Here is a 45021-nt window from a genome sequence, read left to right on the forward strand (position 1 = left end):
TTCTTTCAGAAACATCGCAGGGTCAAGTGCGACAATGACATTAAATTATAAAACTCGAATTTCTAAAACAAAGCGACAACTGGGAGCACCACTTTTGCCGCTATAAAAAATAATGATTGTTTTCAAACCATGGAGGTAAAAATGAAAATTGCATTAACAATCGCTGGATCTGATTCTAGCGGAGGCGCCGGAATTCAAGCAGACATCAAGACAATGACAGCGAACGGAGTTTACGCAATGAGCGCTGTTACTGCATTGACTGCCCAAAATACAACTGGCGTAAAATCAATTTTGGAGTCCACGCCCGAATTTCTAAAAGACCAGCTGGACTGCGTGTTCACGGACATTTTTCCGGACGCTGTAAAAACCGGAATGGTCTCTTCTGTGCCGCTTATCAAAGTAATTGCAGACCGCCTGAAATTCTACAACGCAAAAAACATTGTCATTGACCCTGTCATGGTTTCAACAAGCGGATTCAAGCTGATTTCCGATGACGCTGTAAAAACATTATGCGACGAGCTTTTTCCGCTGGCAACTGTAATCACTCCGAATATTCCGGAAGCTGAAATTCTTTGCGGTAAAAAAATTTCTTCAGAAGAGCAAATGGAAGAAGCCGCAAAATCAATAAGCGAAAAATTCAATATCGCAGTTCTACTAAAAGGCGGACACAACTTGAACGACGCAAACGATTTGCTATTTCAAGACGGAACAGAAAAATGGTTCAAGGGCAAAAAAATAAACAACACCAACACGCACGGAACAGGCTGCACACTTTCAAGCGCAATAGCTTCAAATCTTGCAAAAGGAAAAAGCCTTGAAGTTTCAGTTCAAAAAGCAAAGGACTATATTTCAGGCTGCCTTGGAGCAATGCTAGACCTTGGAAAAGGAAGCGGTCCGATGAACCACGCATTCAGAATAAACGGAGAATACTAAAATGAACATAAAATCAAAAGAATTAAACATGGCATTAATTTGGTTTGGAGCCGGAGTTTCAATCGCTGAAATTATAACAGGAACATATTTTGCGCCGCTGGGATTTTCAAAGGGAATACTCGCAATTCTTTTAGGACACATCATCGGATGCGCGCTTTTGTTTCTTGCCGGAAGCATAGGCTCATTTTCAAAAAGAAGTTCAATGGAAACAACCAAGGGAAGCTTTGGAATTCTTGGAAGCAAATTTTTTGCGCTCCTGAATATTCTTCAACTTACAGGCTGGACTGGAATTATGATTTACGACGGCGCGCTTTCAATAAACGGAATTTTTAAAAACGGAAAATGGCTCTGGGCAATCGTAATCGGACTTTTAATAGCCGCCTGGATTTTTATTGGCATAAAAAATGTAAGCAAGCTAAACATCGCATCATTGTCCGCCCTTTTTATTCTTACAGTTGTTCTGTGCAAAATAATTTTTTTCAGCGGAAACAATTCAGTTGTAAATTCCACTCAGGAAGAAGCAATGAGTTTTGGAGCGGCAATAGAACTTGCGGCCGCAATGCCATTGTCTTGGCTTCCTTTAATCAGCGACTACACAAAAGAAAGCAACAAGCCTGTAGTGTCTTCACTTTTGAGCAGCCTTGTCTACGGAGCAACTAGCTGCTGGATGTACCTGATTGGAATGGGAGCTGCAATCTTCACTTCGGAAACAGACATTTCACTCATTCTCTTAAAGTCAGGACTTGGCTGGGCAGCGCTTGTAATCGTAATTCTTTCAACTGTAACAACAACATTTCTTGACGCATTTTCAGCAGGAATTTCATTTGAGACAATTTCTTCAAAGCCAAACGGAAAAACTGTCGCGCTGATTGTAACTACGCTCGGCACAATAGGAGCGGTTTTCCTTCCGATGGACAACATCACGAATTTTTTGTATTTAATCGGATCGGTCTTTGCCCCGATGATTTCAATTCAGATTGCAGATTTCTTTGTCCTGAAAAATGACAGTTCAGCAAAAAAAATCGACCTGCAAAAAGCCGTAATCTGGGTTTTGGGATTCGCGCTTTACAGAATTTCATTGAGCTGGAATTTTATCCTCGGAAACACGCTGCCTGTAATGCTCATAATTTTTGCCGTAACAGTCGCCGCCGGAAAAATCTTGAGCAAGAAAAAATAACGCAAACTGAAAGTATGTAATTTCTACAAACGTTATAATAACGCAAGCAAAACAATGCACAAAATGCAACACAAACTTTCTTACATTGCACTTTACGCATTTTATTTTCAGTGTTAAAATCAAATCATTATCTTAATTCTGACTTTTTACAGGAGATTTTTATGGGAAACAATTATTTTAATTCAATTCCGTGGCGCGAGGCTCGCCTGCAGCTCGGACACTGCCGCTCAATGGCAAAAGAGGAATTCGCTGACGGAGTGAACGCTCTCAAAGGCAAGAAAATCGTAATCGTAGGATGCGGAGCTCAGGGCTTGAACCAGGGACTTTGCTTGCGCGACTCTGGACTTGATGTTTCTTACGCTTTGCGCGAATCTGCAATCGCTGAAAAACGCCAGTCTTGGAAAAACGCGACAGAAAACGGATTCAAGGTCGGAACTTACGACGAATTGATTCCAACTGCTGACCTTGTTGGAAACCTTACTCCGGACAAGCAGCACACAGCAGTTATCACAGAAGTTATGAAGAGAATGAAGAAAGGCTCGGCTTTGTGGTACTCTCACGGATTCAACATGATTGAAGAGGGAATGCAGATTCGCCCGGACATCACAGTTGTAATGTGCGCGCCTAAAGGACCGGGAACGGAAGTCTGGCACGAGTTCCAGAGAGGATTCGGAGTTCCAGACCTTATAGCGGTTCACCCTGTAAACGACCCAGAAGGAAAAGGCTGGGCTTATGCAAAGGCTTTGGCAGTCGGAATGGGCGGAAGCAAGGCAGGTGTTCTTGAGTCTTCATTCGTTGCGGAAGTAAAATCAGACCTTATGGGCGAGCAGACAATTCTCTGCGGAATGTTGCAGGCCGGAACAATCGTCTGCTTTGACAAAATGGTAAGCGAGGGAATCGCTCCTGAATACGCGACAAAACTTTTGATGCACGGCTGGAATGTAATTTCAGAGGCTTTGAAATGGGGCGGAATCACAAACATGATGGACCGTCTTTCTAACCCTGCAAAAATCCGCGCGAACGAGCTTTCAAAGGAAATCAAGAAACTTTTGACACCGCTTTATCAGAAGCACATGGACGACATCATTTCTGGAAAATTCTCTTCAACAATGATGCAGGACTGGGCAAACAAAGACCACGACTTGCTCACTTGGCGCGAAGAGACAGGAAAACTTCCGTTTGAGTCAACTCCAGAGTCAAAAGAAGAAATCACAGAGCAGGAATATTTCGACAAGGGAATTCTGCTTGTAGCAATGGTAAAAGCAGGATGTGAGCTTGCATTCGAGACAATGGTTGACGCAGGAATCAAACCTGAATCAGCTTACTACGAATCATTGCACGAAGTTCCGCTCATCGCAAACCTGATTGACCGCAAACGCCTCTACGAGATGAACCGCGTAATTTCAGACACAGCGGAATACGGATGCTACCTGTTCAGCCGCGTTGCAGCCCCGATGATGGCGAAAGACCTTATGCCGAAACTCCACACAGACGTTATCGGAAAAGGACTCGACCTCAAGGACACAAGCGTGAACAACACCCAGCTCGTTGAAGTAAACGCAGAAATCCGCAACCACCCGATTGAAGTTGTCGGACGCAAACTTAGAAGCTACATGACAAGTATGAAACCAGTTTTGTAATTTAATTGTAAAACTAATTCACACTTGAACTTTTGCAAAATCTTTTGCTAGACTAAGACCGTCATTTTTGTGGCGGTCTTTTTTTGTTGATGCCGTTTTAAAAATTGACTGGAGAATTTTTATGCCGATTATTACAAAGCCAAATTCTTTTGAAGCAGATTATTTTTTTGTTTGCAGAGGAAATGAAATTCTAGTAAAAGACAATTCTTTTATTTCAAAAAAGGAGTTTGAATTCTTTGCAAATGAAACTTTTTCAGACGACTGGTATATAGAAAAAAATCTTTCATGCGCCGCAGCTTTGGCTAAAGAAAATCCTTTAGTTCCTGAAAACTGCAAATTTATTTCCGTCCGGCAATTTTGTTTTGAGCATAAAGAAATCGCATTTCTCGCTTCAAGAGCCTCAAGCATTTTAAAGCAAAGGAGCAAATTCAAATTCTGCCCTTCATGCAAAGAAAAATTAATTGATGACGAAATTGAATCAGCAAAAAAATGCCCGGAATGCAAAACAAAATTTTTTCCGCGGATAGAGCCAGCAACAATAACGCTCGTTTCCAAAGGAGAAGAAATTCTTCTTGTAAAAAATAAAAATTCCGCATACAAAAATTACGCCTGCGTTTCAGGCTTTGTTGAACAAGGAGAAACTCTTGAGCAATGTGTCGCACGTGAAATAAAAGAAGAAACAAACATTGAAGTTCAAAACATAAAATACTGCGGAAGCCAAGCCTGGCCATTTCCAGATCAGCTCATGCTAGCGTTCACTGCAGAATACAAAAGCGGCGAAATAAAAATTCAAGAGTCTGAAATCCTTGAAGCCCGCTGGTTTAAAAGAACTGAACTTCCGCCAGAATCACAGCTGCCGTGTCCAGGTTCTGTAGCATGGAATTTGATAAATGGAATTTTTAAAAGCTAAAAAGAACAGAGTTTGACCACCGCAAAAAAAATATATAGAATAAAAAAAATTTTGAAATTTCTAAAGAGGAAAAATATGTCCGAACTTAATTTGATGAAACTGCAAAACGGAAGCGATGTGCGTGGAATTGCAATAGAAGGCGTTGAAGATGAACATGTAAATCTTACAGATGAAGCAGCAAACTTAATAGGCCAGGCATTCGCTTTGTGGCTTGAAAAAAAATGCGGAAAAAATGCAGCCGAACTTAAAATTGGAATTGGACGAGACGCACGCATCACGGGAGAAAAACTTGCGCTTGCCGCTGCGGAAGGAATTTCTTCAACTAGCGCAAAAGTTGTAAACTGCGGACTTGCAACAACGCCGGCAATGTTCATGTCGATTGTTTTTGACAAGACAAAGTTTGACGGCTCACTTATGATTACTGCAAGCCACTTGCCATTCAACAGAAACGGAATTAAATTTTTTAATGCAGACGGCGGACTTGAGCATGAAGACATCGAGGAAATTTTAAAAACCGCACAAAATCTAACTCTGCAAAAAAACTCATCTCCGTTCACGGAAACTTTCGACTTGCTTTCACTTTATGCGGAACATTTAAAGCAGACAATTTGCAAAGAACTAAATTCAACTGAATCAGAAAAACCGCTTTCAGGATTAAAAATTGTTGTCGATGCAGGAAACGGAGACGCAGGATTTTTTGTAGACAAAATTTTAATTCCGCTAGGGGCAAACACAGAAGGAAGCGAATTTCTTGAGCCAAACGGAATGTTTCCAAATCACATTCCAAATCCAGAAAACAAGCAGGCAATGCAGGCAATTCAAAAAGCCACAGTTCAAAACAAAGCAGATCTTGGTTTGATTTTTGACACAGACGTTGACAGAATGAGCGCGGTTTTTCACACAGGAGAAGAAGTCAACCGTGATTCTATAATCGCACTTTTTTCAGCCATACTTGCGCCAGATTTTCCAGGCAGCACAATTGTAACCGATTCTGTAACAAGTGATCGCCTGACTTTCTTCCTTGAAAAAAAACTTGGACTAAAACATCTTCGCTATATGCGCGGATATAAAAATGTAATTGACAAATGTCGCGAGCTTAACGAAAAGGGAATTGTTTCTCCGCTTGCAATGGAAACTTCCGGACATGGAGCTTTAAAAGACAACTACTATCTTGACGACGGAGCTTTCCTTGCCGTAAAACTTATTTCATCACTTGCAAAAGCTTCCAAGGAAAACAAAAAAATCGAAAGCTTTATTTCAGAACTTCCGCCGGCTGGAATTGAAGCGGAATACAGATTTAAAATCAAATCAGAAGATTTTAAGCAATACGGAAAAAAAGTCCTTGAAGAATTCAAATCGCGCGCAATAAAAAGCCACTTTGACCTTCCTGAAAATTTTGAAGGCGTGAGAATTTCATTCCATGACAAAAATGCAGAAGGCTGGCTTTTGTTACGTCTTTCACTTCACGATCCTGTAATGCCGCTCAATATTGAAGGAAAAACGCAAAAAGACAAAGACGAAATTGTAAAAATAGCAAAGGAGCTTGTTTCAGGCTTTGAATTGCTAGACACAAGCGTTTTAGACAGCTAAAAAAAAATGCGGAATTTGCGCAAAAAGCATTTACCACATTGACATTATTCGTTTTTTTATTCATAATTTAGTTCCCTGCGATATTTCGTTGGTGAGGATGGTGAACAAAGACATGGCAACAATCAATGTTGATGAGAATGAAAACCTCGAAAAGGCAATCAAACGCTTCAAGAGAATGGTTGAAAAAGAAGGCATTATCCGTGAATACAAAAAGCGCGAATATTACGAAAAACCTTCTACAATCCTCAATCGCAAAAACAAATCATTGGCTCGTAAGCTTTTGAAAAAAAACCACAAGCCGCATGATTCTAAATCAGCTTACTAATTGTGATTGAAGCCCTGGAATTTTCCGGGGTTTTTACATTTTAAAACAAGCAAATAAAATTAAAATTTCATTAAAAAAAAAGAGGAGCTTATGAAAATTCAGGATGACAATGAAAATTACAGGCAGCTTTGCTTTAAATGTATGCGACCTGTTTCTTCATGCTACTGCAAATACACAGCTCCTATAAACTGCGGAATTAAATTTGTATTTCTAATGCATCCAAAAGAGGCAAAAAAGCAACGCACAGGAACAGGACGCTTAGCATCTCTTTGTCTTCCCGAAAGTGAGATTCTTATGGGAATCGACTTTACAAAAAACAAACGCCTAGAACAACTTTTAAATGACCCGCAGTATTATCCTGTTTTGCTCTACCCTTCACCAGATGCCTGGACTTGCAGCAAAGAAGGATTTAAAGAAACAATACAAGGAAAAAAACTGCTTGCAATAATCGTGGATTCAACTTGGTTCTGTTCAAAAAAAATATTGCGTTTCAGCACAAATATAAATTCTCTGCCTAAATTTTCATTCACTGGAAACTACAAAAGCATTTTCACTTTTAAGCACGAGCCGCAGGAATATTGCGTTTCTACAATTGAAACTTGCTACTATCTGATTAAAGAGTTGCAATCAACTGAAATCGTGAATAAAGAAATTTCGCCAGAGCCTCTTATGACAGTTTTTAAGCAGATGATAAAATTTCAGCTTCAAAAAGAAAACGACCGCATAGAAGGCAAAATTCCAAATAGCCATGCAAAAGACTGGAAATACACACGCAAAAAAGAAATTCCAAACTTCTAGCAGCCGACTCTTTTTATTTTTTTATATACGGAATATCTGAGTTCTTATAGCCCGGAGTTGCAGTTTTTGCAACAATCCAACAGTCTTTTCCGTTTACTATAGGCTGACCGTTTTTATATGATGCAATGGCTTCCTTTAGATTTTGGCGTGAAAGACTTTTTGTTGGTGAAATGTTATCGCAGCAAACTGCATTTTCAAGATAAGCACCGCCTTGCCATATTTCGCTTTCTGAAACAACAGAGGCAAAATCAGAAATTCCTTTTTTCCATTCGGTGCAATCTGATTTTGCAAAAACAACAGCATCAAGAATTTCAGAAGTATTGGAATTTCTTAAAACAACTATATCACTAGCAGCAAACGGTTTTTTTGTACATCCGCTCCACAAGTCCCTAGAAGTATCGCAAGAATCCTCATGCGTAGAAAGCCTTAAGTTATCCTCAAGTTCATTGTGCATTCCCTCGCCATCAAGACCTTCAGCAATAATCATTCTCATGTGCATGGTAACATAATCGCCTTCTTTTACTTCAACTGCAGGAAGAACAAATTTTGTTTTGTCGCCATTTGCCGCACTCACAATTTCAAGTCCAGAAAGATTTCCGTCTTTTAAAACATAAAGCTCCACGAACTCGCTGCGATGAACTTTTTCCCCATTTGAAGTTTTAGTTCCATAAGCATTTCTAAGTTCCGTAATTATAACTTTTGCAGGATTGCTGTTGAAGCCCTTAAATGGAACACTGAAAGTTAAAGAATTTCCTGATGAATCAAAAGCCATGCCTTCAACTTTGTAATCAATTCCAATTACAGTTTCGTTTTGAAACTCAAGCAAAACTGAATTTTCTTCATATTTACATTCTGCATTTCCCAAGCTTGAAATTTCATTTGTCAAAAAAAGCTCTGTGTTTTTCAACTCAACTTCTCTTGAAAAATCTATGCGCGCAGAATTAGAAGAAGTGGCGCAAAACTTTGTTATCTTGGGAACAGAAAAATCCCCAGACAAAAGTTCAAGACTTTCAACAGAAGAACGGCACGACATAGGACAAACAGAAAAAGTAACAGCAAACAAAAGTCCCGTAGAAACAAAAAACACCTGAGTTAATTGTTTTACAAACCGATTCAATTTCATAAATCCCCCTATATATTTTTTTTTAATGCGTTAAGCACTCTTAATATTTTTATTACTTAAAAATAAAAAAAAATGCATTGTGATTCCATTTTTACAAAAAATTCATTAAACTTTTTTTATGGAATATAAATCGTTTTTTGAAGAAAATAAAAGCATTTTTCATGTTCAGTCAAATATTTATTTCAGCCAATGCAACGCAAACAAAGACTTGAGCCTGCACGAGCTTTTAAAAATAACTTCTGATATTGCAGTTGAAGATTACAGGCAACGCGGAATGTCGCGTGAAATTTTAAAAGATAGAGGATTTGGAATTCTTGTTTCACGGTGCTCATATAGAATTCATCAATGGCCAAAAGAAAATCAATTTATAGAAGTTGAAACTTGGGAAGAAAAACCGCAGGCTCTTCAACTTATGCGCGGCTATAAAATTCTTGATGAAAATAAAAATGTTTTAGTTTCTGGAAAATCATCGTGGCTTTTAGTCGATATAAATGAACGCAGAATTCTTCCAACAAAAAAATTTGCGCTAAGAACTCCTCCTGAGTTTTGCATTGAACTTGACTGCGACAAGCCGGACAAAATTCTTCAGCCTGAAAAAAGAGAGCTTTGGGACACACGAACAATAAAGTTTTCAGACTTGGATGCAAATGGGCACACAAACAATTCAAGATACGCAGCATTTGTTGAAGATGCAATTCCAGAAGAATTCCGCGCAAGAAAACCAAAAGATTTCAAAATAAATTTTGCAAAGGAAGCAATGCTCAATGATAAAGTTGAAATTTTCGGCTTTAAAGAAGAAAATAAAATAACGTTCCTTGGGAAAACGCCAGAGTCAGTTTCTTTTGAAGCAATCATTTCATATTAAAAAATCATATAGTATAAGCTGAAATATCAATTTCCTTGTCGTAGCGAAGATAATAAAGAAAAGTTTTTATGTCTTTTGCATCGACATGGAATATTTCAGAAGCGGCTTTACGATAACAAGAAAGCTGTTCAATATAAAGTTCTGGCTTTGCAATGCGGTCAGTTTTATAGTCAACTATAAAGAGTTTTTGATCTAAGTCCTGAAAAATCAAATCCATTGAGCCCGTAAAAATCGTGTCATCCATAAGAAGCTTGAATTTATTTTCAGCTTTGCATAGACGATTTGAATTTTTTGCATCTGCAACTTTTTTTCCAAGCTCACTTTTTTCAAAAGCCTCACACATAGAAACCACAGTCTTTAAAAGAATTTCTTTGGCCTTTTGATTTTCAGAAAGTTTCTTTGCAACAATTCTGTCAACAAAGTTTTCAGCATTCAAAATATTTCCTGTAGAAACAAAAGATTCAAGATAAGAATGCGCAAGTTTTCCAAAGTCAGCATAGTTAAATTCACTAGAAGCAGAATCCTCTTCATTGTCTTCTGAATCACCAACATCTGGCTTTAAAATCAAATCAACAGAAGAATATTCTTCATTTATTTTAAATGCGTTGTCTATTTTTACAGTTGTTTTTGGAAGCAGTTTTTCAAGACCGCTTGGCGTTTGGGTTTTATCAAAAAATTCCAGAGGAAAATTAATGTCTTTTTCAAAAGGAATTTTGTCATAGAAAGCAGAAAACAGTTTTATTTTTTCTTGTCTAAGTTCATCTAAATTTATTTTGTCATCTGCACGGACTTTTGTAGAAACAGGATTTATCTTTATAAAATCAAAAGGAGCGCCATTTTTATTAAACACAGGTTCATTGCAATAAGACTCAAAAGAAAAATCATTATCGGCATAAAGTTCTTTCTGATAATAGAAGCGGCAAAGTTTATGCATCAAGGAAAGAGGACCATCATATTTTTTTTCAGCGTTGTCAGAGTCGTCAAACTTTTTTAACTCCTTGCTTCTTGAAAGACTTCCAACCAAATGCACGTCTTCTTCTGCACGTGTAATGGCAACATAAATTTTTCTCTTTTGCTCAGCAAGTTCTCTTAAAGCTGAATCTTCTTTTTGCCGCACCGAAAAATAATTTCCGCCTTCGCCCAAAGCGCATAAAGAAACTCCAGTCGCATTTTTCCCATCAAATCCGTCTTCATCAAAGAAAAAAGTTCCTATTGTCTGCGCCTTAGGATTTCCCCAGATTCCAATAACAAAGACATGCCTAAACTGCAAACCTTTACTCTGATGAATTGTCATAATTTTTACAGCATCTGGTTTTTCAATCGGATAAGAAATTTCTTTGAGTTCAAGCTCAACACTCTCATCATTCATATAAGACGAAATTTCTTTTTTCTTTGCAATTCCGAGCTGATCAACAAACCAAGAAATACTTTTTCCTTCGTTTTCAGCCTGACGCGCAGTTTCATAAAGCAAATCAAACTGCTCTGAATAAAGAGAGAGATTTCTGTTTAGAATTGTTTCAAAATAATATCCAGTTTTATACCACAAAAGTTCAAGTGATTTTGTAAGGCTTTGAGAAAGAATGTCATCTCGCAGTTCTTCATAAAAATTTTTCGCAGCTAAATATTTTTTCATATCAGAATCAGAAAGAAAGAGCGAATCATTTTCTTCAAATGCAGAAAAAAGAATTTCAGAATTTCTTGTTTTTTTAACTGATGATGACAAAATATTTTGAACACCTTGCATGCTTATTCCGGCAAATGGTGAAGAAAGAAAAGCCGCAAATGCATTTGAATCTGAAGGATAGACGCAAAATCTTAAAAAACAGTAAAAATCATTTACAATTCCTTCCGAAAAAACATTTGTCTGCCGATCAACTGTGTAAGGAATATTGAAAATAGAAAGATACCTTTGCAAATAAAATCTTCCTGAGCGAGAATTATCCAAAATTGCATAATTGTTAAAGTTGGAATCATTTTTTGAAAGCTCATAAATTTTTCTAGCAATAAAATACGCTTCTGTTTCCTCTTTACTAAGGCACTTTCCGTAGTTTACAAAATCAGAAAAACTGCTTCCATCTTCATTTTCACCTGTATTTAAAAGACATAAATGAACAGGAACATTGTTTGCACTAACGGAAGCAGGAAGTTCATTTTTTTTCAAAGCATTGTGCTTGTATTCAGCTTCATAACTTTTTACATTTGCAATTCCATTTTCTTCTGAATAAAACAAAGATGGAATTTCTGTTTCATTCAAAGGCTGATTGTTATTACAGTTTCCAAACATCAGATTAAACGAGTAAAGCAAAGGAACAGAAGAGCGGTAATTGTTCGTCATGTTCAAGTTGACATTTTCTTCACAACCAGAATTGTCCTTTAAAGATTTTTTCAACTCATTAAATACGCTTACATCTGCTCCTCGGAACTTATAAATTGACTGTTTTTCATCTCCAACAAAGAAGAGTTTTTCTGTGGAAATATTTTTTTCAAGCTCAATAAAAAATTCAGTTTCAGTTTTATTTTCGACTAAAAGCTCTTTGCCATCATTTTCAGAAATAAGAAACAAAAGCTCCTTGTTTTTTTTGTTGTTATCCTGAAACTCATCTATCATTATTTTTTTTATAAGATTTTTCTGCTGCTTTCTGATGTCCGGCTGCTCAATAAGAATCCTTAAAGCCAAATCACCAACATCTTTAAAAGAAAGATTTCCAGAAATGCGCTTGGTATTATTTACTTCTTCAAGAAATTCATCGAGGAGCTCAAACATTCTTTTTTGCGCAGAAAAGTTTTTTATAAAATTTACAACAGAAACAACAATAGGAATTGTTTCTCTTATTTTTTTTATAATTTCCTTTATTTCTTTTACGGATCCTTTGCTTCCGCCTTTGTTCATGTTTATTGAGCAAATAGAATTTATACTTGAACAAAAATCTTGTGCAATTGCAGAAAAAGAATTTGCATTTTTTTCATCTAAAGAATCAAGCAAAAAATTATTTTTGACTTCTTTAAAATCATTTTTATCAACTAATTCTTTTAACTCACTTACAAAAGTATTTTTTTCATCAGATTCATTTAAAAGCAATTTTAAATCTTCAAACTGAGATTTTATAGAATTTTCATTTTCGTCAAAAAAAGAATTCCATTCTTCAATTATTTGCGCCTTTTGTATTTGAAAATTATCCGAGAAAAAATTTTTACGAGTGGCAACAGAAGTACATTTTAGCACTGGAGCAGAAAAATAATTTGCCGCAAAATCTTCAATTTTTCCAGGCATAGAATAAACGTTAAAGCATTCTTCTGTTCTATGCTTTAAAACAAACGGAAGAGCAGCATCTTCAACTGCACGATCACAAGATGAAGAACCAGTTGTAAAGTCAGGACGAATTCCATAGCGGCTAGCAGCAATTCTTACAAGAGAACCACTGTAAGCATCAAGTGTTTGAATCTTAGCATCTGCAAATTCATCCAATGCTCTTTTTGCAAGTTTTACCTGTTTTGGATATTTATCATTATCAAGAAACTTTACAAATGCATTAAGTTTTTTATATATTCGGTCATAAATTTCAGAAGCCGCTTCTTTTGTAAAAGTAAGAGCTAGAATATTTTTTATACGTATATTTTCATCAGTCATAAGTAAAAAAGCATAACGCAAAGCAAGAACATCGGTTTTTCCAGAACCAGCGCCTGCAGAAACAACTGCGTTATCTTTTTTTGTTATTGCCTTAATCTGAAAAACATCAGGCGACTTGGAGCTAGCTGGATTTTCAGTTAAAGGTTCATTTAAAAAATTATAATCAATTCTCATAAAATTTCCTTTCTTGCAATATTAAATGATGTTCTGCAAATTGAATTCAATCCGCACTTCATGCAGTCTTTGTAAACATTTACACCGTGCTCTTTATCCATTTGAAAATTCTTAGGCTCAAAGTCAAATTCAGAAGATTTCTCATAAAAGTATTCTGCAAAAATTTCAAACTCTGACAAAGTTTTTTCAAACCCTTCTCTATCTGTGTTATGGCTTCTTGCACTCGGCAGTTTTGAAATAATTTGCACAACATCAAAGTTATCCGCAGAATCTTTTTTTATTTTGTAAAACATGGCAGAACAAACTTTCATTTGGTTGTTTTCCAAAAGTTTTACGTACGAAGCCATTTGAAAATCTCCTAAGACTGGAATTGAATCCGCATTAAAAATGCAATCTTTTATAGAGGGCGCAGAACCAGTTTTGTAATCAATGATAAAAAGCTCGTCAGGTTCATCAGGATTCAATAGCGCACAGTCAATTTTTCCAAAGAAATCAAACCGATCTGAATTACAAGGAACCTCTTTCTCAAACTCAACTCCTTCAATAAAATAGCCTCCAAAACTTTTGTTTCCTTTTTTGCTAGAATAATCCGGCAACGCGCAAAACTGCCTGAAAAACAAAAATACATTTTTACAGATAAGTTTCTTTTGGCTTTCAATAATCTTAAGAGCAAGCATACTTCTTGAAAATCCTGCATGAAGTTTAGCTTCTTCAAAAGCAGAACAAATCAACTGTTCAATTTGCACAGAAATCTCATCATTGAATACAGGAATCTTTCCCTGATAAATTCCGTTCTTATCCTGAAATTTTTTACATACAAGTTCAATCATTTTATGAACAAGTACACCAGCTTCATAATTTTTTATAAGGTCTACATCTAAAGAATCCTCTTTTAAACTCAAAACTTTTGTAAAAATGAATTTTCTTGGACAAGGAAAAAAACTTTTCAATTCAGTTTGAGAAATTTTTACTCTTTCAAGATTTGAATTCTTTCCTTTATCTTTTAGCTCTGCATTGATTTTATTTTTTAGTGAATCAGACATAAAAGAAGAATCACCTGATACAAAAATAGTTTTCCAGTTATAAAAAGATTTCTGCTGCATTTCTGAAAAAACACGATCCGAAACAATGCCGTCTTTAAAATCATTTTTTTCATTATTAATAAAATCAAATTGCTCAAGATTTTTTTCATCTGATTGCTCACAGGAGTCAAGCGCAGTGTGCATAATCGCAGAAGCAGAAAATGTTTTTTTTGACGCAGAAAAAAACACCTGCTTGTTTTTTAAACTTCTTTGCTGGGTACAATAGAGTTTTATAAAATCAACAGAAGCATCTTTTTCATTTAATTCAAGCAACGCACGTTTTTCAACATCATTTATAAATCCAAGTTTTCTAAAAGGAACAGAAATATCTTTTTGGGTTGCATTTATTACAAACTGATATTCAAAATCCGCGCAAACAGAAAGTCTATAAGGAAAAATATTAACTCCATATTTTTTTTCATTAGGTGTATAAGTTTTTTGATTGATTTCATTTATAAAAAAATCAAATACAGAATTTAATTTGTAATTTATTTTTGAAAGATAATCATGTTCAATAGACACAAGGTTGTTTAAGTCAGTAATTATCCGTCCTAGAATTTTATCTGTTGTCTTGTAACGTTCTTCATTAAACTTTTTTTCATCAACAAATTTATTTTTAAAATTGTCCCATGCAAATTTCAGTTTTTGAAAACTAGATGCATTTTCAAATTGCAAAACAGTATCTTTGATTTTTAGATAAAATTCTTTTTCTGCACTTCCATCATCAAGTGAAGAAAGCCATATATCATTTATAGATTTTCCTTCTTCATAGCTGCATACACATCTTTTTTCATTTCCAACTCTTACAAGACGCTCATTTAAATCAAAATTTTTCCATGGAATATATCCATCAAGCAAAAATGAACGCACACTGTCATAAGAAAAGTTAGAAGAAGCGCAGTCTTTTATTTTCTGAAAAATATCTCCTCCGCAATTTTTTGTATATGGAACTCCGGCACGCACAGTGAACGGAACAGAATAAATTGAAAGTTCTCTTTCCAAATAAGGTCTAATGTTTTCTAAGTCTGGAACATTGACAGCCACTGTACGCAAATCAATTTTTTCAAGATGAAGCTGTCTAAGCCTAAGAGCGAGCATTCTAATTTCTTTTCGAGCATCATTATAAAAAACACATTTTCCAGTCTGCTCATTTTTGGAAATACAAACCAATGTTACATTTTCTTCTGCACAAAGAATATTTTGGAATTCTGCAAAGTCTTCAAGAATCTCTGGATAAAAAATAAAAATATGCTTTTTATTCTTCTTGAAATTTGAATCCAGATAAGAAGGCTCGTAAAAATTGTTCTGTGCCAAAAATTCTTTGTAAAGCTCAAAAAGCTTTTTGTAGTCATTATCCTCATCATCAGGAATTTTTCCTAAAGCGCAATATTTTTCAAACTGCACATTCCAAAGTTTTAATGACGGAAGAATCTTTGAAATCCAGTCTGTAAAGCTAAAAACATTGTCTTTGAACTCTGGCGCAGAAGAAACAATTCTTTTAAAGAAATGCTGCTCATTGTTTTCTAAAAGAATTTTTTGAACAAAAACTTTTCGTACAACAGGAGGAATGCAAATAAGATTTTCATCGGCAGCCTTTAAATAATCTGACTTAAATTTATCCCATGCTGTAAACTGATCAAGGTTAAAAGCTTTTACTCTAGATTCATTCGTATTTTTTATAGCCCAGTTTATCCAGCTTGTTTGAACAACATCAGTGGGAAAGACAAAAAGCGAATTAATATTCTCTATATTTGCCGCAATAACTTCTGAAATCTTATCTTCACTAAAATTCATAGACTAATAATATAGCACATAATTTCTTATTTTTAGACAAAAAGTAGATTTTCACAGAATTTTTTTTCAGTAAAGTGTTTTTTTTCTAAGAAAATAAATACATTATAAAATAAAGCAGGCTGTCTAAAGGCTTGTTCCTATTAAACAGTCTGCTGCTTAGTTTTAAATAACCGCTATTTCTTGCCAGCTATTCCAAATTCCTGCCATCCCGTCTGTGGAATAGTCAGTTTTACACGCTTTCTTGCATCCCTGATATGCAAATCTAGTCTTCTAGTTTCTTCAGCAATGTCCAAAGTACAAGTTTTTAGATCAGACTTAAGCTTCTCCTGCTTGCTGTCAAGATTCTGAAGATTTGCAACAATGCTATCAAGTTCCAAAGCCTTCTCTTCTCCTAAGCTTACACTTGCAAGCTCCTCTTTGTGAGCCTTAATGCCAGCTGACATCAGCCGTGCGTCGCTCATTTTCTGTGCAAACGTATTGCCCATTGTTCTTCTCCTTTAAAAAATTAAGACAAAGACCTCTCTTTAGAATTAATTTTTTAAGCCGCTTCGAAAAATGTTTTACGAAGCATAAGTTGATAAATAGTTTGCAACGCAAACTTTAAAGGATTAAAATCAACAGAAGTTCTGTCAATTTCCATTTACTCTCCTTTTTTAGATTTCAACCTAGAAACCGATAATAAAAAGGTAAAAAAACTTTTAGGAATTTTCAAGGAAAAATCAAAATTTATTAAAAAAAACATTTAAAAATTACAAAATAAAAAAATCAACAATAAAAGAGGCTATTGCAGGCAAATCTAAAGAAGAATTAACTATTATTAAAGCCAAAACACTTTGACTTTTACTAAAAACACTTGTTTCCAGCTCAAATTCATCTGTTTTTTAAAGAAAAATACTTGTTTTTAGTGTAAAACTAGATATCTTTTCTCTAAAACCATCTGTTTTTAGAGAAAAAACACATATATTTAGTCATAAACTAGATGGTTTTATATAGATACAAGTATTTTTTCTAACAAATTACAAAAGCCAGAAAACAAACAATGTCATTTTCCGGCTTTTGCAACTTATTCAACAATAAATTTTTTTGTATTCTTTTATACTTTGAACAAATCTACTTCGTTTCCAAGTTTCTTTATAGACTGAGCCATAAGACTAGAGATTCCAGACAAGGCATTTCCTGTTTCATTTATTTTTCTTGCGCCAGCGGACATTTCGCTCATTCCTTGTTTCATGCTCAAAGTTGAATCTTGCAAAGTTTTTATCTCATTTAGAATAGCCTTGCCGCCTTCTGACATTTGCTTAGAAGATTCCCTTACTTGCACAGTGCTGTCATTCATTTGTGTAAGCGCAAGAGAAATTTGCCGAGAGCCTTCGCCTTGCTCCTGCATAGCATTTTTTATTTGTGATACAAGATTGTTTGTCTCTACCATTTCATTTGAAACAGCAGAAAAAGTTTCGGATGCAATCTTTGAGGCAGAAACAATCTCTTCAATTCCATCGGTTATTTTTTGCAGCTGCTCTCCAATTGTCTTTGACTGTTCAGATGAAGTTTCAGAAAGCTTGCGGATTTCATCTGCAACAACACTAAAGCCTTTTCCAGCTTCACCAGCGTGGGCAGCTTCGATAGCCGCATTCATGGCAAGAAGATTTGTCTGTTCTGCAATGCTTGAAATAACAGCATTTGCTTCCTGCAAAGACTGAGATTCGCTTGCAATTACAAGAATTCTTGAATTAACATCATCCTGCTTTTGCACACCCTCAGAAGATTTTTTTTCAAGACTTTCAAATGAATCAGCCATCTTTCCAACAGAAGAATTTACAGAATTTATATTGCCTATCATCTGCTCAACTGCCGCAGAAGCTTCTGTAACACAAGCAGACTGACTTTCAATCATATTATTCAGGTTGTCGATTCCTATGGAGATTTTATCAAGAACATTTGTAGTTTGATCTACGCTCTCGGAGTTGCTGTTTATGCCAGTTTCGACATTCTTGATATTGGAAATTATCTGGCTTATAGAAGTTGCTGTATCTTGAGTTCCGGCATCCAAATCCGAGTCCACTTTTAGAAGTTCATCTTTCAAATGTTTTATAGCAATAATTATATTTTGCAGTTTTTCCATAAAAGTATTAAAGCTGATTATAATTCCGCCTATTTCATCATTGCTCGTTTTCTTAAGCTCAATTCGCTTGGTCAAATCCGCATTTCCAGAAGCAATTTTATTTATAGACTGTTCAAGAACAATAAGAGGCTGCGTCTTGCGGATTAAATTAACAATAACGCCAGAAATTACAGCAATTCCGATGATAAAGTTTGAAATAACTATAATAGAAATAATTTTTCTAAAGATGCTAAGAACTTCTGCCTCGGAAATAACTATGCAGTTGCGCCAATCACTTCCTTCAACTATGGAATAGAAAAGGTAATATTTTCCGTTGGCAGTATTTATAATGCCGTTTCCATTTACACTTGAATTAGAAAGAATTTTCTTTGCATCTTCTGTCGCAAAAAGCTTATCAACCTCATTAGAATTTCCAGAAGAAGCTATCATAAGTCCAGTTCCAGAAATAAGAGCAGAAACTCCCGTATTTCCAAGTTCCGTATTTTCTACAAAACGGCTCAAACGCTCCGAAGTTGTTACTCCAGAGAAAAATCCGATTGTTTTTCCATTAACTTTAAGCGCGCGGTTTATATGAATAACTAATCTTCCAGAAACTTTAGATGGACTAGGATTGTCTACAAATGAATCAGCCCCATTTTGCATTATGGCTTTAAAATAATCACGGTCTGTTACAACTGTGTGAGTTCCCATGTCAGATTTAAAGTTTCCATCTTGATCAACAAAAGCTACATAATCAAACCATGACCTTCTTAAATATGAATGGCTTTGCAGCCAAGAAACTATTTCAGTCGGATCTTCAGTTTTGCAAATATCAGCATTTACATACACGTCCATTCCGATTTTAGACTTTTCAAGAACTGAAGCTATTTCAGAAGAATAAGACCTTGCAAGCTCTGAATACTTAGAATAAGCGTCTTCCAGCAAGTCTTTCCTTATTAAATTTACAATAACAACAAGCTGAATGACAACTAAAAACATTATAATAAGAGATGTCTGTATTCCAATTGAGACTGAAAGTTTTCCTTTTTTCATATTTTCACCTCTAAAATATTCTAAATGTTATATTATTATAAATCTATATCAGTAAAAAATCAAAAAATTCAATAGCTTAGAAAAAGTATTGTTTCTGTTTAAATTTGTCTTTTTGTCTAAAATTTAGTATTATCTTTTACAAAACATATTTATAGAGGCATTTATGAAGAAATTAACACCTATAACACTCCTATGCGGTTATCTTGGAGCAGGAAAAACAACTCTTCTAAACAAAGTTCTTTCAAATCAGGAAGGATATAAAGTCGCAGTTATTGTAAATGACATTGGCGAAGTAAATTTTGACGAGAAACTTATTGCCGACGGGGCAAAAATTACAGACACATCAAGCATTGTTCCTTTAACAAACGGCTGCATCTGCTGCACACTCAAAACTCAGCTTGCCCAGAATATCGAAAACCTTATAAAAAGCGGAAAATTCGACTATATCATGATTGAAGCAAGCGGTGTATGCGAGCCAATGCCTATAGTCCAGGAGCTTGAAACAATAAAGAACGGAAAAGTTGACAATGTTGTAGGCGTTGTTGACGCGGCACGCCTTGTAGACGAATTTGCAGGCGGAGATAAACTCTTAAAAAAGGATTCCATTGAAGAAGAAGACGTGGAAAGCCTTCTTGTTCAGCAGATTGAATTCTGTTCTACACTTGTAATCAACAAAAAAGACTTGGTTTCTGATGAAGAATTTAAGAAAGTACGCAAAGTTATTGAAGTTCTTCACCCAGGTGTAAAAATAATTGAAACAAGCCACGGAAACGTAGATGTAAAGGAAATCATGGGAACAAATTCCTTTGAATTTGACAGTGTTTACGCAAGCGCAGGCTGGTGCAAGCATCTTGAAGAAGACGAAGTTGAAGATGAGCATCACGAAGAACACCATCACCATGAGGAAGAGCATGATGAACATGAAGAACATCATCACCACGAACACGAGGAGCACGAGCATGAAGGACACGAGCATCACCATCATCACGAGCACCGCCATGAAGGAGAAAGCGAAGACGAGTACGGAATAGGAACTTTCATTTATTATAGAAGAAAACCATTTGACCGCCAGCTTTTGGACGAATATGCAAACACATGGCCTCGCAATATAATCCGTTGCAAAGGTCTTATGTGGTTTGCAGACGAACCAGAGATGGCTTGGGTGTTTGAAACATCCGGCAGACAAATTCAAGCTGGCTATTCTGGACAGTGGGTTGCGGCTTGCTCTCCTGCCGAACAGAAAAAAATCCTTGAAGAAAATCCAAAAATAAAGGATGAATGGGACAAAGATGTAGGCGACAGGATGATTAAACTTTGCATAATTGGCCAGAATTTGGACAAGGAAAAGATTTCCGCAGAACTTGACAAATGCCTTGCAAAATAAAAACACATTCAGCAGTTTATTGCATTTAGGCTGCTGAAACTACATGGAATATATTTATGAAAGAAGATTTTGCAGATAAATATCACAGAATTCTATGCAAAAAAACGCCGGATTTTCTAAGTAAATATATTTCATTGCCTATTTTAAAACGTCTTGAAGGCGTTGGACTTTTATGCGGAACCGACTGGACGCCTCTTTTTCATAACAAGTTCTTTTATTCACGGCTTGATCATTCAATAGGAACTGCTCTGATTGTTTGGAACTTTACAAAAGATAAAAAGCAAACTATATCTGCCCTTCTTCATGATGTTTCAACACCTGCATTCAGCCACGTTTCTGATTTTAAGAACGGAGATGCTCTTACACAAAGCAGCACAGAAAATTTAAATGCGCAATTAATAGAAAATGATTCAAAGCTTCTTGAATTTTTAAAGCAAGACGGAATAAATGTTTCAGAAGTAAGCGACTATCATATATATCCTATCGCAGACAATGAAATTCCCGGATTAAGCGCAGACCGTTTGGAATACATGTACCCGAGCGGAGCGGCATTGGATTCGGTTTGGACTTTAACAGAAATAGAAAACAGCTACAATCACATAAATGTCTTGAAAAATGAAAAGGAAATTCCAGAGCTAGGCTTTTTAGAAGAAGGCGAATGCTTGATTTATACAAAAAAATTCATTCAAACAAGCATGATTCTTCAGCGAAACGAAGACAAAATCGCAATGCAGCTTATGGCTGACATACTGAAACTTGCAGAGGAAAGCAAAATCATAAAACCAAATGAACTTTTTACACTTTCCGAAAAAGAAATTATAGAATTATTTATAAAATCAGCAGAAGAAAATCCTTCTTGGAAATTTTCAAAATACTTTAGGACATTTAGAGGGATGAAAAAGATTTTCCGTTCTGAAACTAAAATGAAATGCTTTTACTGTGTCAATTTACAAGTAAAAAGACGCTATATAAATCCGCTCGTCAAGACAAAAAACAGCATAAAAAGAATTTCAGAAGTAAACAAAGAAGCAAAAGAAATTATAGAACAGTTTTTACACTTCAATGACACAAAATTCGGTTGTCTGGAGTTTCTATGATTCAATGGAAGCCACGGAAAATAATCTTTATAGGCAACCAGACACCTCTTTTAAAGATTCTTGCAAAAGAAAATGAAACAGAAGTAATTTCATCTGTTAGCTTTCTTTCTACTGTAGCCACAAGGTTTACTCCAGATTTGATTGTTTTTGACAGCATACAAGATGCGGACATTCTTGAAGTGCGGAAAAATGAAAAACTAATCTTTGTTCCAGTTCTAATTACAGCAGAAAACTTTAAAGAGCTTAACAATCTAAATTCAATCTCTGATTTTTCAAATGTAATTATATGCAACCAGTCTGTTTCACAATGCAGCGAATTCGTTGAACGATTAAAAAATCTTATGTCAAAAAAGCAGCCTGTTCTTCCTTCCAGAACAGGTTCTATTGTAAAATATGCGATTCTTTATATGAACAAAAATCTTTCTAAAAAAATCAGCAGAAGTACACTTGCAGACCAAGTTGGAGTTGATCCAGACTATCTTACACGTATTTTTCATAAGGAAATGGGTATTGGAATTTCTGCATATCTTAGTCTTTTCAGATTAGAAGAAGGTCATAAACTTCTTTCACTTACAGGAATGAAAATTCAAGATATTGCAAAGGAATGTGGATTTTCAAACCCGGCATATTTTATAAATTCTTATCGTGCAAGATTTGGAATTTCGCCTGGCACAGTAAGAAAAGAAGGGCTTTCATCTTTAAATGCTTTTTAGCAATCTCGTTTTTCTTTCAATTTTTTTCAGATTATTGAATTCAAAAGTTTTATAGCCTATAATGCATGCATGATTCAGCTAATTGCATTTTTAGGAAACTACGGAAAAGAATATTCAGGCACAAGGCATAATGTTCCCTGGATTTTTGAAGAACAACTTCCGTTTGCGTCAAAAATTTCTTGGCAGACAAAGCATAAGTCAGAATTTTCTTGTGTTGACTATTCAGATTGTTTAAACTGGCTAAAGGACTTTTCACTTATAAAGCCAAGACAAGACGGAACTTTGCCATTAGCTTCAAATGCTCCGGATAAAATTTACTTTATGAAGCCTTTAACTTATATGAATTTAAGCGGAGAGGCAGTTGGAGAAGCAGCCCGTTTCTTTAAAATAAAACCGGAAAACATTCTTATTCTGCATGATGAGATTGAACTTCCGCTTGGAACACTTAGCTTAAAGTGGTCAGGGGGTCTTGGAGGACACAATGGACTTCGCTCAATAAAAGAGCATCTTGGAACTGCGGATTTTTGGAGGCTAAGATTTGGAGTTGGAAAACCAGTCCACGGAAGTGTTGCTGATTTTGTCCTAGGCTCATTTTCAGAAGATGAAAAAATAGCACTTTCACAAGTTTTTTCACAGGCAAATGTTCTTTTTTCAAAAATTTTAACTTCAGCCCAGCCAGAAAAGCTCATTCCTGAATGGGGAAAGAAAAAAGTTATTCCAGAAACAAATTAAAAGAAAAGTTATTTTATGGAAAAATCAGAACTTACAAAAAAAATAGAAAATCTTTCATTGCAGGCGGCTTCATTCAACAGGCTTTTTGAACTTGCAAATATTCTGCGCAAAGAATGTCCTTGGGATAAAATTCAGACACCGCAGACATTAAGAAGCACTTTAATAGAAGAAACATTTGAAACTGTTGACGCAATAACAGAAAAAAGCCCAAGCCACGTGCGTGAAGAGCTCGGCGATGTGTTTTTCAATCTTATTTTCATAGCAAAATGCTTTGAGGAAGAAAATGAATTTACAATTGACCAAGTTTTAAATGAAGTCTGCGAAAAACTTATCCGCAGGCATCCGCATATCTTTGAAAATACAAACGAAATCAAATCTTCAACAAAAATCCAAAGCGCATCAGATGTAAAAGCGCAGTGGGATAAAATAAAAGACAATGTGGAAGGCAGAAAACAGGAAAGCGCAATTGATTCTGTGCCTAAAGGATTTCCTCCGCTTTTAAAAGCATTTAAAATTCTAAAAAAAGCATCTAAAGCAGGCTTTGACTGGCGTGCAACAGAACAAGCCTATGATAAAGTGGGAGAAGAACTGACCGAAGTAAAGGAATCTTCAATAGAAAACACAGAAGAGGAAGTTGGAGATTTGCTTTTGTCATGTGTAAATTTAAGCCGCAAGCTTAATATAGATCCGTCAGTTGCGCTTGAAAGAGCCATAAACAAGTTCAGCTCAAGATTCAAGTTTGTTGAAAAAAGCATGAAACGTGAAAATCTTGAAATGAAAGCCGAAAATGACAGTAAAATGATGGAATTTTGGAAATCAGCAAAAATTATTGAAAATACAGAAGATTTATAGTATATTTTTAGCATGACTGTTCTTTATATTGCAGTCTTTTTTGGAGTAAAAATGATCAAAAAAATTGATGGCATCGTTTTGGAAGATGAAAAAGAGGAAAAAAAAGCTGAAAATGCAGCTCCAGATCCTCTTGCAGAAAAATTTTTAAAGACAAGACAGATACTTTTAAGCGGCGAAATCTGCGAAGAACTTGCAGAAAAGATTATAAGGCAGCTTTTAATTCTTGAAGCAGACAATGACAAGCCAATTTATATTTACATTGACAGTCCTGGCGGAGATGTTTATGCAGGATTCGCAATTTTTGACACGATCCGCTTTATAAATGCGCCTGTTTATATAATTGGAACAGGTCTTATTGCAAGCGCGGCAGCATTGATTCTTCTTTCTGTTCCAAAAGAGCGCAGGCTTGGTCTTCCGCATTCAAGCTACTTGATCCATCAGCCTTCAAGCGGAATGAAAGGTGTTGCAACAGACATTGAAATTCATGCGGCAGAACTTGCAAAGACACGCACAAAAATAAATGAGATAATTTCAGAGCAGACAGGAACTTCATTGGAAAAAGTTTCAAAGGACACTGACCGAGACTACTGGCTAAACTCAGAAGAGGCGGTTCAATATGGACTTATCTGCAAAGTAATTACAAATCGAAAAGATTTAGGCTGATTTTTTCAAAATGATATTCGAACTTACAGATTCCATAAAAAATGACATCATGTTTGCCATGGAAGACCAAAATTCTCAAAGTGTTTTCGATGCTATGGAAAATAAGGTTGTAAGTTTCGTAAAAAACTTTGATAATCCGGCAGAAGACTTAAAAATAGATGAAAACAAAGTCTATTCCTTGCCAAACTGGACAAGCGATGACGGTTTTGATCTTATGGAAGCCTTTTCAGAAAGCTGCCGTTCACCTTTAGCGAGGAATGAATTAAAAAGATGCTTACAAAGCAGAAGGGGGGTGTTCAGAAATTTTAAGAATATTCTAAAAGCGTATCCAGATGTTGAAAAAAGATGGTTTGCATTCAAGACAAAGAAAATGTTTTCTAAAATCAACGAATGGTACAATGACTTGCGCGAGACTTGGGGACTTGAGCTTCTTGAAGAAGATTCCGCAGATGAAACGGAAGAACTTGTTCGGAATGATTTTGAGTTCAAGGAATACGATTCTGCCAAGGACAAGGAATGCGTTGATCGTGCAGTTGAAATAATGGCAGAAGAATATAAAAACAGCTTTGAAGGCGAGATTGGAATTTCCATTGCTGCAATGTGGCGTTACCAGTCAGCTTTTTCTAAAAATGAGAATAAGTATGGTTTTGTTTGCTATTCCCATTTAAAAGAATTTTTGGGCTGCATTTTATTTTCATCATGTCCGTCCTCGGCAAAAAGAACAGCTATAGTTACTGATTTTTTTGTCTTTCAGAATTACCGTGGCTTAGGCATAGGAAAGGAACTTTTCCAAAAATGTCTGGAAAAAGCAAAAAGCAACGGAATTCAGTGGGTTTTATTTTCAAATACAATTATTCTGGAATCCATGGAGCATTTGTTAAGCCAGTTTTCTTTTGAAAAGCTAGGATCCGGCTATATTGTAGATTTATTAAAAGATTAATTTTTTATTCTGAAAAGCCATGCAGCGGCAGATTCAGAAAAGAGCCTTAGTTAGTTACAGGAGTTTGATTATGGCATACAACAATAACCGTGAAGGTTTTAAATTGAATGAAGAAAACATCGCATCGTTTTTGAAAGATGCAGTAAACCGCGTAGAAAAAGCAAGCAATGCAGAAATTGAAACACTAAAGCAGATTAAAAAGCTTTTCAAAAAAAATGTTCCTTTTTCACGCAGAAGCTATGTAGCAGCATTGCTTATCAAAAATGCAACTTCAGGATTCAAGAGCAACCGCTTTAATCGCACAGAAAAAACAGAAAAGTTCGGACGCTCAGACAGAAATGAACGTTTTTCAAGAAACGAAAGCCGCCAGTCAGAAAGAAATTCAGAGGAACGCAAGGAACGCGCAGAAAAAACTCCACGTGTAACAATCGATCCTTCTGTTGCAGACACAATTTTTATAAGCGTTGGAAGAAGCCGCGGAGTTTTCCCAAGAGATTTAGTCGGACTTCTTGTAAGCGTTGCAGGTCTTGAACGTTCACGAATTGGAGAAATCAGAGTCCTTTCAAATTATTCTTTTATAACACTTTTTGCGGAAGACTGCGATAAAACTATCAAGGTGTTGAATGAATATGAATACCGCGGAAGAAAATTAAGCGTAAGCTATTCACGCAAAAAGGATGAAAATGAAGTTTCTGGAACAACAGAGCAAGTTTCAGCAGAGCCTGCTATTTCAGAAGAAACAATACCTGCAAACGTTGTAAATGACGCGCACACAGACACATCGGCAAATACAGAGGAAGCAAAGATTGCAGCGGAACAGAGCGCATTCGCAGCTTCAATGAACAATGCTCCAGTTGAAGACAAGCCATATTCAGAAACAACTGATGACGGTCAGGTAAAGTCTCACTTTGGAAACGGTGAAGCATATTGATTCATGTCATACAAACAGGACCTTTCAGTGTTAACACTTACATTGTAAAACTTGAAGGTTCTGACGCATTAATTGTAGATCCAGCCTGCTGCAAATTCTCAAACGATGAAGAAAAGTTTTTCTTATATTTGGAGGAAAATAATCTTGTTCCAAAAGTTATATTTTTAACCCACGGACATTTTGATCATGTGGCAGGACTGAATGTAATAAAGCAAAAATTTCCTGATGTGAAAATCCTTATTCATTCAAACGACGCGCATTTTATAGGAAACGGAAGTGAAATTTTGCAAAGAATTTCACTTGAGCCAATGAATTTTCTTGAATTTTTGCCGTTTGTTTCAAATCTTCCAGAACCAGATTTCTTAATCTCTGACAGCACAACTCTTTCTTCTTATGTAAAAAATATTCCGCTTCTTGAAAACTGGAAAATTCTTCATACGCCTGGACACACAAAAGGTTCTTGCTGCCTATACAATCAAAATGAAAAAATTCTGCTAAGCGGCGACACAGTTTTTCACCGTTCTTGTGGCCGCACGGATCTTTTCAGCGGAAGCGATGCGGATATGAAACAGAGCCTGAATAGAATTTACACAGAACTTCCAGAAGACACAAAAGTGTTTCCTGGACATAATTACTACGGCTTTACGCTCGGAAAAAATTGAAACAAACATTCTAACTGTCATTCTCGTGCCACAGACACGGGAATCCATTTTCTGTGATTTTTCAACGTCATATTCGGCCATATAACTTTCTTTTTAAATTTCTACAAAAAAGCCCTGGCAATAACCAGAGCTTAATAAACTATTTTTCTTCTTTTGCAACTTTCTTGGCACGAGGCTTTCTTGGTCGTTTAGGTTTTTCTTCAGAAGAATTTTTTACAGCCGTTGCCTCAAGTTCATTGCAATGATCCTCGGCTTTTATAATTTCCTGGAATTCTTTGCCTTCCATTGTTTCCTTTTCAAGAAGACGCTGCGCAATATATTCAAGAAGATTTCCATGTTTCTTTAAAGTCTTCAGAACAAACTGATAACGTTCTTCCATAACACGGGCAATTTCCTCGTCTACATATTTCTGTGTATCTTCTGAAAATTCGCGCACAAGCTCAGGTTCCTGAGTTCCATAGCCTCTTCCGCTTTTTCCAAGAGTAACATTCTTGAATTTTTCGCTCATGCCGTAATCTGTAATCATGCGTTTGATAATATCTGTTGCACGGCTAATGTCATTTGAAGCGCCAGTGCTTATTTCACCAAAAATTATCTGCTCAGCCGCACGTCCGCCTAAAAGAACATCGACCTGTCCCATAAGTTCTTTTTTGCTGTACAAAAACTGGTCATCTTCTGAACGCTGCAAAGTATACCCCAAAGCGCCCATTCCACGCGGAATGATTGTAATTTTATGAACAGGGTCGCTTCCAGGAGTAAATGCCGCAACAAGAGCGTGTCCTGTTTCATGGTAAGCCACAATTCTGCGCTCATTTTCTTTTACAACGCGAGATTTCTTCTTAAGACCAACCAAAGTTTTTTCTATGGCTTCGTCAAAATCATCCATAAGAACAACTTTTCTTCCAGCACGAACCGCAAGAAGAGCCGCTTCGTTTACAATATTGGCTAAATCCGCACCCGCAAATCCGCTTGTAGCGTGGGCAACTGCGGAAAAATCAACGCTTGAATCTATTTTCACATTCTTTGCATGAAGCCTAAGAATTTCTTCGCGGCCCTTTACATCAGGTTTGTCCACAACAATTTGGCGGTCAAAACGGCCAGGACGCAAAAGAGCTGGATCCAAAATATCAGGGCGGTTTGTAGCAGCAAGAATTATAAGTCCCTTTTCATTATCAAATCCGTCCATTTCAACCAAAAGCTGATTCAATGTCTGCTCGCGCTCATCATTTCCGCCAAGATTATTTACACGGCTCTTGCCTATAGCATCAAGCTCATCAATAAAAATAATGCAAGGAGCCTTTTCCCGGGCAGCGCGGAACAAATCACGCACACGGCTTGCGCCAACACCAACAAACATTTCAACAAAATCAGAACCAGAAATTCTAAAAAACGGAACACCAGCCTCACCTGCAACAGCACGAGCAAGCAAAGTTTTTCCTGTTCCCGGAGGTCCTACAAGCAAAGCACCTTTTGGAATTTTTCCACCTATATCAGTATATTTTTTAGGCTGTTTCAAAAAGTCAACAAGCTCCATCAATTCTTCTTTAGCTTCGTCAACGCCTGCCACATCCTGAAAACGAGTCTTTACTTTTCCTTCATCAACAGCCTTTGACCTTCCGCCGCCGCCAAGAATAGACCCCATTCCGCCAATTCCGCCGCCCATTTTTTTGAAAATAAAGAAATACATCAAGAAAATAAAGCCAAACGGAATTATAAGATTAAGCAAAAGCTGAATAAGATAATTGTTCTGCCGCGTTACAAATTTGTAGTCCACGCCTTTTTCATCAAGGAACTCAATAAAGCCTTCCATAAGAACGCCAGAAGTTCTATAGACACCGCCGCTTTCTGTTCCAAGAGGCATTCCCATAAAACCAAAACGCGATGGCTGAGAAGTACCGGCAGAATGCGAAGCATACCCAGTAAAATAATTTTCACCAAGCTCAACACGAACAATCTGCCCCTGATCTATAAGATTCCTGAATTCAGAAAAATCAATCAAATCAGTTGGCTTGGAAGAAAACATCATGTTCACGGCTATAAGAACACCGGCAAGAACTAAAAGTATTGTCCAAAAAGGCGGACCTTTCTGAGAACCATTGCCAGAAGGCTTTTTGTCTCCCTTTTCATTGTCTATAGAAAGCTTGAAAAAATCATAAGGATCGTTTTCAGTCTGCTTCTTGTCGTCATCTTTTTTGTCGTTCATTTTTACCTCAAGTAGAAATTTTGCTATATCAGATAATATACAATATATTCAGGAACTGGGCAATTAAGAATAAGGCTTCAGCATAAAAAAAAACCGGACTGCAAGCGCAATCCGGCATAAGTTTGGCAAATTAAAAAGCCCTACTCTTTTACACCACCAGCAGTTACACCGCCAATGATATATCTTGAAAGGAAGAAATAAATCACAATCAAAGGAAGAATAGCAACAGTCATAAGTGTATAGTTAACACCCAAGTCAAACATCATGTAGTCAGCAGAACGGGCGTTTGCAATAACAATCGGAACTGTCCAAAGTTTTTTGTCGCTGATTACGAGTGCTGGAATAAAGTAGTTGTTCCATGAAGTAACGAATGCAAAGATTGCCTGAACCGCAAACGCTGGCTTGAGCATAGGACAAACAATCGCATTGAACGTATAGAACTCGTTGCTTCCGTCTACGCGAGCAGCTTCAACAATTGAATAAGGCAAAGTTGCTTCCATTGACTGGTACATATAGAAGAAAACAACAGGAGCTGCAATCGCAGGAATAACAAGAGGAATATAAGAATTCATAATTCCAAGTTTTGTAATCAACTGCAAAAATCCAAGTGTAGAAACCTGTGTTGGAACCATCATAACAGCCATGATGAACTTAAACGCGCTCTTTTTGCCTTTGAAGTTATACATATAAATTCCGTAGGCAGTCATTGCGCTAAAGTAAGTTGTAAATGCAGCTGTAAAAAGAGCAACAAGGAAGCTGTTTCCAAGTCCGCGGAAAATAGGATAGCTAGTTCCGTAAACCTTGCGTTCAACCTGCTGACCTGCAACAATATCAAACCAGCGTTCACTCTTTATAAACTGCTTAATATGAAGCCAAAGCTGAGTTCCAGGAATAGCAGAGAATCCACTCTGAATCTGCGGATGTGAACGAGTCGCATTGATAACCATGATATAGAATGGAAACAATGAAAGAATCGCCAAAAGAACCAGAACTGCATAGCAGATAAATCTTCTGGTAGAAAGCATTTTTGCCTGACTTTTTAATTTCTCCATAAAATTATCTCCTATCTTTTATTCTGGTACTTGCTCATAGTAATCTTATAAACAAGTCCACTTAAAACACCAGTAACTGCAAACAAAAGAACAGAAATAGCTCCTGCAGGTCCGTAGTTCTTGCTCTGAAGATGATTGTTAAGCTTCATAATAATAGTCATTGTGGTTCTGTCTGGAGTACCGGCAGCATTTGTCAAAATCTGCGGAACATCGAACATCTGGATACCACCAATCAAAGAAGTAATGAAAACATAAACAAAAATTGGAAGAAGCAATGGCATTGTAACCTTGAAGAATACCTGAGAAGGAGAAGCTCCATCTATGCGGGCTGCTTCAAAAAGACTGTTGTCAATTCCCATAACGCCAGCCATAAGCAAAATTGTTGTGTTTCCGTACCACATAAGGAAGTTCATTGTAGCAACCAAAGTCCTAGTCCAAGCCGTAGAAGAAAAGAAACGAATTGGTTCCATAGGTTTTTGTGTGCCGGCTGCAATAGCAGCCGCATTTGTATTGTCAACAATAGAGCGAATCATTCCGTTTACAGGACCGTTAGGCGAGAACAAAGTAAAGAACAGCATTGCGAATGTCGCGGCCATAATCAAGTTAGGCATATAAATAACTGTTTTAAAGAATCCTTGGCCTTTAAGATTGAGCTCTGTATTTGTAAACCAAACAGCAAGAAGCAAAGAGATTATAATCTGCGGAACAAATCCCATGACCCACATTATAAGTGTATTAAGGAAATATTTTCCCAAGCTGTCGCCAGCAGTAAATATCGCCTTGAAATTTTCCAAACCAATAAAAGTAGGTCCAACAGTAAGAAGTCCTACACGGTAATACTCAAACAAGCTGAAAATAAAAGTTGTCAAAAGCGGAATGAGCGAAAATATAATATAAATTACAAAGAATGGCGCAATAAAAACATATCCCCAATTATCATATTGGATGGTATGCTTTCTATTTGCACTTTTTTTAACATTATTTTTCATTAAATCCTCTCAGAAATAATAGCAACACATCATAGAGGGAAGTATTTCTATTGAAAAAAACGGGTAAAAAAAATGCCACCTTAAAAAAGGCGGCATTCTTACTTTCTGCAACCTTGAGACTGAAACCATGCAAACATGGTTTCAGTGATAAGAATTACATCAATTATTTAGACAAGTTTGGATAAAGTTCGATAACAGAAGTATAGAAGTTGTTCCAAGCCTGATCCTGTGAAACTTTTCCGTTGTAGTAGTCAGACATAGCAGCCATAAGTTTTTCTGTCATACCCTGATCGTACATAGACATGCAGCTCTTGTCGATAGAATCAGCAGAATCGATGAATACTGCCATGTGGTTCTGTCCACCCAAGAATGGGTTCTTGTAGTCAGATGCTGCAACTTCGCGCATAGCAGGAGCGTTGTTTGTGAAGTCGCCCATTTCTGTAGCGATGCGAACCATTGTGTCTTTTTCGCAAGTAAGTGTGAGCATGATGTCTTTAATCAAGTCAACATTGTCTGAACCTGCTGCACCACAAATCCAAGTTCCACCCCATGAGAATCCCATAGGTCCTTTGCAGAATGCCCAGTCGCCATAAGAACCGTTTCCAGCAACATTTCCCTTTGCAGGATCATCGAGAGTGTTAGGAGCAAGACAGAAGTCAATGAACCAAGCTGGTCCGAAGTATCCGAATACTTTTCCGTCTTTCTTTGCACCCTGGAAGCTTTCTGCTGACCAAAGGTTAGCTTTGTTGTTATAGCCCTTGTCTGTGTATGTCTTTGTCATGTCAACCCAGCGCTGAATCATCGGATCAACTTTGATTTTGTTTCCTACAACCCACTTTGTCTTTACGTTGTCAGAGAATACACGGAATGCATCATCGAATCCAGAAAGCATGAAGTATCCCTTTGCTTTTGCCTTTGCAGCAACTGAGTCGAATTTGTCCCAGTTAGCAAGAGCTTCCTGTACTTTTGCTGGATCGTCTGTTCCAAGAACAGCTTTTGCGATTGAGCGGCGATAGATAAATCCAGCCGGACAAGCCTGCCAAGAAACACCTTTGAGAACTCCTTTAGAGTCTGTCATGATGTCTTTTGTATACTTGAACTGGTTGGCCAAATCAGCCTTTGTAAGACCGATGTCTTTAACTACATCGAGAGTATATGGAGTGTCAACATACTTCAATGCATAGTCAGCTTCAACAAGGAACATATCAATCTTTTCGTCTGCTGCTGCTGAGTTCTGTGCAAGAAGAGCTTCATCAAGCTTATTCTGATAAGCATTTCCCTGGTTTGGAGTCTGGATGAAGTTTACTTTTACACCAGCTGGAACTTTTGATTTGTAGTATTTTTCAAAACGTGCTGGGAATTCATCGTTCCAAACAGCGATGTTCAATACTTTTCCGCCAGTTGTTTTACCTTTAGCCTTCTTAAACCACGGAAATGATGTTGCTGCTGACGCAACCAATGCTACTCCCAAAACTGTAGCTACTAACTTTTTCATGCAATTGCCTCCTTCATTAGTAATGCATAAACCTTTTTTCTTTCTAAGGTGATTTTTATTATAAATCAGAATTTTTGTTTTGCAACAAAAAAAAAGCAAAAAAAATCAATTTTTATAGAAACGTTTCAATAATAATTTGCGTTATTGTTAAAAAATTTGCCGCATACTTTTTATGCAGCATGAAATTCGCTATAATATAAATATGAAAAACAGCGGTTTTAACGGAATCATTTTGGACATAGACGGCACAATCTGGAACACAACAGGAATTGTCGCAGTCGCCTGGAACAAGGCAATTGAAATGTCCGGGCTAAAAGCAAAAAAAGTAAACGCTCAGATTCTTCAGCAGGAATTCGGAAAAACGATGGACACAATCGCAAACGACTTATGGCCGGAACTTGGCAAAGCGGAACAAAGCAAACTCATGTCATACTGCTGCACAGAAGAACAGATTGCAATCCGGGAAAACACATTCGACATAACATATCCCGGCGTAATTGAAACAATAAAGGAACTTTCATCTTCAGAAAACTTTTACATTGTAAGCAACTGCCAAAACGGATACATTGAGCTGACAATGGAAAAAACTGGACTTTTGCCTTTTATAAAAGACTACGAATGCTTCGGGCGCACAGGAAAATCAAAGGCAGAAAACATTCAAATTCTAATGGCAAGAAACGGAATGACTTCCGCAGTTTACATCGGCGACACACAAGGAGATGCAGACGCTTGCGCTCAGGCTGGAATTCCCTTTATCTGGGCTTCCTACGGATTCGGAAAAGCTTCAAAATACATAGAAAAACTTGAAAACTTTTGCGACTTAAAAAAAATATTTTCAGAATGAAAGAGGTAATATCAATTAAAAAATATCTACTAAACTGTCATTCCCGTGCTTGACATGGAAATCTTATGAAAATTTATGACAGATTATCAATCGAGTTTCTTTCAGAAACATCGTAGGGTCAAGCCCGATAATGACATTTGACCTAAAATATATTTTTCATTTGGAGGAAAAATGCTTTACATTTTTGACATGGGTGGCGTTGTAACAAACTCCGCAGTTTTAGACGACAAATTGTGCAAGGTTCTTGGAATTTCAGTTGAAGAATTTGAAAAAATCTGCGGAAAAAAAACAGACGGCGCAAACAAAGGCCAGCTTGAAAGCCTAGGATTGTTCAGTCTTTGCTCCGACGGAATAATCGATACAAACGAGTTTTGGGCGGAATTTTCAAAGAGAAGCGGAATTGCCGTAAAAACAGACTGGTTCAGGTGGCTTTTTCATCCTGTAAGAAACGAAAAAACTGTGGCAATTGTAAAGGCATTGCGTTCAGAAGGAAACAGAGTTGTGTGCGGAACAAATACAGTTTCTGCGCATTACTTTAACCACCTTGAGCGCGGAGACTATGCGATTTTTGACCAGACATACAGTTCATGCTATATGGGAGTTTCAAAGCCGGACACAAATTTCTGGAAAATAATTCTTGAAGCAGAAAATGTTACTGCAAAAGATGCCGTGTTCATTGACGACAGAAAGGACAACTGCGAAGCCGCCGCTTCAATTGGAATACACGCAATCCAATTTACAACAGCGGAAGAAATCGCAGAACTTTTGGGCGTAAAAATTTAACTCATGCTTTTCCAGCAGTCTATAAATTCAAGCATGAACTGCTGGATTCCGCCGAACCACTTCTGCTGAAAACGGCAGGCGTTTTTTCCTATGTAGCGGAAGTGCCAGCATTCCCAGCGGTAGCCGGTAACATCTTCATATCCTTTTGGAAACGAAAGAGACCAGCCGTAATTTGCGGCGTTTTTATAGACCCATTGCCCCATTTGAGTCTTGTCAAAGTCGTCAGAAATCGAGCCGAAATCAACTGCTGTTCCAAGCTGATGCTGGCTTGTTCCCGCTCTCGCGCTTTCTCGTTCAGCCTGTTCAAGTCCGTCCACGCTTACCCAGTAGTTAAAAAGATTTTCCTGATAAGAATAAGAGCGGTAGGCGGAGCTTACCAAAAGCCTGATTCCGTCATTTAACGCGGCCTGCGCCATTTCATTCAAAGCGGAATAAGCTTCCGGTCGGATTTTCATTCCGGCTTTGTTCAGGTCAAAGAGGCTGTTTTTTTCCAAAGAAACCAAGTCTTTCGGCACGTAGGAGGAAGACGCGGCGTGCTTTTTGTCAATTAAAAAGAAAAGGCTTTTGTCGTCCGCACGGAACGTTTTTTCTTCTTCAAGCATCGTATGAAGGTCTTTTAAAAATTCCGCCTTGTTTTCTTCTGCAACACAAATGGCTTCTTTTGCTCTGCCTGACATTTTCTGATAAACCCTGCCGAACTTTTCTTCTTCCGCAGATGAAATTTTTGCAGCCGGCTTAAAAGGCTGGGCATAAGATTTTTTCGCACAGCCTGCAAGACAAAAAATCCCGACAATTGCAAAAATCTCCAAAAGTGTTTTTTTAGTCATCAGAAACCTCAGTAACTGAATGAATTATATGGAACATATCAAAAAATCCAGTTCTCTCCAAAGCGCGTTTTATCGGCTCGGAAGGATTCATTATAAAAAGCTTTGTTCCAGAAGTTTCTGCGTCATTATGCCCTGCAAGAATAACTCCAATACCAGAAGAGTCAACTTGTGTTATCTGGCTTGAATCAAGGACAACGTTCGTGTCAGCTATATATTCAAAAAGCTTTTCCTGAAGTTCTGTAATCGTGTAAGAATTCAAAGAGCCTGTAAGCTCAAGCAGCATATAGTTAACACCAATTTTTTCTTTAAGCGCAAGCTGATCCATTTTTTGCCTCTTTAAAAAATCTTTTTATAAAAATCTTAAGCCTGAGCAGCCTGATTTCCCAAATACTTCATAACAAGCATCGTAATGTCGTTTTCAAGTTCCTTTGAAGTAAATTCAACAAGAGCGTCGTAAGTGAACTTCGCCATTTTTTCAGCAGGATAGCCGGAATTTTCCATAAGAGCATTTTGTGTTCTTGTTTTTCCGAAGATGTCGCCGCGCAAAGACTTTGTGTCAATAATTCCGTCTGTTACAATCATAACAATATCGCCTTCAGACAATTTGACTTTTTTTACTTTTATGTACGGAGCAACATCTTTTACAAATCCCAAAATATGACCTTCGCCCTGAACTTCAATAACATTATTGTAGGCGCGGGTGTACACAAGCAACGCAGGAATTCCGCAGTTGATATAATACATTGTGTCTGTGCTGAAATCAAGAATTCCAAATGTTCCAGCAAAGAAAGTTCCCTTTGGAAGATTTTCACGTATAAATGTATTCACTTTTGCAACAAGCAGCTTGAAGTCTGTGGTTTCTGAAAGGAAGGTTCTGATAATTGACTTCAAGATAACCATTCCCATTGAAGCCGCAATTCCTTTTCCGCTTAAAGCTCCAATTACAAAAATGTGCCGCGTATCAGTAAGGCGAATCATGTCAACAAATTCACCACCAATGTTGTGCGCCGGAACCATAAGATAGCCAGCGTCAATTTTCTTGCTTTTTATTAAATCCATGTTTTCCTGAATGGAAGTAATAATCTGTCCGGACATTCTAATTTCGCGGTTTACAGTTCCAACAACGGCTTCGTTCATGATATTCTTTACGTAATATCCTACAACAAAGAAGTTTGAATAGAATTTGTTAAAGACTTCATAGTCGTATTCAGAATAAATGTTTCCGCTGATTTTTTTGCCAAGAAGAATCAAACCTATAAACTGGCGGCCTTCGTTAAGCATAATCATTGCGTCTGAATTTGTGCTGTCCATTACTCCAAGAATTTTGCTTCTTACAGAGGCAAAAGAATTGTTTTTTTGAGCAAACTCGCGGAAAACAATCTGATGATGGTTGTTCATCAAAACATCCGAAACAGACTGGTCAATCGGAGTTGAAAAACTCTTGTCGCCGTCAGAAGAATAAATGCAGCTCATGTTGCCAACGCCGTCATCAATAAGAATTTTCATTGAAGAAGAGCCAACGTATTTCTTGAAAACATTGAAAACGCTTCCTGTAATTTCGTTCGCTTCAAGGCTAAAATCTATTGAAGTTATGTCGCGCTCAAAATCTTCTGAATACATTTTGTTTCTAAAAAGCTCGGAATTCTTGAACTTTCTGCGGAAAAGCATAAACACAAAGAAAACAAACGCAATCGCAACATAAATCAAGAGCTCAAAAATAAGAATGTTCACATTTGAAACCGGCAGAAGAAGCATAAAGAACACTGCGGAAGCAAGCATCGGCGCAATAAATCCAATCAAAAGACGAACAAAGCCCATCAAAAGAATTCTTGCGTCAACAATTTCGTCATTGGAATTTGAACGAGCAAAGAAATACATTCCCGGAATAAATCCAATAGGAACAAAATTGTTAAGAACCGGCTGAATTTCAGAGCAAAGATTCATATACCAGAAAACTACCCAAGAGAGCATAATTCCAAACACATTCTGAAGCATATTCTGCTGCTTAAGCTTTGAATTTGTATTTTCAGCGCGGACAATAACCATGACACAAACAAATGCCGGAATCACGACTCTGTACAGAAAGTTATACAAGGTAAGCCAAGAAACATTGAATGCGCCGCTCAGTTTTCCTTTAAATACAATTCCAGAAGAAATGCGCAGGAAGTTTCCTGTTGCAAGTGAAACCGAAGTAAATGCGTTCGGAGCAAAGAAAACCATGTAAACTGCAAGAATAAAAAGCAAAACCTGAAAAAATGTAACAGCCTTGCACTTTTTATAATCAGGAAAAATAAGCATATAGCTGCAAGCGCAAACAGAAAACCAGCCCATAAGCAGGTAAGTGAACCTACCTGAAAGCAAAGCCGCTAGAAATGAGTTGCGCTGTTCAACATGAAGCGACTGCGTTCCATCTGGATTTAAAAGCAAAGTATGTTGCACTGAGTTATGCAGACAAAGCATAATTGTAACTGCCATAAAGAAAAATATAACGCCCAAGAACAAAAACAAGTTTACAAGATTTGCGTTGGAAGAATTTCCCTTTACATTTTTATCAATGCTAAATGAAATATAAACAAGAACAGCGCAGATAACAATATTTATAATAGCAAAAATCATTTTTTACCTCTCTACCTTGGCGACCATCATTGTAACGTCGTCCCTGAGTTTTTTTCCACCGTTGTATTCCATAATGAGATTTACAACATCATCAATAAATTCTTTTGGCGACTTGGCCGCGCTCTTTTTAATTGTCTTCTGATAAAGCTCTGTGTCTCCAAGTTCCACACCTTCATCGTTCATAACTTCAGAAACACCATCGGAAGCCATAAGGATAACATCATCACGGAACAAACGCTGCTCATCAACCTGAACATCGTCAATGTCAATAATTCCAACAAGAGAACAGTTAGAAGTCAGAGGCTTGATTCTATAGCCGGACGGAGAATTTGTGATAATCAGCGGATCAGACATGGAAGCGTTCACATAGCGTATTGTCATTTTTTCAGTATCAACAATTCCAATAAAAAGAACCGTGTATTTATCTTGAAGTTTCATGCCTTTAATCGCTTTGTCTACAGCCTTAATCATGGCAGGAAGGTTTTCCTTGTCGCCAAGAATTTTTACAGTGTTCATAACAAGTCCCATGACCAGCGCGGCCGCAAGACCTTTTCCAGAAACGTCTCCAAGCATAAGAAGAGTTTTTGTCGGAGAAATCGGCAAAACTGAATAATAGTCTCCAGAAACATTTACAAGAGGACGGTAATAAGCCGCAACAGAAAGCTTGTCAATCTTAGGCATATTCAGCGGCAAGAACGACTTTTGTGTGTCCGCAAGCTGCTTCCATTCTCTTGAAAGCGAAGAAATTTCAGACAAGTTGCTGATTGTAAGAGCTCTAGCCTGAAAACGCACAAATTCATCGTAAAGCAACTTGTAAATTTCAGAATCAAAAAGTTTTGTATAGCGGCAGAAAACATAAAGATGCTTTTTATTATTTGAAAGAATAAAACCGCGGGCCTGGCTCTGCTTTGTTACAATACCAAATTCATTTCCCATAAAGAAATAGCCTTCGCCCCAAGTAACAGGATAATTAAGACGGAGCGAATCCATTACAGATTCAGAGCAGGAAATTCTGTCCGGACTGTTGTAAAGAACATAGTCTTTTTCACGGTCAATAAAAAGAACGGAGCAGTCGCCTTTAACTTCAAGAATAGAAGAAATCGCCTCGTAAAAATCATCCAGCGAATAGCAGAAACGGATTTTATCAATAAATTCACTTAAAATGCCAGTTTCCTTTGTAAAAAGCGCCTTGTTCCTGATTATGTCAAGAATTCCATTTTTTGCATGCGTAACAACAACATAGATGATTGAAAAAACAACAGAAGCTGTTATAAAGGCAAAGAATATAACATTTTCACGCGCATTTTTTACAGCAGGAGAAACGGCTGAAACTAAGAAAGCTAAAATTACAAGAAAAATGGCTCCCGTTGCAATTAAAACGGCATGTCTTTTAGTCTTATACATTTCTGCACCTCGCTCTTGGGTTTATACAACAGTATATCATACTATCGGCAGAAATTTAAGAAAAAATTATACGAAACTTAGAAATGAGCTAGAACAGTTTTCCCCGATCAAGCCGGGGAATATTAATGTTTTTATCAGCCTAGGGATTCTCTTGTCAAAAGATCCGGCGAAGACGTTGGTTTTTCCAATGCGGCAAAAGCTTCCATTGCGGCAATCTGCTGACGAGAAAGCTTTGAAGGAATCTGAACCATAATCTTTACATAAAGGTCGCCTTTCCTTGAAGAGCCTTCAACTGGAACGCCTTCATCACGCACGCGGAGGAATTTTCCGTGCTGAGTTCCTGCAGGAACTTTTATAGACAAAGTTTTTCCATCAAGATTCTTGATTTCTATAGTAGCACCCAAAACTGCCTGTGATATGCTTATTGGAACTGCGCAATACAAATCATGTCCATCGCGCTCAAAATATCTGTCAGATCTTACATTTACAGCTATTATAAGGTCTCCAGCATCACCGCCGTTTGTTCCAGCATTTCCCATTCCATGAATAGAAAGCCGTCTTCCGTTTTCTACGCCAGCAGGAATTTTTACACTCAGTGTTGTTGATTTTGAAAAAACTCCAGTTCCGTGGCAAGAAGCGCAAGGCTTATCAATTACAGTACCTTTTCCGTGGCAAGTAGGACAAGTTTGCTGAACAACAAAGAATCCAGAACTTCTTCCAACCTGACCTCTTCCGCCGCAACTAGGACAAGTCTTTACAGAAGAACCTGCTGCCCCTCCTGTTCCATGACAATCAGGACACTGCTCATCCCGTCTAAAAGTTATATCTTTCTTGCAACCGTAAACTGCTTCTTTAAAATCAATATGCAAGTCATAGCGCAAGCTCGCGCCGTCATTGTTGCTTCTGCTTCTTCCGCCTGAACCACCGCCAAAGCTAAATCCGCCGCCAAAAAGATTTTCAAAAATATCACTGAAACCACTTGAGCCGCCAAACAAGTCGCTAAAGTCATGGAAAGCATGACTATATCCTCCACTAGTAGCGCCACCCATTCCTTCAAGTCCAGCAAAACCATACTGATCATAAATCGGACGTTTCTGGTCGTCACTTAGAACTTCATAAGCTTCTGTTGCTTCCTTAAATTTTTCTTCTGCGTTTTTATCACCTGGATTGCGGTCTGGATGATACTGAATGGCAAGTTTTCTATAAGCTTTTTTTATTGCATCCTTATCCGCGCTTTTATCAATGCCTAAAACTTCGTAATAATCACGTTTTGCAGACATACTGTTTTCCTATAAAATCGAGGTTGCCCCGAAATTTCTTTCAAGACAACCCCGTTTTTCTTACTTTAGATTAGATTTTAGTTTTTTACTTCGTACTCAACATCATCAGCGTTGTTTGCGCCCTTGAATTCAGAAGAGTTTTCGTCTTTTCCTTCATCAGGATTCGGCTGTGCGCCTGCACCTGCATTAGCTCCTGCTGCGCCAGCTGCGCTCTGCTGCTTGTAGACTTCCTCAGCAATCTTGTAAGAAGCCTGCTTCAAAGCCTCAGTCTTTGCCTTGATGTCGTCAGTGTTTCCGCCTTCAATTGCTTTCTTCAAGTCTGCAACAGCGTCCTCGACTTTCTGCTTTTCAGCGCCGTTTATCTTGTCGCCAAGCTCTTTAAGGCTCTTTTCTGTCTGATAAACAAGGCTGTCAGCTTCATTCTTAGCATCGATTGCCTCGCGCTGCTTTTTGTCTTCATCAGCGTGAGCTTCCGCATCTTTTACCATGCGGTCGATTTCGTCCTTGCTCAATCCTGAAGAAGAAGTAATCTGAATGTGCTGCTCTTTGCCTGTTCCCATATCTTTTGCAGAAACATGAACAATGCCGTTCGCATCAATATCAAATGTGACTTCAATCTGAGGAACTCCGCGTGGAGCTGCAGGAATTCCATCCAAGTTAAAGTTGCCCAAAGTCTTGTTCTCGGAAGCCATTTCACGCTCGCCCTGCAATACGTGAATTGTAACCGCTGTCTGACCGTCTGTCGCTGTAGAGAAAATCTGGCTCTTCTTTGTAGGAATTGTCGTGTTTCTCGGAATCAGCTTTGTCATAACGCCGCCCATTGTCTCGATTCCAAGAGAAAGCGGAGTTACATCAAGAAGAAGAACGTCCTTTACATCGCCTGCGAGAACACCGCCCTGAATTGCAGCTCCCATTGAAACTGCTTCGTCCGGGTTGATTCCTTTCAACGGCTCTTTTCCGAAGAAGTTCTTTACAACTTCCTGGAATTTTGGCATACGAGAAGAACCTCCGATAAGGAGAACTTCGTTAATCTGGTCTTTTGTGTATCCAGAGTCTTTCAATGCGTTCTGGCAAGGAATAAGAACTCTGTCCCACAAGCTCTGTGTCATCTCTTCAAACTGAGCGCGTGTTAAAGTCTTCTGCAAGTGCTTAGGACCTGTCGCGTCAGCTGTGATGAACGGCAAGTTGATGTCTGTTGAAGACTGGTTTGAAAGAGCGATTTTTGCCTTTTCAGATTCGTCCTTGATACGCTGCATAGCCATCGGGTCTTTTGAAAGGTCGATTCCAGTGTCAGCCTTGAAAGAATTTACAAGCCAGTCTGCAATAGCATTATCCCAGTCTGCGCCACCAAGATGAGTATCGCCGTTTGTGGCTTTTACCTCAAATACGCCGTCAGCCATATCAAGAATTGTAACATCGAGAGTTCCGCCGCCTTCATCGATTACAGCGAGAACTTTCTCCGCGCTCTTGTCCTCTTTGAATCCGAACGCAAGAGCAGCAGCGGTAGGCTCGTTGATGATACGCTTTACATTCAAGCCAGCAATTGTTCCAGCGTCCTTTGTCGCCTGTCTCTGAGCGTCGTTAAAGTAAGCAGGAACTGTGATTACAGCATCTGTAACTTTTTCGCCAAGATAATCCTCAGCAGTTTTCTTCATCTTCTGCAAGATAAAAGCTGAAATTTCCTGAGGAGTGTACTCTTTCTGCTGGCCGTTGTCTGTAACAACAACAGCGACATTCTCGCCTTTCTGAACGATTCCGTAAGGAACACGCTTAATTTCTTCCTGAAGGTCAGAGTAGCGTTTTCCAATAAGACGTTTTACTTCGTAAACTGTGTTTTTAGGGTTTGTAATCGCCTGGTTTTTCGCAGCCTGACCAACGATTCTCTCGCCTTTTGCTGTGAATCCTACGATTGAAGGAGTGATTCTTCCGCCTTCTGAATTCTGAATGACAGTTGCCTGTCCATTTTCCATAACGGCAACTTCCGATGTGGTAGTTCCCAAGTCAATTCCGATAATCTTACCCATAATATTTACCTCTTTTTATATTCAATTTATTTTTTTCTGAAGAAACTATTTCTGCTCTTCAGTTTCTTTCTTTTCTTCTGACGGCTGCTGACTTACAGTTCCGTCCGGCATACTCACCATTACTTTTGCATGGCGAATAACTCTGTCCTTAAGCTTGTATCCTTTAAGATAAACTATTTTCAGCACAGGAGAAGCTACAGGGTCTTGAGAAGAGCCAATGGCTTCATGAATATCCGGATCAAAAGCATCGCCTGCAACGCCGTAAGCAACAAGATTATACTTGTTCTCAAGCATACTGATGAGGCTTTTGTTTATCATTTTTACGCCATCTGCAATAGACTTTGGATCTGTGGCAGTAGCAGCGGCTTCAACAGTGCGGTCAAAGTTATCAAGGCTTTCAAGAAGATCCTTTAGCAAATTTGTGTTCGCAAAATCAAAGGCTTCCTGTTTTTCCTGAATCGCTCTTTTTCTGTAGTTGTCAAAATCAGCGGCACGGCGCAAAACCTGATCTTTTAAGTCAGCGTTGGCTTTCTTTAGCTCGTCAATCTGCTTTTCAAGCTCTGCAATTTTTTCTTCTGCGGAAAAAGTTTTTTCTTCTTTAACTTCCGCATTTTCCTTTTTTTCATTTTCCTGAGCTACGGCATTCTGAACATTTTCATGCTCTTCGTGCTTGTGTTCCTCATGGTGATGATGTTTTTCTTTGCTCATTTTATTTTCCTATCTGATGAAAAAGATAATAAAATTTATGTTGAGTTGTCAACAAATTTTTGAATTTTGTCATCAGCAATGTATTTTTATTTGCGTTTTTCCATTGGAACGTAATCACGCTCTTCCGCAACATTTTTATACGCCGGACGGTAAATGCGTTTTCCTGCGACAATCTCTTCAATTCTGTGCGCGCTCCAGCCTGCAATTCTCGCAATGGCAAACAACGGAGTGTAAAGCTCACGTGGAATTCCAAGCATCGAATAAACAAAGCCTGAATAAAAGTCAACATTTGTGCAGATTCGTTTTTTCTGTCCATGCAGCTCGTAAAGAACTTCCGGAGCAAGGCGTTCTATTGAAGTGTAAAGATTAAATTCTTCCTCGCAGCCTTTTTCCTTTGCAAGTTCCGCAGCCTTGTTTCTTAAAAGAATTGCGCGTGGATCGCTGATTGTATAAACGGCGTGTCCTTGCCCGTAGATAAGTCCCGTGCGGTCAAAGGCTTCTTTTTTTCCGATTTTATAAAGATAGTCTTCTATTTCCTTTTCGTTGCTCCAGTCTTTTACATTTTCCTTGATATTGTCCATCATTTCTATAACACGGATATTTGCTCCACCATGGCGGCGACCTTTTAAAGAACCAACTGCGGCGGCAACAGCGGAATAAGTATCTGTGTCCGCAGAAGAAACCACGTGGATTGTAAGAGAAGAGTTGTTTCCTCCACCGTGCTCGGCATGAAGAATAAGCGCAAGGTCAAGAATTTCAGCTTCAAGACGAGTATAGCTCTTGTCGTTTCTTGTAAGGCGCAAGAAATTTTCAGAAGTGCTAAGTTCCGGAAGCGGATTATGAATGTACATGCTTTTTCCGTCATAATAGCGGCGTTTCGCCTGATAGCCATAAGCAGCCAATGTAGAAAAACGTGAAATAAGCTCAATGCACTGGCGAAGAATATTTGCAACGTCGCGGTTTTCTGGGTCTGGATCATAAGAATACGAAGCAAGAACTCCACGCGCAATTTTATTCATAATATCGCTTGAAGGAGCTTTCATTATCATGTCTTCTGTAAAATATTCAGGAAGAGACCGTAGGCTTCCCAAGAAACTTGAAAACTCATCCAGCTGCAACTGAGTTGGAAGCTGTCCGAACAAAAGAAGGTAAACACACTGCTCAAATCCAAACTGATGATGAAGTTCCGCATCTTTTGCAATGTCTTCAACATTATATCCGCGGTAAATCAGTTTTCCAGGAATTGCGACTTTATTTCCGTCATCATCGATGTAATAGCCTACAACATCTCCAATTTTTGTAAGTCCGACCAAAACACCGCGTCCGTCCGCATATCTTAGTCCGCGCTTGACATTGTATTTTTCATAAAGGGCTGGATCTATGGGATCGTTATCCACAGTAAGTTTTGAAAGTTTGTCGATAAAATTTGAAGTCTGACTGTTTTCGTTCATAGACGAGCCTCCATTTTTGTATAAATATGCACTTTTTTTATAAAAAACTATATCAGTATACGAAAAATTAAGTATTTATTCAACAAGAGAGAATAACTGACATTCCAGTTCTAACAAGCTTGTCATTGCTGTGCTACGACACGGGAATCTGTTTAGATTATCAACCGAGTTTCTTTCA

36 protein-coding genes are annotated in these 45021 nt (G+C 37.7%); 19 read left to right on the plus strand and 17 right to left on the minus strand.

Features of this window, described 5'->3' with window-relative positions; all coding sequences use genetic code 11:
* The first annotated feature begins 141 nt into the window (after positions 1-141).
* The 7 genes from thiD (at position 142) to B3209_RS02460 (ending at position 7373) form a co-directional block, all read left to right on the plus strand.
* A complete protein-coding gene (gene thiD, locus B3209_RS02430) occupies positions 142-933 on the plus strand; it encodes a bifunctional hydroxymethylpyrimidine kinase/phosphomethylpyrimidine kinase (RefSeq protein WP_296663927.1) in 792 nt (263 codons plus the stop codon).
* A 1-nt stretch (position 934) separates the two neighbouring features.
* On the plus strand, positions 935-2110 hold the full coding sequence (gene cytX / locus B3209_RS02435) for a putative hydroxymethylpyrimidine transporter CytX (RefSeq protein WP_296663930.1): 1176 nt from the start codon (positions 935-937) through the stop codon (positions 2108-2110).
* A gap of 161 nt (positions 2111-2271) precedes the next feature.
* The gene (ilvC, locus tag B3209_RS02440) at positions 2272-3750 is read left to right on the plus strand and encodes a ketol-acid reductoisomerase (RefSeq protein ID WP_296689735.1); all 1479 of its coding nucleotides are present in this window, start codon (positions 2272-2274) and stop codon (positions 3748-3750) included.
* A gap of 121 nt (positions 3751-3871) precedes the next feature.
* Positions 3872-4660 carry an NAD(+) diphosphatase gene (nudC, locus tag B3209_RS02445; RefSeq protein WP_296663582.1) on the plus strand — a complete coding sequence of 263 codons (789 nt, stop codon included), beginning with the start codon at positions 3872-3874 and terminating at the stop codon, positions 4658-4660.
* Positions 4661-4735: 75 nt separating this feature from the next.
* On the plus strand, positions 4736-6250 hold the full coding sequence (locus B3209_RS02450; RefSeq protein ID WP_296663586.1) for a phosphomannomutase/phosphoglucomutase: 1515 nt from the start codon (positions 4736-4738) through the stop codon (positions 6248-6250).
* 112 nt (positions 6251-6362) lie between these two features.
* A complete protein-coding gene (rpsU, locus tag B3209_RS02455; protein WP_013700886.1) occupies positions 6363-6575 on the plus strand; it encodes a 30S ribosomal protein S21 in 213 nt (70 codons plus the stop codon).
* A gap of 90 nt (positions 6576-6665) precedes the next feature.
* Entirely contained in the window at positions 6666-7373 is a 708-nt protein-coding gene (locus B3209_RS02460; protein ID WP_296663589.1) for a tRNA-uridine aminocarboxypropyltransferase, read from the plus strand.
* 13 nt (positions 7374-7386) lie between these two features.
* Here B3209_RS02460 and B3209_RS02465 read toward each other — a convergent pair whose 3' ends face one another.
* Positions 7387-8496, minus strand: a complete 1110-nt coding sequence (locus tag B3209_RS02465) for a hypothetical protein (RefSeq protein ID WP_296663592.1) — start codon at positions 8494-8496, stop codon at positions 7387-7389.
* A gap of 118 nt (positions 8497-8614) precedes the next feature.
* Here B3209_RS02465 and B3209_RS02470 point away from each other — a divergent pair, with 118 nt between their 5' ends.
* A complete protein-coding gene (locus B3209_RS02470) occupies positions 8615-9361 on the plus strand; it encodes an acyl-[acyl-carrier-protein] thioesterase (protein ID WP_296663595.1) in 747 nt (248 codons plus the stop codon).
* Positions 9362-9365: 4 nt separating this feature from the next.
* Here the strand turns inward: B3209_RS02470 and B3209_RS02475 are convergent, their stop codons facing one another.
* From B3209_RS02475 to B3209_RS02490, 4 genes are all read right to left on the minus strand, one after another.
* A complete protein-coding gene (locus B3209_RS02475) occupies positions 9366-13163 on the minus strand; it encodes a UvrD-helicase domain-containing protein (RefSeq protein ID WP_296663598.1) in 3798 nt (1265 codons plus the stop codon).
* A complete protein-coding gene (locus tag B3209_RS02480) occupies positions 13160-16039 on the minus strand; it encodes a PD-(D/E)XK nuclease family protein (RefSeq protein ID WP_296663602.1) in 2880 nt (959 codons plus the stop codon). Before B3209_RS02480 ends, B3209_RS02475 begins: the two co-directional genes overlap by 4 nt.
* A 173-nt stretch (positions 16040-16212) precedes the next feature.
* On the minus strand, positions 16213-16524 hold the full coding sequence (locus B3209_RS02485) for a hypothetical protein (protein ID WP_295798431.1): 312 nt from the start codon (positions 16522-16524) through the stop codon (positions 16213-16215).
* 608 nt (positions 16525-17132) lie between these two features.
* Positions 17133-19193: a methyl-accepting chemotaxis protein gene (locus tag B3209_RS02490; RefSeq protein WP_296663605.1), complete on the minus strand. Its 2061-nt coding sequence runs from the start codon at positions 19191-19193 to the stop codon at positions 17133-17135.
* Positions 19194-19356: 163 nt separating this feature from the next.
* On the opposite strand from B3209_RS02490, the gene B3209_RS02495 reads away from it, so the two are divergent.
* The 9 genes from B3209_RS02495 (at position 19357) to B3209_RS02535 (ending at position 27167) form a co-directional block, all read left to right on the plus strand.
* A complete protein-coding gene (locus tag B3209_RS02495) occupies positions 19357-20577 on the plus strand; it encodes a CobW family GTP-binding protein (RefSeq protein WP_296091262.1) in 1221 nt (406 codons plus the stop codon).
* A gap of 56 nt (positions 20578-20633) precedes the next feature.
* Positions 20634-21674, plus strand: a complete 1041-nt coding sequence (locus tag B3209_RS02500) for a hypothetical protein (protein ID WP_296689737.1) — start codon at positions 20634-20636, stop codon at positions 21672-21674.
* Entirely contained in the window at positions 21671-22387 is a 717-nt protein-coding gene (locus tag B3209_RS02505) for a helix-turn-helix domain-containing protein (protein ID WP_296663610.1), read from the plus strand. Before B3209_RS02500 ends, B3209_RS02505 begins: the two co-directional genes overlap by 4 nt.
* Positions 22388-22456: 69 nt before the next feature.
* Positions 22457-23119 (plus strand): aminoacyl-tRNA hydrolase, encoded by a 663-nt coding sequence (gene pth / locus B3209_RS02510; protein ID WP_296663612.1) that lies wholly within the window; start codon positions 22457-22459, stop codon positions 23117-23119.
* 15 nt (positions 23120-23134) lie between these two features.
* A complete protein-coding gene (mazG, locus tag B3209_RS02515; RefSeq protein WP_296663618.1) occupies positions 23135-23971 on the plus strand; it encodes a nucleoside triphosphate pyrophosphohydrolase in 837 nt (278 codons plus the stop codon).
* A gap of 51 nt (positions 23972-24022) precedes the next feature.
* On the plus strand, positions 24023-24634 hold the full coding sequence (locus tag B3209_RS02520) for an ATP-dependent Clp protease proteolytic subunit (protein ID WP_295799903.1): 612 nt from the start codon (positions 24023-24025) through the stop codon (positions 24632-24634).
* Between the two features lie 10 nt (positions 24635-24644).
* Positions 24645-25574: a GNAT family N-acetyltransferase gene (locus B3209_RS02525; RefSeq protein ID WP_296663623.1), complete on the plus strand. Its 930-nt coding sequence runs from the start codon at positions 24645-24647 to the stop codon at positions 25572-25574.
* A 70-nt stretch (positions 25575-25644) separates the two neighbouring features.
* A complete protein-coding gene (locus B3209_RS02530) occupies positions 25645-26505 on the plus strand; it encodes a DbpA RNA binding domain-containing protein (protein WP_296663627.1) in 861 nt (286 codons plus the stop codon).
* Positions 26502-27167, plus strand: coding sequence for an MBL fold metallo-hydrolase (locus tag B3209_RS02535; protein WP_296663633.1), 666 nt, complete (start codon positions 26502-26504; stop codon positions 27165-27167). The genes B3209_RS02530 and B3209_RS02535 overlap by 4 nt, the downstream gene beginning before the upstream one ends.
* Positions 27168-27306: 139 nt before the next feature.
* Here the strand turns inward: B3209_RS02535 and ftsH are convergent, their stop codons facing one another.
* The 4 genes from ftsH to B3209_RS02555 all read right to left on the minus strand — a co-directional run bounded on the left by ftsH (position 27307) and on the right by B3209_RS02555 (position 32906).
* Positions 27307-29370 carry an ATP-dependent zinc metalloprotease FtsH gene (ftsH, locus tag B3209_RS02540; RefSeq protein ID WP_296663636.1) on the minus strand — a complete coding sequence of 688 codons (2064 nt, stop codon included), beginning with the start codon at positions 29368-29370 and terminating at the stop codon, positions 27307-27309.
* A 140-nt stretch (positions 29371-29510) separates the two neighbouring features.
* Positions 29511-30422, minus strand: a complete 912-nt coding sequence (locus B3209_RS02545; protein ID WP_296663640.1) for a carbohydrate ABC transporter permease — start codon at positions 30420-30422, stop codon at positions 29511-29513.
* A gap of 11 nt (positions 30423-30433) precedes the next feature.
* The gene (locus B3209_RS02550; RefSeq protein WP_296663643.1) at positions 30434-31411 is read right to left on the minus strand and encodes a carbohydrate ABC transporter permease; all 978 of its coding nucleotides are present in this window, start codon (positions 31409-31411) and stop codon (positions 30434-30436) included.
* A 163-nt stretch (positions 31412-31574) separates the two neighbouring features.
* Entirely contained in the window at positions 31575-32906 is a 1332-nt protein-coding gene (locus B3209_RS02555) for a carbohydrate ABC transporter substrate-binding protein (protein ID WP_296663648.1), read from the minus strand.
* A 202-nt stretch (positions 32907-33108) separates the two neighbouring features.
* Between B3209_RS02555 and B3209_RS02560 the strand changes: the two genes are divergently transcribed.
* Together B3209_RS02560 and B3209_RS02565 are read left to right on the plus strand one after the other, a co-directional pair.
* A complete protein-coding gene (locus B3209_RS02560) occupies positions 33109-33750 on the plus strand; it encodes an HAD family hydrolase (protein WP_296663651.1) in 642 nt (213 codons plus the stop codon).
* A gap of 171 nt (positions 33751-33921) precedes the next feature.
* Positions 33922-34533: an HAD family hydrolase gene (locus tag B3209_RS02565; protein WP_296663656.1), complete on the plus strand. Its 612-nt coding sequence runs from the start codon at positions 33922-33924 to the stop codon at positions 34531-34533.
* On the opposite strand, the gene B3209_RS02570 is transcribed toward B3209_RS02565, so the two are convergent.
* The 8 genes from B3209_RS02570 to B3209_RS02605 all read right to left on the minus strand — a co-directional run bounded on the left by B3209_RS02570 (position 34530) and on the right by B3209_RS02605 (position 44843).
* Positions 34530-35360 (minus strand): M15 family metallopeptidase, encoded by an 831-nt coding sequence (locus tag B3209_RS02570; protein WP_296689739.1) that lies wholly within the window; start codon positions 35358-35360, stop codon positions 34530-34532. The genes B3209_RS02565 and B3209_RS02570 overlap by 4 nt on opposite strands.
* Positions 35353-35685: an STAS domain-containing protein gene (locus tag B3209_RS02575; RefSeq protein ID WP_296091252.1), complete on the minus strand. Its 333-nt coding sequence runs from the start codon at positions 35683-35685 to the stop codon at positions 35353-35355. The genes B3209_RS02570 and B3209_RS02575 overlap by 8 nt, the downstream gene beginning before the upstream one ends.
* A 35-nt stretch (positions 35686-35720) precedes the next feature.
* A complete protein-coding gene (locus tag B3209_RS02580; protein WP_296664389.1) occupies positions 35721-37976 on the minus strand; it encodes a PP2C family protein-serine/threonine phosphatase in 2256 nt (751 codons plus the stop codon).
* Positions 37977-37979: 3 nt separating this feature from the next.
* Positions 37980-39380 (minus strand): PP2C family protein-serine/threonine phosphatase, encoded by a 1401-nt coding sequence (locus B3209_RS02585; RefSeq protein ID WP_296664386.1) that lies wholly within the window; start codon positions 39378-39380, stop codon positions 37980-37982.
* A gap of 134 nt (positions 39381-39514) precedes the next feature.
* The gene (gene dnaJ, locus B3209_RS02590) at positions 39515-40660 is read right to left on the minus strand and encodes a molecular chaperone DnaJ (protein WP_296664384.1); all 1146 of its coding nucleotides are present in this window, start codon (positions 40658-40660) and stop codon (positions 39515-39517) included.
* 77 nt (positions 40661-40737) lie between these two features.
* Positions 40738-42684, minus strand: a complete 1947-nt coding sequence (dnaK, locus tag B3209_RS02595; RefSeq protein WP_296689741.1) for a molecular chaperone DnaK — start codon at positions 42682-42684, stop codon at positions 40738-40740.
* Between the two features lie 45 nt (positions 42685-42729).
* Positions 42730-43392, minus strand: coding sequence for a nucleotide exchange factor GrpE (locus tag B3209_RS02600; RefSeq protein ID WP_296664379.1), 663 nt, complete (start codon positions 43390-43392; stop codon positions 42730-42732).
* Positions 43393-43478: 86 nt separating this feature from the next.
* The gene (locus B3209_RS02605; RefSeq protein ID WP_296664377.1) at positions 43479-44843 is read right to left on the minus strand and encodes a citrate/2-methylcitrate synthase; all 1365 of its coding nucleotides are present in this window, start codon (positions 44841-44843) and stop codon (positions 43479-43481) included.
* Positions 44844-45021: the final 178 nt, after the last annotated feature.

It is taken from the genome of Treponema sp. UBA6852, assembly GCA_002449305.1.
In the GTDB taxonomy this organism is placed as follows: Bacteria; Spirochaetota; Spirochaetia; order Treponematales; family Treponemataceae; genus Treponema_D.

Coding starts and splice junctions, on each gene's coding strand:
- thiD (WP_296663927.1), top strand. CDS start 142: ATGAAAATTGCATTAACAATCGCTGGATCTGATTCTAGCGGAGGCGCC.
- cytX (WP_296663930.1), top strand. CDS start 935: ATGAACATAAAATCAAAAGAATTAAACATGGCATTAATTTGGTTTGGA.
- ilvC (WP_296689735.1), top strand. CDS start 2,272: ATGGGAAACAATTATTTTAATTCAATTCCGTGGCGCGAGGCTCGCCTG.
- nudC (WP_296663582.1), top strand. CDS start 3,872: ATGCCGATTATTACAAAGCCAAATTCTTTTGAAGCAGATTATTTTTTT.
- B3209_RS02450 (WP_296663586.1), top strand. CDS start 4,736: ATGTCCGAACTTAATTTGATGAAACTGCAAAACGGAAGCGATGTGCGT.
- rpsU (WP_013700886.1), top strand. CDS start 6,363: ATGGCAACAATCAATGTTGATGAGAATGAAAACCTCGAAAAGGCAATC.
- B3209_RS02460 (WP_296663589.1), top strand. CDS start 6,666: ATGAAAATTCAGGATGACAATGAAAATTACAGGCAGCTTTGCTTTAAA.
- B3209_RS02465 (WP_296663592.1), bottom strand. CDS start 8,496: ATGAAATTGAATCGGTTTGTAAAACAATTAACTCAGGTGTTTTTTGTT.
- B3209_RS02470 (WP_296663595.1), top strand. CDS start 8,615: ATGGAATATAAATCGTTTTTTGAAGAAAATAAAAGCATTTTTCATGTT.
- B3209_RS02475 (WP_296663598.1), bottom strand. CDS start 13,163: ATGAGAATTGATTATAATTTTTTAAATGAACCTTTAACTGAAAATCCA.
- B3209_RS02480 (WP_296663602.1), bottom strand. CDS start 16,039: ATGAATTTTAGTGAAGATAAGATTTCAGAAGTTATTGCGGCAAATATA.
- B3209_RS02485 (WP_295798431.1), bottom strand. CDS start 16,524: ATGGGCAATACGTTTGCACAGAAAATGAGCGACGCACGGCTGATGTCA.
- B3209_RS02490 (WP_296663605.1), bottom strand. CDS start 19,193: ATGAAAAAAGGAAAACTTTCAGTCTCAATTGGAATACAGACATCTCTT.
- B3209_RS02495 (WP_296091262.1), top strand. CDS start 19,357: ATGAAGAAATTAACACCTATAACACTCCTATGCGGTTATCTTGGAGCA.
- B3209_RS02500 (WP_296689737.1), top strand. CDS start 20,634: ATGAAAGAAGATTTTGCAGATAAATATCACAGAATTCTATGCAAAAAA.
- B3209_RS02505 (WP_296663610.1), top strand. CDS start 21,671: ATGATTCAATGGAAGCCACGGAAAATAATCTTTATAGGCAACCAGACA.
- pth (WP_296663612.1), top strand. CDS start 22,457: ATGATTCAGCTAATTGCATTTTTAGGAAACTACGGAAAAGAATATTCA.
- mazG (WP_296663618.1), top strand. CDS start 23,135: ATGGAAAAATCAGAACTTACAAAAAAAATAGAAAATCTTTCATTGCAG.
- B3209_RS02520 (WP_295799903.1), top strand. CDS start 24,023: ATGATCAAAAAAATTGATGGCATCGTTTTGGAAGATGAAAAAGAGGAA.
- B3209_RS02525 (WP_296663623.1), top strand. CDS start 24,645: ATGATATTCGAACTTACAGATTCCATAAAAAATGACATCATGTTTGCC.
- B3209_RS02530 (WP_296663627.1), top strand. CDS start 25,645: ATGGCATACAACAATAACCGTGAAGGTTTTAAATTGAATGAAGAAAAC.
- ftsH (WP_296663636.1), bottom strand. CDS start 29,370: ATGAACGACAAAAAAGATGACGACAAGAAGCAGACTGAAAACGATCCT.
- B3209_RS02545 (WP_296663640.1), bottom strand. CDS start 30,422: ATGGAGAAATTAAAAAGTCAGGCAAAAATGCTTTCTACCAGAAGATTT.
- B3209_RS02550 (WP_296663643.1), bottom strand. CDS start 31,411: ATGAAAAATAATGTTAAAAAAAGTGCAAATAGAAAGCATACCATCCAA.
- B3209_RS02555 (WP_296663648.1), bottom strand. CDS start 32,906: ATGAAAAAGTTAGTAGCTACAGTTTTGGGAGTAGCATTGGTTGCGTCA.
- B3209_RS02560 (WP_296663651.1), top strand. CDS start 33,109: ATGAAAAACAGCGGTTTTAACGGAATCATTTTGGACATAGACGGCACA.
- B3209_RS02565 (WP_296663656.1), top strand. CDS start 33,922: ATGCTTTACATTTTTGACATGGGTGGCGTTGTAACAAACTCCGCAGTT.
- B3209_RS02570 (WP_296689739.1), bottom strand. CDS start 35,360: ATGACTAAAAAAACACTTTTGGAGATTTTTGCAATTGTCGGGATTTTT.
- B3209_RS02575 (WP_296091252.1), bottom strand. CDS start 35,685: ATGGATCAGCTTGCGCTTAAAGAAAAAATTGGTGTTAACTATATGCTG.
- B3209_RS02580 (WP_296664389.1), bottom strand. CDS start 37,976: ATGATTTTTGCTATTATAAATATTGTTATCTGCGCTGTTCTTGTTTAT.
- B3209_RS02585 (WP_296664386.1), bottom strand. CDS start 39,380: ATGTATAAGACTAAAAGACATGCCGTTTTAATTGCAACGGGAGCCATT.
- dnaJ (WP_296664384.1), bottom strand. CDS start 40,660: ATGTCTGCAAAACGTGATTATTACGAAGTTTTAGGCATTGATAAAAGC.
- dnaK (WP_296689741.1), bottom strand. CDS start 42,684: ATGGGTAAGATTATCGGAATTGACTTGGGAACTACCACATCGGAAGTT.
- B3209_RS02600 (WP_296664379.1), bottom strand. CDS start 43,392: ATGAGCAAAGAAAAACATCATCACCATGAGGAACACAAGCACGAAGAG.
- B3209_RS02605 (WP_296664377.1), bottom strand. CDS start 44,843: ATGAACGAAAACAGTCAGACTTCAAATTTTATCGACAAACTTTCAAAA.